This window comes from Methylocystis sp., from assembly GCF_021731785.1.
Lineage (GTDB): Bacteria > Pseudomonadota > Alphaproteobacteria > Rhizobiales > Beijerinckiaceae > Methylocystis.
Genome location: NZ_JAKFWS010000045.1, coordinates 1 through 57671, shown reverse-complemented (window position 1 = coordinate 57671; position 57671 = coordinate 1). Strand labels below are relative to the sequence as shown.

Annotated in this window: 49 protein-coding genes, 1 tRNA gene and 1 pseudogene (1 of these 51 running past the window's edge); 21 read left to right on the top strand and 30 right to left on the bottom strand. The window is 61.2% G+C overall.

Annotation, left to right across the window (positions count from 1 at the left end; translation table 11 throughout):
• The 3 genes in view from QZ964_RS09535 to QZ964_RS09525 are tightly spaced (at most 23 nt apart) and all read left to right on the top strand, a layout consistent with a single transcriptional unit that may run on beyond the window.
• Window positions 1-2124, top strand: partial view of a glycoside hydrolase family 2 protein gene (locus QZ964_RS09535; protein WP_292531223.1) — the 3' portion only. 612 nt of this gene lie to the left of the window's left edge; only the last 2124 of its 2736 coding nucleotides appear in the window; its start codon lies off the left edge, out of view; the stop codon is at window positions 2122-2124.
• Between the two features lie 23 nt (window positions 2125-2147).
• Complete coding sequence (locus QZ964_RS09530) at window positions 2148-2324, top strand: hypothetical protein (protein WP_292531221.1); 177 nt, start codon at window positions 2148-2150, stop codon at window positions 2322-2324.
• A gap of 15 nt (window positions 2325-2339) precedes the next feature.
• Window positions 2340-3971 (top strand): ABC transporter ATP-binding protein, encoded by a 1632-nt coding sequence (locus QZ964_RS09525; protein WP_367119257.1) that lies wholly within the window; start codon window positions 2340-2342, stop codon window positions 3969-3971.
• A 23-nt stretch (window positions 3972-3994) separates the two neighbouring features.
• Here QZ964_RS09525 and QZ964_RS09520 read toward each other — a convergent pair whose 3' ends face one another.
• The 5 genes from QZ964_RS09520 to QZ964_RS09500 form a co-directional block, all read right to left on the bottom strand.
• A complete protein-coding gene (locus tag QZ964_RS09520) occupies window positions 3995-5215 on the bottom strand; it encodes a glycoside hydrolase (RefSeq protein WP_292531220.1) in 1221 nt (406 codons plus the stop codon).
• A 35-nt stretch (window positions 5216-5250) separates the two neighbouring features.
• On the bottom strand, window positions 5251-6540 hold the full coding sequence (locus tag QZ964_RS09515) for a family 1 glycosylhydrolase (protein WP_292531218.1): 1290 nt from the start codon (window positions 6538-6540) through the stop codon (window positions 5251-5253).
• A 402-nt stretch (window positions 6541-6942) separates the two neighbouring features.
• Window positions 6943-7236, bottom strand: a complete 294-nt coding sequence (locus QZ964_RS09510) for an HdeA/HdeB family chaperone (protein WP_292531217.1) — start codon at window positions 7234-7236, stop codon at window positions 6943-6945.
• 17 nt (window positions 7237-7253) lie between these two features.
• Entirely contained in the window at window positions 7254-7550 is a 297-nt protein-coding gene (locus tag QZ964_RS09505) for an HdeA/HdeB family chaperone (protein WP_292531216.1), read from the bottom strand.
• 231 nt (window positions 7551-7781) lie between these two features.
• Window positions 7782-8921 carry a HupE/UreJ family protein gene (locus tag QZ964_RS09500; protein WP_292531215.1) on the bottom strand — a complete coding sequence of 380 codons (1140 nt, stop codon included), beginning with the start codon at window positions 8919-8921 and terminating at the stop codon, window positions 7782-7784.
• Between the two features lie 300 nt (window positions 8922-9221).
• Here QZ964_RS09500 and QZ964_RS09495 point away from each other — a divergent pair, with 300 nt between their 5' ends.
• Together QZ964_RS09495 and QZ964_RS09490 are read left to right on the top strand one after the other, a co-directional pair.
• Window positions 9222-9647 (top strand): copper resistance CopC family protein, encoded by a 426-nt coding sequence (locus tag QZ964_RS09495; RefSeq protein WP_292531214.1) that lies wholly within the window; start codon window positions 9222-9224, stop codon window positions 9645-9647.
• Between the two features lie 118 nt (window positions 9648-9765).
• Window positions 9766-10341, top strand: coding sequence for a hypothetical protein (locus QZ964_RS09490; RefSeq protein WP_292531213.1), 576 nt, complete (start codon window positions 9766-9768; stop codon window positions 10339-10341).
• A gap of 32 nt (window positions 10342-10373) precedes the next feature.
• Here QZ964_RS09490 and QZ964_RS09485 read toward each other — a convergent pair whose 3' ends face one another.
• Window positions 10374-11588, bottom strand: coding sequence for a PepSY domain-containing protein (locus QZ964_RS09485; protein ID WP_292531212.1), 1215 nt, complete (start codon window positions 11586-11588; stop codon window positions 10374-10376).
• 677 nt (window positions 11589-12265) lie between these two features.
• Between QZ964_RS09485 and QZ964_RS09480 the strand changes: the two genes are divergently transcribed.
• From QZ964_RS09480 to QZ964_RS09470, 3 genes are all read left to right on the top strand, one after another.
• A complete protein-coding gene (locus tag QZ964_RS09480) occupies window positions 12266-12526 on the top strand; it encodes a hypothetical protein (protein WP_292531211.1) in 261 nt (86 codons plus the stop codon).
• A 129-nt stretch (window positions 12527-12655) separates the two neighbouring features.
• On the top strand, window positions 12656-13315 hold the full coding sequence (locus QZ964_RS09475) for a hypothetical protein (RefSeq protein ID WP_292531210.1): 660 nt from the start codon (window positions 12656-12658) through the stop codon (window positions 13313-13315).
• A gap of 117 nt (window positions 13316-13432) precedes the next feature.
• Window positions 13433-14110 carry a hypothetical protein gene (locus QZ964_RS09470; RefSeq protein WP_292531209.1) on the top strand — a complete coding sequence of 226 codons (678 nt, stop codon included), beginning with the start codon at window positions 13433-13435 and terminating at the stop codon, window positions 14108-14110.
• Between the two features lie 67 nt (window positions 14111-14177).
• Here the strand turns inward: QZ964_RS09470 and QZ964_RS09465 are convergent, their stop codons facing one another.
• The 9 genes from QZ964_RS09465 to QZ964_RS09425 all read right to left on the bottom strand — a co-directional run bounded on the left by QZ964_RS09465 (window position 14178) and on the right by QZ964_RS09425 (window position 27829).
• Window positions 14178-15884: a bifunctional protein-serine/threonine kinase/phosphatase gene (locus tag QZ964_RS09465; RefSeq protein WP_292531208.1), complete on the bottom strand. Its 1707-nt coding sequence runs from the start codon at window positions 15882-15884 to the stop codon at window positions 14178-14180.
• Between the two features lie 14 nt (window positions 15885-15898).
• Entirely contained in the window at window positions 15899-17161 is a 1263-nt protein-coding gene (locus tag QZ964_RS09460) for an MFS transporter (RefSeq protein WP_292531207.1), read from the bottom strand.
• An 18-nt stretch (window positions 17162-17179) separates the two neighbouring features.
• Complete coding sequence (locus QZ964_RS09455; protein ID WP_292531206.1) at window positions 17180-19924, bottom strand: nitrate reductase; 2745 nt, start codon at window positions 19922-19924, stop codon at window positions 17180-17182.
• Between the two features lie 8 nt (window positions 19925-19932).
• On the bottom strand, window positions 19933-21534 hold the full coding sequence (locus tag QZ964_RS09450; protein WP_292531245.1) for a sulfite reductase subunit alpha: 1602 nt from the start codon (window positions 21532-21534) through the stop codon (window positions 19933-19935).
• A gap of 5 nt (window positions 21535-21539) precedes the next feature.
• The gene (locus QZ964_RS09445) at window positions 21540-23294 is read right to left on the bottom strand and encodes a NirA family protein (protein WP_292531204.1); all 1755 of its coding nucleotides are present in this window, start codon (window positions 23292-23294) and stop codon (window positions 21540-21542) included.
• Window position 23295: 1 nt separating this feature from the next.
• Entirely contained in the window at window positions 23296-24528 is a 1233-nt protein-coding gene (locus tag QZ964_RS09440) for an FAD-dependent oxidoreductase (RefSeq protein WP_292531203.1), read from the bottom strand.
• A gap of 327 nt (window positions 24529-24855) precedes the next feature.
• Window positions 24856-26004: a CmpA/NrtA family ABC transporter substrate-binding protein gene (locus QZ964_RS09435; RefSeq protein ID WP_292531202.1), complete on the bottom strand. Its 1149-nt coding sequence runs from the start codon at window positions 26002-26004 to the stop codon at window positions 24856-24858.
• Window positions 26001-26573, bottom strand: a complete 573-nt coding sequence (locus QZ964_RS09430; RefSeq protein ID WP_292531201.1) for an ANTAR domain-containing response regulator — start codon at window positions 26571-26573, stop codon at window positions 26001-26003. Before QZ964_RS09430 ends, QZ964_RS09435 begins: the two co-directional genes overlap by 4 nt.
• A gap of 98 nt (window positions 26574-26671) precedes the next feature.
• Complete coding sequence (locus QZ964_RS09425; protein ID WP_292531200.1) at window positions 26672-27829, bottom strand: alpha-amylase; 1158 nt, start codon at window positions 27827-27829, stop codon at window positions 26672-26674.
• A 693-nt stretch (window positions 27830-28522) separates the two neighbouring features.
• On the opposite strand from QZ964_RS09425, the gene QZ964_RS09420 reads away from it, so the two are divergent.
• Window positions 28523-29818 carry an SDR family oxidoreductase gene (locus QZ964_RS09420; protein WP_292531198.1) on the top strand — a complete coding sequence of 432 codons (1296 nt, stop codon included), beginning with the start codon at window positions 28523-28525 and terminating at the stop codon, window positions 29816-29818.
• Complete coding sequence (locus QZ964_RS09415) at window positions 29815-30285, top strand: DUF2269 domain-containing protein (protein WP_292531197.1); 471 nt, start codon at window positions 29815-29817, stop codon at window positions 30283-30285. Before QZ964_RS09420 ends, QZ964_RS09415 begins: the two co-directional genes overlap by 4 nt.
• 342 nt (window positions 30286-30627) lie before the next feature.
• Here QZ964_RS09415 and QZ964_RS09410 read toward each other — a convergent pair whose 3' ends face one another.
• Window positions 30628-30963, bottom strand: a complete 336-nt coding sequence (locus tag QZ964_RS09410) for a hypothetical protein (protein WP_292531196.1) — start codon at window positions 30961-30963, stop codon at window positions 30628-30630.
• A gap of 530 nt (window positions 30964-31493) precedes the next feature.
• Window positions 31494-31578: transfer RNA gene (locus QZ964_RS09405), tRNA-Leu, on the bottom strand.
• 187 nt (window positions 31579-31765) lie between these two features.
• Here QZ964_RS09405 and QZ964_RS09400 point away from each other — a divergent pair.
• Window positions 31766-32836 carry a complex I NDUFA9 subunit family protein gene (locus tag QZ964_RS09400; protein ID WP_292531194.1) on the top strand — a complete coding sequence of 357 codons (1071 nt, stop codon included), beginning with the start codon at window positions 31766-31768 and terminating at the stop codon, window positions 32834-32836.
• Window positions 32837-33123: 287 nt separating this feature from the next.
• On the opposite strand, the gene QZ964_RS09395 is transcribed toward QZ964_RS09400, so the two are convergent.
• A complete protein-coding gene (locus tag QZ964_RS09395; RefSeq protein ID WP_292531193.1) occupies window positions 33124-33345 on the bottom strand; it encodes a hypothetical protein in 222 nt (73 codons plus the stop codon).
• Between the two features lie 48 nt (window positions 33346-33393).
• On the opposite strand from QZ964_RS09395, the gene QZ964_RS21515 reads away from it, so the two are divergent.
• The 3 genes from QZ964_RS21515 to QZ964_RS09385 all read left to right on the top strand — a co-directional run bounded on the left by QZ964_RS21515 (window position 33394) and on the right by QZ964_RS09385 (window position 34736).
• Complete coding sequence (locus QZ964_RS21515) at window positions 33394-33915, top strand: class I SAM-dependent methyltransferase (RefSeq protein WP_367119256.1); 522 nt, start codon at window positions 33394-33396, stop codon at window positions 33913-33915.
• Between the two features lie 36 nt (window positions 33916-33951).
• A complete protein-coding gene (locus tag QZ964_RS09390; protein ID WP_292531192.1) occupies window positions 33952-34179 on the top strand; it encodes a hypothetical protein in 228 nt (75 codons plus the stop codon).
• A gap of 77 nt (window positions 34180-34256) precedes the next feature.
• The gene (locus tag QZ964_RS09385; RefSeq protein WP_292531191.1) at window positions 34257-34736 is read left to right on the top strand and encodes a hypothetical protein; all 480 of its coding nucleotides are present in this window, start codon (window positions 34257-34259) and stop codon (window positions 34734-34736) included.
• 30 nt (window positions 34737-34766) lie between these two features.
• Here QZ964_RS09385 and QZ964_RS09380 read toward each other — a convergent pair whose 3' ends face one another.
• The 5 genes from QZ964_RS09380 to QZ964_RS09360 all read right to left on the bottom strand — a co-directional run bounded on the left by QZ964_RS09380 (window position 34767) and on the right by QZ964_RS09360 (window position 43491).
• A complete protein-coding gene (locus QZ964_RS09380; protein ID WP_292531189.1) occupies window positions 34767-35540 on the bottom strand; it encodes a TylF/MycF/NovP-related O-methyltransferase in 774 nt (257 codons plus the stop codon).
• Between the two features lie 58 nt (window positions 35541-35598).
• Window positions 35599-38487, bottom strand: a complete 2889-nt coding sequence (locus QZ964_RS09375) for a glycosyltransferase (RefSeq protein WP_292531188.1) — start codon at window positions 38485-38487, stop codon at window positions 35599-35601.
• The gene (locus QZ964_RS09370) at window positions 38466-40619 is read right to left on the bottom strand and encodes a hypothetical protein (RefSeq protein WP_292531187.1); all 2154 of its coding nucleotides are present in this window, start codon (window positions 40617-40619) and stop codon (window positions 38466-38468) included. The genes QZ964_RS09375 and QZ964_RS09370 overlap by 22 nt, the downstream gene beginning before the upstream one ends.
• A 298-nt stretch (window positions 40620-40917) precedes the next feature.
• The gene (locus QZ964_RS09365) at window positions 40918-41367 is read right to left on the bottom strand and encodes a hypothetical protein (protein ID WP_292531186.1); all 450 of its coding nucleotides are present in this window, start codon (window positions 41365-41367) and stop codon (window positions 40918-40920) included.
• Between the two features lie 405 nt (window positions 41368-41772).
• Window positions 41773-43491, bottom strand: a complete 1719-nt coding sequence (locus QZ964_RS09360; protein WP_292531185.1) for an OmpW family outer membrane protein — start codon at window positions 43489-43491, stop codon at window positions 41773-41775.
• A 345-nt stretch (window positions 43492-43836) separates the two neighbouring features.
• On the opposite strand from QZ964_RS09360, the gene purL reads away from it, so the two are divergent.
• The 6 genes from purL to rsmA all read left to right on the top strand — a co-directional run bounded on the left by purL (window position 43837) and on the right by rsmA (window position 49323).
• On the top strand, window positions 43837-46074 hold the full coding sequence (gene purL, locus QZ964_RS09355) for a phosphoribosylformylglycinamidine synthase subunit PurL (protein WP_292531184.1): 2238 nt from the start codon (window positions 43837-43839) through the stop codon (window positions 46072-46074).
• A 1-nt stretch (window position 46075) separates the two neighbouring features.
• Window positions 46076-46306, top strand: coding sequence for a BolA/IbaG family iron-sulfur metabolism protein (locus QZ964_RS09350; RefSeq protein WP_292531183.1), 231 nt, complete (start codon window positions 46076-46078; stop codon window positions 46304-46306).
• Window positions 46307-46350: 44 nt separating this feature from the next.
• Window positions 46351-46695 carry a Grx4 family monothiol glutaredoxin gene (gene grxD, locus QZ964_RS09345; protein WP_292531181.1) on the top strand — a complete coding sequence of 115 codons (345 nt, stop codon included), beginning with the start codon at window positions 46351-46353 and terminating at the stop codon, window positions 46693-46695.
• 224 nt (window positions 46696-46919) lie between these two features.
• Window positions 46920-47162, top strand: a complete 243-nt coding sequence (locus QZ964_RS09340; protein ID WP_292531180.1) for a hypothetical protein — start codon at window positions 46920-46922, stop codon at window positions 47160-47162.
• Between the two features lie 319 nt (window positions 47163-47481).
• Window positions 47482-48477: a 4-hydroxythreonine-4-phosphate dehydrogenase PdxA gene (gene pdxA, locus QZ964_RS09335; RefSeq protein WP_292531179.1), complete on the top strand. Its 996-nt coding sequence runs from the start codon at window positions 47482-47484 to the stop codon at window positions 48475-48477.
• Window positions 48478-49323 (top strand): 16S rRNA (adenine(1518)-N(6)/adenine(1519)-N(6))-dimethyltransferase RsmA, encoded by an 846-nt coding sequence (gene rsmA / locus QZ964_RS09330; RefSeq protein ID WP_292531178.1) that lies wholly within the window; start codon window positions 48478-48480, stop codon window positions 49321-49323.
• Here rsmA and QZ964_RS09325 read toward each other — a convergent pair.
• The 7 genes from QZ964_RS09325 to fabG all read right to left on the bottom strand — a co-directional run bounded on the left by QZ964_RS09325 (window position 49317) and on the right by fabG (window position 57028).
• A complete protein-coding gene (locus tag QZ964_RS09325; RefSeq protein WP_292531176.1) occupies window positions 49317-49676 on the bottom strand; it encodes a DUF488 domain-containing protein in 360 nt (119 codons plus the stop codon). The two genes, rsmA and QZ964_RS09325, sit on opposite strands and share 7 nt — an antisense overlap.
• Window positions 49677-49707: 31 nt before the next feature.
• On the bottom strand, window positions 49708-50349 hold the full coding sequence (gmk, locus tag QZ964_RS09320; RefSeq protein ID WP_292531175.1) for a guanylate kinase: 642 nt from the start codon (window positions 50347-50349) through the stop codon (window positions 49708-49710).
• 83 nt (window positions 50350-50432) lie between these two features.
• Window positions 50433-51320 (bottom strand): YicC/YloC family endoribonuclease, encoded by an 888-nt coding sequence (locus QZ964_RS09315; RefSeq protein ID WP_292531174.1) that lies wholly within the window; start codon window positions 51318-51320, stop codon window positions 50433-50435.
• Between the two features lie 75 nt (window positions 51321-51395).
• Window positions 51396-54002: an endolytic transglycosylase MltG gene (mltG, locus tag QZ964_RS09310; RefSeq protein WP_292531173.1), complete on the bottom strand. Its 2607-nt coding sequence runs from the start codon at window positions 54000-54002 to the stop codon at window positions 51396-51398.
• A 153-nt stretch (window positions 54003-54155) separates the two neighbouring features.
• Window positions 54156-55418: a beta-ketoacyl-ACP synthase II gene (fabF, locus tag QZ964_RS09305; protein WP_292531172.1), complete on the bottom strand. Its 1263-nt coding sequence runs from the start codon at window positions 55416-55418 to the stop codon at window positions 54156-54158.
• A gap of 94 nt (window positions 55419-55512) precedes the next feature.
• Complete coding sequence (locus tag QZ964_RS09300) at window positions 55513-55752, bottom strand: acyl carrier protein (protein ID WP_014891668.1); 240 nt, start codon at window positions 55750-55752, stop codon at window positions 55513-55515.
• Between the two features lie 538 nt (window positions 55753-56290).
• On the bottom strand, window positions 56291-57028 hold the full coding sequence (gene fabG, locus QZ964_RS09295; RefSeq protein ID WP_292531171.1) for a 3-oxoacyl-[acyl-carrier-protein] reductase: 738 nt from the start codon (window positions 57026-57028) through the stop codon (window positions 56291-56293).
• A gap of 420 nt (window positions 57029-57448) precedes the next feature.
• On the opposite strand from fabG, the pseudogene QZ964_RS09290 reads away from it, so the two are divergent.
• Window positions 57449-57671 (top strand): annotated as a pseudogene (locus tag QZ964_RS09290) (porin family protein); the annotation flags it as partial.

Below are 57671 nucleotides of genomic sequence, written 5' to 3'. Positions count from 1 at the left end.
CAGTCCTGCGCCAAACTGGCGGCGGGCGTCGAGAACGCCGTTTTGCATTCGCTTGTGACCGCGCCGCGCTGCTGGTCGCCGGACAGTCCCTATCTCTATCGGCTGCAGGTCTCGATGGCGTGCAATGGCGCCGACGTCGATCGGATCGAAACGACTTTCGGCTTTCGCAGCATCGAAACCCGAGACGGGAAGCTGTATCTCAACGGGAAGCCGTTCTATCTGCGCGCAGCGCTCGATCAGGATTACTATCCTGACACGATCTGCACTTTACCCTCCGTCGAATTCCTCGAGGAGAGGTTCTGCAAGGCGAAGCAGCTCGGGATGAACGCCCTGCGCTGTCACATCAAGGCGCCAGACCCGCGCTATTTCGAGGTCGCTGATCGCCTCGGCCTGCTGATTTGGGCCGAGTTGCCGAACGCCGGAGATTCGACCGAACTCTCGCGAGAGCGCACGGAGCTCACGCTGAAGGGCATCATTGATCGGGATGGCAATCATCCCTCGATCTTTTGCTGGACGCTGATCAATGAGAACTGGGGCGTGGACCTCGTCCATGACGCCAACCATCGGGCCTGGCTTAAGAAGCTGTACCTGTGGCTGAAGTCTTACGATCCTTCGCGGCTCGTCGTCGACAATTCGCCGCTGGCGCCGAGCTTCCATGTGCAGACCGATCTTGCCGACTTCCACTTTTACGCCGCCATCCCCGACAGTCGGGAGGATTGGGATCAGTTCGTCGAGGAGCTCGCAGGACGGGCCGAATGGCTGTTTAGCCCCGAGGGCGACGCTGTCATGACCGGGCAGGAGCCGCTGCTATGCTCGGAGTTCGGCAATTGGGGGCTGCCCGATCCAGAGAAGCTGCGCGATTCGGCAGGCGCTGAAGCCTGGTGGTTCGAGACCGGCCACGACTGGAGCGAAGGCGTGATGTATGCCCATGGCGTTCGCAACCGATTTCATGACTGGAGTCTCGACCGCGTGTTCGGGACTTTCGAAAGCTTCGTCGAAGCGACGCAGTGGCAACAGTTTCGGGCGCTGAAATATCAGATCGAGGCCATGCGCCGGCGGCCGCAGATTGCGGGCTATGTGATTACCGAACTGACCGATTGTCATTGGGAGGCGAACGGCCTTCTCGACATGCGCTCGAATCCGCGCGCTTTCCATAATCTGTTTCACTCGATCAACGCCGACACGGTCATCCTGCCCCGCCTCGATCGCCCAGCCTATTGGTCGGGGGACTGCGCGCGCCTTTCGCTTTGCGTCGCGCATGGCGGCCCGGACCGGCTGGAGCCGGCGGCGCTAGACGTAGCGCTGACCGAGCCGATGACCGTGGACGTTCCCGCGATCGAGTCCTGCGCGGTCGCCGATCTTGGCGTGGTTTCGCTGAAACTCCCGGTCGTCGAAGACTCCTGTTCGCGCCGCCTCACCCTTCGGCTGCGTTCTCGCGACGGACGACTGCTTGCGAGCAACGAGGTCGAAATCGCCGTGCATGCGAAGCGGCGGACGCCTGAGCTTTCGCTCTGGTCCTCGGCAGGCGACATCCGGGACCGGTTGCACGCGCTCGGCTATGAACTGGCGGAACGGGCCGAGACAGCCGACGTGATCGTTGAGACGCAGGCCTCCGCCTCGCTTGCCGCCTATGTGCGCGCGGGAGGCCGCGCGGTACTCCTGACCGAGACTCCCGGATCGCTCACGCCGTTTTTTCCGCACTGGCAAAATGTCAAAGTCGTTGCGCGTGACGGAACGCTCTGGCGGGGCGACTGGGCGTCGTCCTTTGCTTGGCTGCGACGACAGGGGCCGTTCTCCACCCTGCCCGGCGGCCCTTTGCTCGACCATGCGTTTGATCGCGTGATTCCAGCGCACGTTATTTCCGGTTGCAATCTGCTTGACTTTCAGGCGCGCGTTCAGGCCGCTCTGGTTGTCGGATGGATTCATCGTCCGGCTGCGATTGCGGTTGCGCGCAATTATGGCGCCGGTCGCATCGCCATCGCGACCTTCAGACTGTTCCGCGATCCGCCCGGCGAAGATCCCACCGCCGCGACGCTGCTGGTTGGCCTGATTGAGACGGCGGCAAGGGCCGGGCCGGCGCCAGCGATCGCCAAGCTCGAACCCGTGGGCTGGGAAGACCTTTAGGCGCGTTGGCGCGTTATAGCGCCATGCATTCGGCACAAGAGATGACGGATGTCGCGGTCTATCGCCGCGCCCTAACCTATTTCCTGCCGGATTGGCTGGGGATCGCCACGCTTGTCGTGCTGATCGCAGTCTCCGTCAGCGTCGGCCTGCTGGAAGCCTGGCCGCTTGCGGTGCTCGTCGACTCTGTTCTCACGAGCTAGCCGAAAGGCAATTGGATACACAGCTACTTTCTCGCCGTCCTGCCCACCGACAGACCGGGACAGATCGCGGGCCTCGTCGCAATCGGACTGGGACTGCAACTGGTTGGGTATTCGGCCTGGATGGGCCGCATGATGATAAATTATTACCTCAACTATCGCGGCACGACGCGTGTGCGCTTTGATCTTTTCACCAAGCTTCAGAATCTTGGACTCACTTATCATCGCAACCGACCGCAAGGCGATTCGATCTACCGCCTGATAACAGACGCCTTCGGCCCCTGGGGCATCGTCGACGTTGTGATTGGTACCTCGGTTGCGGCCGTCACCCTCACCGTAATGACCATTATTCTTTTCTCTAGAAATGTCGGCCTGACGCTCGCAGCGTTCACCGTGGCGCCCTTCATGATATGGAGCAACTGGCGCTTCGGCGTGAGAATTCACAAGCGCGCGCTCGAGTCGAAACAGATCGACGCCGATCTTGCATCGCATATTCAGCAGGCGATGACGCGCATACCTTTGGCGCAAGCGTTTCGCCGTGAGAATTCCGAATTTCGGGGCTTTTCCAACGCAGTCGGCAGGAGCGTGGGGGCGCTGCTGCGCTTGAATTGGCAGGAACAGCTCTACCCTCTGGCGCGCGACAGCATCCTGTCTGTAGGCGGAGCCATTATCCTTGGCTATGGAGGCTGGCTGGTTTATCGCGACCAGTTTCTTTCGCCGGTCGCCGATGGAATGTCGGTCGGAACGCTTCTCATCTTCATGGACTATTTGCGCAAACTTTGGGACCCGCTGAAATGGCTCAGCGAATTCTTTGCCAAAGTGCGCATCTTTGAAGCCGCATCGCGACGGGTTTTTCGTGTGCTTGACGAAGCGGAAACAGTCGCCGACGCGCCTGGGGCTCGTTGGATTCCCCGTAAGCTGCGTACCATGACTCTTGACGGCGTGGGCTTCGACTATGGCGGCGGCAAGCAAATCCTTGCCAACATATCGGCCGCGATACGCCCAAGGCAGATGGTGGCTTTCGTAGGCGCGAGCGGCGCCGGCAAGAGCACGCTCCTAAGCCTCATGCTTAGATTCTACGATCCGACGAGCGGCGCGCTACGGTTAGACGACTTGGACTTCCGAGAACTGCGCCTTGATTCGCTGAGAGGCCATTTCGCATTTGTGGCTCAAGACAGCCTAGTGCTGCCGGCGACGATCGCTGAGAACCTCGCATATGCCAAGCAAAGCGCGACCCGCGCCGAAATCGAACGAGCAGCCGAAGCTGCGGGCGCGGCGGAATTCATCGATGCTCTACCTCAGGGCTATGAGACAGTGCTGGCCGAAGGCGGCGCGAACCTCTCGGGCGGTCAGCGACAGCGGATCGCCATCGCGCGCGCGCTGCTCTCCGACGCTCCCTTCCTCGTTCTCGACGAACCAACGAGCGCGCTCGACCCCGAGCAGGAGCGGCGGCTGATTGAAACGCTGCACAGACTGAAAGGATCGCGCACGATTTTTCTGGTGACTCATCGGCTGGAGTCAGTTGTCGACTGCGATTGCATCTTCGTCATGAGCAAGGGGCAAATAATCGAGCGCGGCGCGCACGACGCGCTCATCTCTTCGGGCGGCGCTTTTTCAAGGGCGAGGCGCCGTGCGGAAGCGGCGGAGTGAGGATCTCGCGCAGGAACAAGTCGTTACCTTGCGGCGTAGCGCTTGGCTTTGCTTCTTGCGCGATCGATCCTCGCCTCGCCGCGATATTCGGTCTCCAGCATCGCGCGATGAAGGGCTTCAAGCGGCGCCGCGCCTTGAAGCGCCTCGGCCATCGGCTCGCACAGGAGTCGACCGGCGCCAGGATCACGGCAACATAGCGGATCCCACAGCCCCATCGGCGTCCATTGATCACGATCATGCCACTCTGGCATGCCCAGAATCGGATAGAGGCAAGCGCCGCGCAAAGGCACGTCCTGCTGCAGGAGCGCGTAGCAGGCGCCGATGACTTCGCAAAGCCACGGCCCGCGATTGTCGCCGACGTGACTGGTTTCGGTAATCATGACCTCGCGGCCGTAACGCTTCCAGACAGAACGAATGAGTTCTGCGAGCGGCGCACGACGGGGGTCGTCGTCGCGAAGCGGCGGAACGTTTCCATCGTCATTCGGCGTATCGTTCAGTTCCCACTGATTGGTCCAGTAATAGTTGATTCCGACGACGTCTAAATGGTCCGGACTGCCGCCGAGTTCGGGCAGAAGCCGTCCGCACAACATGTCCCAGCTCTGAAAGACGAGCCGTTCGTTGAAATCCTGCGCCTGAGGCGCAAGATCCGGTCTGTCCTCGGAGCAAACGACGCGGCACAATGGATCGACATTCACAACGCGCGCATCTCGACAGGCTGCGCGAATCGCGTTTATCCCCGCGATTGCGCCGCGCGCGAGCGCGACTTTCAGCTCCCAGCCTCGTCCGGATCCATAGGGCGCGAACAGCGCCTTCTCGCCGCCGGCATAAGACATGAACGAAGGCTCATTGATCGGCGTGAAGACGCGGCGCCCTTCGATGCGCGCGTCAATGAAGCGCGCAACCGCATAGCAATAGTCGGCGAACCGGCGCGGAAAAGCTTCGGACCAGAGGTCGACGTCCTGCGGGAAACCATAGTGGAAGAGGTCCCATATGACGCCCACGCCGTGGCGGTTTGCGGCCTCGATGTACGTTTCGAGCGAGGAAAAGTCATATCGGCCGCGGCAGTCGACGAGCGGCCAACGAACCGTCTCGCGCGCCGCGTGCAAGCCGAGACAGCTAATGTCGGCGTAGTCCTGGTCGACGTTCACGTCGTGACCGGTCGCAATCACCTGATCGAACCACTCGCCGTGCCTGTTGTAGCCTGTCGAGCCTTCGAACCCCGCGAGAAAGAAGCTGCTAAACATGCTTTTACTCCACCATTGCTCGTGGAGGCTGCGAACTATGGCAGCCGTATCGACGCGAGCGGACCCACCGCATCCGCGCCGCCGGACGTCAGGCGACGAAATGAGTCGACAAGGGGCGTCTCAATACGGTCGAGCCGCCCCGAGGGATCAGGATCGACCTCCCACAACCCCATTTGCAGCAGATGATCGTGAAGGGGCCCAAACCCTTGACGGTAGGCCCAGGTCACCATCGCAAACATCGGCCACCATGTGTAGCCTATAATCGGAACGCCCTTCGCGCGCATGCTCTTCACCGCCTCGACCGACTGAGCGAGCCACGCCTGTCGGCGTTCGACCGAACCCTTGGTCGCGGTCTCCGAGATCATGATCGGCGCGCGGTAACGCTCAAAATACATCTCGCCGATTTTCGACACGAGTTCGGCGGAAGCGTAAGGCATCCGAATGCGCAATCGTCCGAAGCGGTCGCGCGACATTCGTTTGAGCGTGAAGATGGGATACAGGTTCACCCCTATAATCGGCAGCTCAAGCGGGTGTTCGAGGAAAGCGTTGAGCGCCGGCTCCGTCGCGCCCTTCTGGCGCAACCAGGCCCATAGCGGATGAAGCGAATCGACGCGGCCGCTGATGAGATCGAGCGCCAGAAAGACCATCTGCTGGCGCCGCCCGACCTCCTCGGCCAAAGCCGGGTCGTCCGACTCAAAAATATCGGTGGCGTCGACGTGGAATGGAACGATTTCCGGGTCGATATCGTGCAACGCTTGGGTCGTTTCGACGATTCCGCGACAAATCGACAGCATCACCGCAACGAAACCGGACCAACTGCGTCCATATGGCGGCCACCATCCCAGACGGCCGCAATACCACGCCGTGATCCGAGGCTCGTTCAGCGGCGTGTACCACCTGATCCGCCCACGAAAACGTTCGGCGAGGCGCGCCGCGAATTCCGCGACGCGCTTTGGGTAATCTTCATTGAGGAACGCTCGTTCCAGCCAATTCGGCAGGCCGTAATGCACGAGGTCGACGATCGGGTCGATATTGAGTTCGATCATGCGCTCGAGCGCGGCGTCGACGAAGCCGAAGTCCCAGACCTCTGGCTTCGGCTGCACCCGATGCCATGGCGCGCCGTAGCGCGCGCAGCAAACGCCCAACTGCGCCATCAGCGCCAAATCTTCCGCCCAGCGCCGGTAGTGATCGGTCAGCTCATATTCGTCGAGCAAACGTCCGGTTTTAGGATGAGGCGCCGTAATGAATGTGTCTTCGATGCCGGTGGCCCACAGGAACGCGTCAGGCGCAGTGAGCCGGTCAAGTTGCATCGCAGAGGGAAGCATAAGCTTCAGCAGCCGTCTGGAGTCGCGGAGAACGGCGCCTGGGTTCGGGAGCGATATCGCGGGTTCAGGGACGCGCTGTGAGCAAAGTATCGACTCAAATCTGACGGTTCCGGAGCGTCTTTCGTCATGGGCGTCCTCCGTCGCGGGGGAATATGCGCCTAATCGATCGGCGATTGCTACGCTCGAGCCTGTTATCTCGGGTGGCCGGGCTCATTCGGGTAACCCGGAAAATCAGCTTCGGTTCCGGCGCCACGTGACGTTTAAGGAACGACAGCCGTGCAACCCTTGTAGCGTTGAAGCTTGAATAATCGAGCGAGCAAAAAATTCCGCACGTAAGCAAACGAAAAACTTGCCTGAAAAGCAAAAGGCGCACGGCCGCTTGCGGCCGCGCGCTTCATTCGATCAGTGGACGCTTTTTTGAATCGCTTCCATCAGGAATGACTTCGGCTTTTTCCTGCAATAGCGCACGACTTTGTCGGTGTTGCGCTTCACGTCACGCGAGTCGATCACGGTCATGTTGTTCTTGGCGCTGAAATAACCCCGCATCCAATTGGCGACGAAGTCCTGAGTGTCGGCATCGTATTTGGCGAACTGCTTGCAGGTGATTTCCGACATTTCAATCATGACCTGGGCATTGGCTGGGACGGCGACCGCGACGGCGGCAAGCACGCCAGCGAAGATAAGTTTGCGTTTCATCTGTTTCCTCGTCCTCATTACTTTTGTTCGAAAGCGCGCTGGAGGCCCGCCATAACCGATTCATTCGGGTTGGACGCGCACCAATCTTTGACGCTGGCGGAATTCTTGAGAAATTTGTTCAGATCGATGAAGGTGCGGCCGCTTCTCTGCGCGAACCATCCGCTCATGAAGGCGGCAAAATCGGCCCGGTCGCTGGCCGGCATCGCCAGCATTTCGCCGCAGGTGATCCGCGTCATGTCGATTTTGACTTGGGCGTTGGACAGCGTCGGCGCGAACGCTCCCGCCGCAACGAGCGCGAATATCAGCTTTCTCATCAGATTTCCTCCGAAAAACCAATTCTCATGGGTTGCGTCGCCATTCCGCACGGCTCTCGCGCGCGGCAGTCCGCGCGCAATCGCCAGCTGGAAGTCTGCGTCAATGGAAACCCACCCCGCTGTTGAACTAGACATTAGAGATGGGAAAGTCCATCGGCGAGATGTTGAATGTTCGCCGTCTTGCTCGCCGGAGGCCTTGAAGATACGCGAGAATACAACCGAATCATTCCGCTAACCCAGCTCGGAAACGCGCACGATGAGCCAGTAGGCGCCAAAGCAGGTGATTATCGCCGAGCAAAGCCAGACGACAAGCGGGCTACGCTGCCCATGGGTGAACGTCTTGTCGGCGAGGAGCAGTAAGGGAAGAACGATCATCACGACGCCGATCTGACCGACCTCGACACCGATGTTGAAGCTCGCCAGCGCCGGCACGATGGCGCGCTGGGGCACGCCGAGTTCGATCAAGCCGCTCGCGAATCCGAAGCCATGGATAAAGCCAAACGCGAAAGTGTCGCGCCAGCGCCCGTCGACCTTTCTCGTAAAGAAGTTTTCGACCGCGACATAGATGATCGACAGGGCGATCGCGATCTCCACCCAACGGCTCGGAAGATTGACGAGTTCGAGCGCCGCGAGCGACAGCGTCACCGAATGCGAGACCGTGAACGCCGTCACGATCTTGACGACGGGCCAGATGCGCGTCGCCCACAGCATCACAGCGATCAGGAAGCACAAATGATCGTAGCCGGTCATGATATGCTCAACGCCGGCCGAGAAGAATTTCGGCGCGAGCTCCCAAGGCGTCAGCAGCGGCTTGGAGAGATCGATCATCGGGTCGCCAGGATAGATCATGACCTGTCCGGGCGCCGGCTCCCGGCCCATGCGCTGCGATTCAGTGAGATTGGACTCATCGCGCTTCTCGCCGATGCTGACGAGATGTTTCGCCCGCGGTCCTTGCGCTTCGAGAAGTCTGAACGGGTTATAAAAAATCTGACCCTGAACGGAGCTGCAATCCATCCGCAGCACCACTTTTGAATCGGAAGGGTTGCTCGGATCTTCTCCGACCGAAACGACCGTGCTCGCGCAGTTCTGACCTTCCGCATTCTGCAGATCGACGCGGCTTTGGATAAACTTGCCGATCATCCCCTCGATGACGCCCGGTTCGGTCAGATCGACGTCGTCGGCCTTCGGCTTGTTCTCGGCGAACATGCGCTCGATGTCGGCTCCCAGAAAGCCGACCTCGACGCGATAAAGACCGCGCCCTTCCGGCGCGATACGGCTGCTGGAAATATCCGCCGTATGGGCGTGGGCGACCGATGCAGTTGCGAGAAACGCTAAGGCCGCAGCGCGCGCACTGTTTCGGGACCACATCATTGGGACACTCCCTTGACGCGCCGCGAGCCTGCGACGTATGCACTTTGCTATAAAGTTGCATATCCGGGGGGAAGGACAAGCTCAAGACCGCTCGTTCTAAGCGCGGAACGGCGGCGTTGCCGAAGCAGGCTGTCGGACAACCCACGAGGGGCGGGCTTCATCGCCCTCATCGAGGCTCACGGCCACGCCGGGGCCCATGTGGCGCGATCGGTCAGGTCTGTGACAATATCAAATCCGCTGCACAGCCGCACTTTATTACCGGAACGGGCGCACAACCATGATCCAATCGGACTTCGCCACATGACGAAGGGCGAACAGGCAAGATTTTCCTGTCGACAACATGCGTCTTGGAAGTCCTTCAACTTGCTGACGCGTCGGCTGTCCTTCGCCGCATTCCTGTTCGCCGGCGCGCCACAGCTTGCATTGGCGCACGCGATCGTTGTCCGCACGTCCCCGGCGCAAGGCGGCGTCGGCGCCGAAGATATTGGCAAGGTGGAGGTATGGTACGACGCAGGAATCCGCGACGCCTTCGCCGCCTTGGCGGTTGTGAGCGCTGCGGGCGAAAGAGTCGACAGGCGCGACGCAGCGATCGATAGCGCCGATCCGAGCCATGTATCGGTAAGCGTCAATCGCTTGACTCCCGGTAAATACACCGTTCGTTATCGCGCGCTTTCGGCTGACGGCCATCTCGTCAGCGGAGCCTGGGAGTTCGAGGTGCGCCCTTGACGTGCATCGTTGAGCGCGCCCGCAAAACCGGCGCGTTTCGAAGGGGCGAAGGCGAGCAACTGGCGGCTATGATCAGAAGATCCATGCCAAAATTGCTCTTCGGCGTAAGCGAAGGAAAATGAAAGCGATGAGTCCGGGCCGTCTGAACATATTGGTTTTCGCAGGCATCGTGCTGCTGATTGGCGTCAACGGCGCGGCGTTTTCCTATCGCCTATGGGGTCCGGCCCTCAATCAATATGTGGACGACTTCTGGAAGGCGCATACGCTAAAACCAGCCATGAAGGCTGGCGATCGCACGATTTCGGAATGTCTTGGGGTCAGCGACTTCTACTCCGTGCACCTCACGACATATTTCCTGCCAGATTCCGATGAGAGCGCCGGCGGCGCGACGGATGATTTGAGCAAATATGCCGAATATTGCGATCGCGTGCCGGGAACGGGAAAGGTGATTTTTTCCGTCACGCTCATGGAAAAAGAAGCGAGAAACGAATCCGTCGCGCTCTCTTTCTATCAAGTCGCTTCCGACGGCGGTCTCAACCAGATCAATGCCCTGCCGTCTCAGCCCCGCAAGAGCGGCTTTGTGACTTTGGACGCGAACGTCGCGCACAAGGGGAAATACCTCCTCAAGCTTGCCTTTGGCGAGGCGAAGAACGCCGAGGACACGATCGAGATGCCGATCTTCGTCGGGCGCTGATCAGAGCTTGGAAAGCGAACGGGCGCGATTTCTCACGATCTCGCGCGCCTTTTTGCGCGGCGCTTTTGTCGCCACCGCAAAAACCCGGTGACGTAAAGCGTAAGCGGCGTCAACCCGATAAATAGAACGATCGAACGTCCGATCGCGCCGAAAGCTTCGCCCGAATGCAGGGGGAATAGCCATTCCAAAAATTTCTCGCCAGCGGTGAAGCCATCGCGATCTTGCACTTGGAGGACCCTGCCGCTGTATTGGTCGACGCCGACATTTCTGCTTGTTTTGGTTCGGTTGGGTTCGTCGGCTGATTGCTTGCCGACGACATAGACTCCGGTTGGCGCGCTTGGAAGAAGAATCCAGTGGAGCCTTCCATCTGGAAAGATTTTATCGGCAGCCGCAATCGCCGCGCCGACGCCGATCGGCGATTGGCCTGGAAGCGGCTTTGATTTTCCAAAATCAATTTTAGGACGCACCGGAGAAAACAAGGTCGTCACCGATCGCGTCGCCGGCTTGAAGATCATGGCTATTCCGGTGAGCAGCATGACCAACAAAATGGTCGCGCAATAAATTCCGACGTTCCGATGTATGTCGAAGGTAAGTCTTTCGGCGCTGGCGCCCCATTTGATTTTCAGTCCCAGTCGCCAATCGCTATTGAGCGGGAACCACAAATAAAGCCCGACAAGGATGGAGATGAAAACAAGTATGGCGAGCGAACCGAGGACATAGGCGTTGTTGAATCCAAGCAGCAACGTCCAATGGAAGGTCATGAGAAACGGAATGAGAGGCTGCGAAAACGGACTGCCGCGATGCTGATAAAGGCGCTGCCCTTTGACCTTCGCCGTGTAGGGATCGACGAACAACTGATATACGTCGGTCTCAAGATCGTCCGTCTCAACCATATAGGTTATCGCCGCGGCGGAGCCCGGATGGCGCGGCATCGTCAGTCTTTCCGCCTTACCGTCGGCCGGCATCGCCGCGAGAGCAGCGCCGAGAATTTGGTCGGGCGAGCGGTAAGAAGCCTGCGCGGGCGCATCGACGCGCATGATTGAAGCGTTCAGCAGTTCGTCGATATCTTCGCGAAACGCCAGAACCGCGCCGCTGAGCCCAACCAAAACGAACACGGCCCCGACGAAGAGGCCGATGGTTCGATGCACCTGCAGAAAGACCTTGCGTGCGACGTCTCGCCGACGCCCGATACGCGACGGCGACGCCGCCCCTCTGGTGGGGCCGGCTTCGATCGTTCTCTCAACCATTGTAGTAACTTCGGTCCGCCAGCGCTTTCGCGCCTCAATCGCATCCGATCCCACCCGTTTCGAGCGACCTTGTCAACTGAAGCTGCGGCGCTCAGGCGATGCAATGTCTGACGTAACGTTCCTTCAAATGCGCCAAGCCAATGATGCGGTCGGCGTCTGAAGGCGCCGGAGCTTCGGCCTTCTCGCGCTGAATGCGGTCAGCGCCGACGCATCCTTCGCGATGACATCACTTCTTCTCGCGCCGCCGCTCGACGAGCAAATAAACCATGCCGCCAATCACGACGATTGCCCATGTCGCAACGGCCAGGAGCCAAGTTTGTCCGCTCCACATTTCGCCTTCCCGCGAATGCAGCCTCAACTCTCGCACGCGTCCGGCTGAGGTTTGCAACGCTTTGCAGCGCACCGCCTGCGAGCAAATTTGAGGCGACCTGCTGGTCACGCCGCTTAGTATGAATAATCTTATAGAGCATCATACTCAAAATGTCAAGCAATTCCGCTGAGAACACGGGGTTTTGTTGAGTGGTCGCCGCAAAGTTGGAGGAGCCGATGGCGCGTGGCTCCGACTCCCGCGAAGTTCTCCTTTGGTTGCCATTGTCTTCGGGTCATACTTGCTTTCTGCGAGAGGGCGACGCATGCCGATGCCTCTCGGAAGAGTTAAGAAACGAAGAGGGGGAAAAATGAAGAATGATGTGTGCAAGGGTGCGACGCTGGCCGTCGCCGCTGTTTCACTCGTTCTCGCTGGCGCTGCGCCGCCCGCGAAGGCGGCCTCGACCACGAGCAAGGTGCATTGCCTGGGCGCTAACAGCTGTAAGGGCAAAGCCGATTGTCATACGCCAAAGAACGCCTGCAAGGGCATGAATGCCTGCAAGGGCCAGGGCTGGATCTTCATGGAGTCAGACGCCGCCTGCGAATCGGCGGGCGGGAAAGTCCTCGACTAACCCGTTCGAGCCTTGAAAAAATGCGGTCACGCCCAAGCCGTTTCACAGCGTGTTATGGCGGCGATCTTGCCGGGCCAAAATCGCCGCTAGTTTAGTTTCCTGTCCTTAATCGAAGGCGGGAGACAGTTCATGTCGACAATTGTCCGGCGATCGATTGACCGTGAGCCTGCCGCTTTTGGCTTGATCGACGACATAGGCGGCGTCGCAACCGTTCTTCTCGCCGTTTTCGGTTTGGCGGGTCTTTATGCGCCGATCCTGGCGGCGATCGCGACAATCCTCTTAGGCGTCGCACTCTTGGCGCAGGGCAAAGCGCTTCTGGCGCAATATACGCAAGCTTCCGTTGAGCTCGCCGCGAAGACTAAGGTCAGCGCCTCGGCCGCAGGGGTCCGTTTCGCGCTCATTGTGCTGGCGGCCGGCGGCGGCGCGCTTGGCGTGCTGGCGTTGCTCGACATCAACTCCGCCGTTCTGACGCCCATCGCATCAATCATGTTCGGAGCGGGACTCGTCTTGAGCAGCGTGTCCTTGTGGCACCTCAACGCCATCAGACGCGCGTCCGCAGAAGGCGAAGCGAGTTTGAGAGACATGCTCGCAAATCAAATGATATTTGATTCGCTTAGCATTCAGACCTTTGCGGGACTGGCCGCGATCATCCTCGGCGTTCTTGCCGCGTCGGGCGCGACCTATGACCTAACATTCAACCTCGTGGCGCTGCTCATTCTCGGCTCGGCGCTAGCGCTCAGAGGAGGCAGCCTGAACACGATCCTTCTTGGTTTAATGCGCCCGGTTTGACAGCACAGGAGCGCAGTGCGTACGCCGGGATCGGGGCTTGACCAGGCGAATCCGACGCTAATTGGAATTGCGCGTTGTCCTGCCGGGCGGCCGCATCGCAAGCATGGAGATTGCGCCATGTCCATCACCTCTCGTGAATCGGCGTTTCGCGAAACTGCAGTCTATGGCGGCATAGCCGACGCAATCGGCGGTCTCGCCACGATCGTCATCGCCATCGTGGGCCTTTCGGGCGTGAACGCAGCGAATATGGCCGCGATCGCCACGATCGTTTTTGGCGCCGCTTTGCTGATTCTTGGCGGCGCCATGGCGTCTGAATATGCGCGCATCCTCTTTCCGGCCGGTTCGACGCCTTCCCAGGTTGAGGGGCTTGGCGGCAGCAGCCTGACCGTCGTTTTTTTGGTCGGCGTCGCCGGCATCGTTCTGGGCCTGCTAGCACTATTGGGCATTCAACCGGCCGTATTGACCCCAATCGCGGCCATCGCTTTCGGGTCGGCCTTGGTCCTGAGCAGCAATGCGGTCTGGCAGCTGCATGCGCTCGAACAGGAGGCGCTTAAAAGCAAAGGCGGGTCCGATTTTGCAACTGGTGAAATTCTCGCGCGCGATATGGCCTTTGGCTCGGCCGGCGTTCAGGCGCTCTCCGGTGTGGCCGTCATCGTGCTCGCCGTTCTGGCGTTGGTCGGGGTCGCGAGCAGTCTGACCCTCAACCTTGTCGCGCTGCTTGCGCTTGGCGCGACGATCGTTTTCACCGGAGGCAGCCTGAGCGCGACTTTGCTGAGTTTTATGCGCTCGGCGTGAGTCGCCGGCGCGGCGCGCCGCAGCCGGGCGGCGGCGCGACAGCAGAACGGCCGAAATGGCGGGCGGGTTATCGACGGAAAACGGAAATCGCCAGTAAGAGCGCGAGCAACAGACAGAGCGTCTGCCAGAAAATGATGGGGTTGCGTTCGTAAAGAGACTTCTTGCGCGGAGTCAGCGGCTGCGCGCGCGCCGAACCGTTCTCGAGTTCGAAGGCGAATTCAAGCACGTCGCCAAAGCGATCGCCGCGCTCGACGCCGATCGCTTTAAGAATCGTCGCGTCGAGCCAGGCGGGAAGGTCGGGCCTCTTGAGCGCGAGCGGCAGCGGCTTCGTGAGCCGCGGTCTGCTGAAGGGCTCGATTTCGCCGTAAGGATAGCAACGGCTGAACATGCGATAAACCGTCACCCCGAACGCAAAAAGATCCGATGCTTCGTCGCCGGCGACGCCGTCGAAAAGCTCTGGGGCCATATAGCTCGGCGTGCCGGGCGTGTGCGCTTCCGGCAAATTCTCAAGATTGGCCGCGCGACAGACGCCGAGATCGACGAGCCGCAGCCCGCCGTCCTTGAGCAGGATAACATTATCCGGCTTGATATCGCGATGGATGACGCCGCAGCGATGCAACGTCGCGATGGCGCGCGACAGGCGCGCAGCGATTGAGACGCCTTCCGCAAGATCGATTCGCGGTTCGCGACGCAGCCGCCGCTCCAGCGTCTCGCCGTCATAATACGGCATTGCGGAATAGAGCCGGCTTTGTCGGCCCGGGAGCAGTTCAATGACTTCGCCGACGAAGGGACTTCTCACCCGCGCCGCAACCCAGGCCTCGTTGACGAAGGCCATGCGGTAGGACGCGTCATCGGCGACGCGCGGATGCGGAAACTTCAGCACGACCGCCTTTCCATTTTGCCGATCCGTCGCCCGCATCAGTCGGCTGTAACGTCCTTCGGAGAGTAGCGCGTCGATTTGAAAATCGTCGACAACATCTCCGATCGACGGCAACTCGCGAATCGGCAAGCCTGCAACGGCCTGCGACAAGGCGCGCTCGTCGGCGGGCGGCACATCGATGACGTCGACGACAAGCGCGGTGACATTGTCATTGCTGCCCGTCGCGAGCGCCGCCTCAATAATTTTTTCGGAGGTTTCCTGCGGCGCGCGTCGTTCGGCGAGGAGAGCGCTCAGCCGGTCGTCCGGCAATACGCCATATACGCCATCCGAACACAGCAGAAATCGATCATGGAGATTGAGACTATGCTGCCCGTGATCGAACAAGAGCGAATCCTCGAAACCGACGGCGCGACGGAGCACATGCGCAAAGTCGCCTCGGCCAAAGGTGTGATCCTTGGTCAATCTTTCGAGGCCGTCGCCGGCGAGTCGATAGACGCGCGTGTCGCCGACATGAAGGAAGAAGGCGTTGCGGCGCGACAGGATCAGCGCGCTGAACGTCGTCGCCATTCCTTCCAATGCAGGGTCGACTCTCGACTGGGCGGCGACCCAGCTGTTCGCCGCTTCGAGCGAGCGGGCGGCGGCTCGAGCGACGCCCAAAGTCTCTGGCTGCGCATAATATCCGTCGATGAACGCGCGGACTGTGGTTTCAGCAGCCGCGCGTCCTCCTTTATGACCGCCGACGCCATCGGCAATGGCGGCGACGACGCCCTGCAGGGCGCCGGCGCCGCTCGGACCGACGCACAGGGCGACATAGTCCTGATTGTCGGGCCGACGGCCCTTTTGCGTCGCAAAGCCCGCTTCCACTCGTAGATCATGAACGACGCGGACCGACACCAACGTTTCTCAGCTCAGATTCGGGCGCCGGAAACCGCGCCCCAGGTCGTGCGCCAGCGCGTTTTCACGAAGATCAAACCTACGAGACCGAGCAGCGCGAGGAAACCGAAGAAGCCGAATCCCATCATGAACCCGCCGGTCATGCCCTTGGAAAGAGCAAGCGTCTTGGCGAGGAAATAGCCGCCAAATCCGCCTGCGGCGCCGACAAGCCCGGTCATCGCGCCGATCTCGCGGCGGAAGCGCTGCGGCAGCAGCTGAAACACCGCGCCATTGCCCATGCCGAGAGATAACACGCCGATCGAGAACAGCGCCACCGCCGCAAAGGCGACGGGCGGCAGCTCCATCAAGCTCCATCCCGCGACGCCCTTCGCCGGAGCTGGTCCCGCCGGAAGGAAGGCGACGGCGAAATAGCAGGCGGACACGACGAGGAAGAGGAACGATAATGTCTTCACCCCGCCGATGCGGTCCGCGATATAGCCGCCAACCGGCCTGAACCCAGAGCCAAAAGCGACGATCAGCGCGACCATAAATCCGGCGGCGACCCCCGTCGCGTGATATTGCGTCGTAAAATACAGCGGAAGCGCCGAGGCGAGACCGACGAAACCGCCGAAGGTGATGAAATAGAAGAACATGAACCAGCGGCTGTCTGAGTCCGCAAGCATTTTGCCGTAGCCGGAAAGATCAATCGTGGCTTTGGCGCCCGGCGCGTCCTTGGCGACCAGCGAATAGATCAGGAGCACGAGGACCATCAACGCCAGCAGAACGCCATAGACGGTCCGCCAGCCGAAAGCCTCGGCGATCGACGGCGCAAACAGCGTGTCGAGCACGACGCCCATATTGCCGGCGCCGGCAATGCCCATCACCAGACCCTGATATTGCGGCGGATACCAACGGCCAGCTTGCGGCAGCGCGACAGCGAAGGAGGCGCCGGCGATTCCGAGCGAAAGACCGAAAAGCGCGATCGCGATCGAACTCGTCAGTCCAAAAACGCATACGAGAGATACGGCGAACATCACGACCGCCTGCGCAAGGATGCCCGTCATCTTCGGGCCGATCGCGTCCGCCAGCAGCCCCAGCGGCACGCGGAAAAACGCTCCTCCCAGAACAGGAATGGCGACCAGCGAGATTTTATCCTCGACCGAAATCGGCATGTCTTTGGCGATGTAGATCATCAGCGGCCCGAGTGAGACCCAGGCCATGAAGCTGATGTCAAAGTAAAGGAAGGCCGCAAGCAGCGTCGGCCAATGACCGGCCTTCTTGAAATCCGCGAGTTTCATACTGTGCTCCTTTTTTGTTTATGCGTGTTGCCCAGTCGTCGTCGAAATCGTCGACGACCTGGCGGCGGGAGAGACCTTGATGAGACGTTCGATTTCCGGCCGGCATGAGCCGCAGTTGGAGCCTGCGCGGATGGCCTTGCCGATGTCGGAAGCCGAGCGGCAACCCTGAGCAATCGCCGCTTCGATTTTTTTCCGCCCGACGCTGAAGCAGGAACAGACGAGCGGACCGTCATTCGCCGATGGCCGGCCCGACCGACCGGAGATGAGCGACAGCCGCTCCGCGCCATCGAGACGTTCAAGAGAGAAGAGTTCGAGCGCCAAGTCCCAAGGCGGCAAAAGCGGCGCAAGACCCCAGATGAACGTTGCACGGTCATCGACGAAGGCGGCGCCGCAGAGAAGGCTCTTGGTTTCGTCGATCAATTGTATGAGGTCTTCGCTCGTCGTAGCGGCGCGGATAATCTGCGCCCAATCGTCGTCTTGCAGATTGCCGGCGACGCGATAGCCAAAGCCATTGGCGACGGCGATCCGCGCCCACCACACGCCCTGAGGTAAAGCCATCGGCTTACGGGAAAGGAAGAAGCCCTGACGCGCGAAGCGCAGAGGCGTGACAATCGCCGGCGTCGCCTTTGATTCCGGCTGCCCCGAGAATGGATCGACGAAAGGCGCAACGAGCGCGCCGACGCGCGCATGCGCGGCGGTTTCATCGGTCCAATGGATCGGCGCGAAAATATGCCCCGGCGGCTGACGATCGGTGACTACCGCACGCAGGACGCAGTCGCCATATGGCGTGGCGACGCGGACGAATCCGCCGTCCTCTATGCCAAAGCGATCGGCGTCCGCCGCGCTGATTTCGAGATAGGGCTCGGCAAGATGCCGCGCGAGGCGAGGACTGACGCCGGTTCGCGTCATGGTGTGCCACTGATCGCGGATGCGGCCGGTGTTGAGCCGAAGCGGGAAGTCCTGCGTTACCTGTGTAGCCAAGCTCGGCGTCGCCGGCGCGACGAATTTCGCTCGTCCGCTTTGCGAGAAAAACCCGCCGTCGGCGAACAGGCGCGCGCGGCCGCTGCGCTCGCACGCCGGGATCGGCCATTGCGTCGGCTCGAGCGCGTCATATTCGGCGTCGCTCAGCCGCGCGAAACCGCCAATGTTGAACGCGCGCGCGCCGTTATTTTCGAAGGCCGACAGTGCGGCGTGTTGGCGAAAAACGTCGGCGGCCGAGCGGTAATCGAACCCTGCAAATCCCATCCGTCGCGCAACATCGGAGAAAATCGACCAGTCGGCGCGGGTTTCGCCCGGCGCGGGCAGGAAAGCCCGCTGACGAGAAATGCGGCGCTCGGAATTCGTGACTGTGCCGCTTTTTTCGCCCCAGGCATGCGCCGGCAGAAGCAGATGCGCGCCGCCGTTGATCGTGTCGTTTGACGTAACATTATCGGAGACGATGAAGAGTTCGAGCTTTGCAAGAGCGGCGCGCGCCGCATTGGCGTTTGGCAGAGACGCCGCCGGATTGGTCCCCACGACCCACAGCGCCTTGATATCGCCGCGCGCGATGGCGTCGAACATCTGCACCGCTTTGAAACCTTCGCGCTTCGCCATGCGCGGCGCATTCCAGAAGCGTCTGACGCGATCGATGCTTTCCGCGTCGAAACCCATATGCGCGGCGAGGCTGTTCGCGAGGCCGCCGACTTCTCTGCCGCCCATCGCGTTGGGTTGGCCGGTCAGCGAGAAGGGCGAGGCGCCGGGCTTGCCGATGCGGCCCGTCGCGAGATGGCAATTGATGATCGCGTTGACCTTGTCCGTTCCCTGCGCCGATTGATTGACGCCCTGTGAGAAGGCGGTCACCGTGCGCGGCGTCTCCGCGAACATTTCATAGAACGACGCAATGTCGACCTCGCGCAGCCCTGTCGACCTCGCGGTCGCTTCAATCGACGGCGCGATGGTCTGGGCAGCCTTCAAGGCGTCTTTCAATCCTTCGGTGTGGCGGCGGATGTAATCGTCGTCGAAGGCGGCGGCCTTTGCGAGATGGACAAGCAAGCCGCAAAACAGCGCCTGATCCGCGCCCGGCGCGATCTGCAAAAATAGATCCGCGCTTTCCGCCGTCGGCGTGCGGCGCGTGTCGATGACGACGAGCCTGGCGCCGCGCTCCTGCCTATTGCGCTCGATGCGCTGAAACAGAACCGGATGGCACCAGGCGGCGTTTGAGCCGACGAGCACGATGAGATCGGCTTCGTCGAGGTCCTCGTAACAGCCGGGCACCACGTCGGCGCCAAAAGCGCGCTTGTGGCCGGCGACCGTCGACGCCATGCACAGACGAGAATTCGTGTCGACATTGGCGGAGCCGATGAAGCCTTTCATCAGCTTGTTGGCGACATAATAGTCTTCGGTCAGCAGCTGGCCCGAGAGATAGACCGCGACGGCGTCGGAACCGTGCTGATCAATGATGCGGCGCAGGCCCGTTACGACGTCGTCGAGCGCCGCATCCCAGCTCACTCGCGCCAATGCGCCGTCAGCCTGACGGCGCATCGGATAGAGAAGGCGCCCATCGAGCCCGAGCGTTTCGTCAAGCGCCGAGCCCTTGGAGCAGAGTCGGCTGAAATTGGCCGGATGAGCGGGATCGCCGATAACGCCCTTGGCGCCGGGCGAAGCGAGCACGCCGCAACCCACGCCGCAATAGGGACAGGTCGAGCGCGTCGCGGTCGCCTGAGCCGGCGACGCGTCAGCCTGCAGATTTTCGTTCGGCGCTGGCGCCAGGACTCCGTCGAGCATGAGCGGCCTCAATAGACATCCTGTTGATAGCGTCCGCTTTTTTTGAGTTGCGCGACGAAGGCGACCGCTTCATCGGCGCTGCGGGCGCCGAATTCGGCGACAACGTCGACAAGCGCGCGCTCGACATCCTTGGCCATGCGCTGAGCGTCGCCGCAGACATAGAAATGCGCGCCCTCGGCAAGCCATGCCCAGAGTTCACGGCCGGCCTGACCCATGCGGTCCTGCACGTAGAATTTCTCCCCGCCATCGCGCGACCAGGCGAGCGACAGGCGCGTCAGCAAGCCCGTCGCCTTCATCGTCTCGAATTCTTCGGCGTAGAAAAAATCACAGGCGGAGCGTTGATGACCGAAGAACAGCCAGTTCTTGCCGCTCGCCTGCGTCGCCGCGCGCTCCTGTAGAAAGGCGCGAAACGGCGCGACGCCGGTGCCGGGCCCGATCATGATGATCGGCGTCGCGGGATCGTCGGGCAGCGAGAATCCATGCGCGGGCTGCACATAGACGGGAAGGCTGTCGCCCGGCGCAATGCGCTCGGTGAGAAAGGTCGACGCGACTCCGAAGCGCTTGCGCTTTCCGACCACATAGCGGACGGCGTCGACGGTCAGCGACAGGCGTCCCGGCGACGCCTTTGGCGATGACGAAATGGAATAGAGGCGCGGTTGCAGCTGCTCCAGCGCTTCGACAAACGCCTCCGGGTGGAGGCGCGCGCTCGGAAATTTCTGCAGCACGGCGAGCACGTCGAGCATTGCGGCGTCGCCATCAGGATCGCCGCCCTGCGCGAGCAAACGCGCCTTCTCGCGCTGCGCGCCGCCGGTGATGAAGGAGATCAGCTCGAACAGCGCATCCGGCGCCGGACATAGCGATACGTCGGTCAGCAAGGCATCGCGCAGCGTCTTGCCATTCACCGGCGTCACATGCGAGGCGCCGAGCATGGCGATGATCTGGTCGACGAGGCCAAGATCGTTTTTTGGAAACACGCCAAAACTGTCGCCGACGGTGTAAGTTAGTTGGCTGGCGCCGATGTCGAATTCGATGTGCCAGGTGTCTTTTTCCGAGCCTTCCTTGTTGAGCCGACGGCGCGAAAGAAACGTCGCTTGGACCGGATTGTCGCGTGACCGGCCGGGCGCCGGCGCGATCGCGGGCGCTGCGGCGATGGCAGGCGCCGTTGGCCCGGCGGCCAAAGCCGGCGGGGCTTGTTCCAACTCCGCCGCAAGCGTTTTCAGCATCCGCGCCGTGTCCTTGCCGCCGGGCGCGCAAAGATTGAGGCGTGTTTCTTTCTTAGCGACGAGCACGTCCGCATAGGTCTCGCAATTGTAGCCGCACTGGCCGCAATCCTGCTGCGCCATGGCCGCCATCATGCGCCGACGCAGCGGCCGTCCTTGCGCGAGCGCCATGCGCGCATCGAGCGCCAGCGTCTGGTCATGCCAGGGCGCTTCGCCGTCGTCGCCATCGCCAGACGCGCCGGCCATAACCGCGGCGTTGGCTTCCGGCGAAAGCGGCGTGACGGAGCCGTCGTCAGGCGCAGCAAAGCCAGCAAAGAAACCGCTCAGCCAAGCGCGCTGCTCGGGTGTGAAAGGCGCGTTCGGCGGAATGAGAAAGGGCGGGGAAGACATGTGGGTCACGCCACGCTCTCCTCATTCACGACGCGGCGCAGCGTCTCGATGTCGTGGCGCCGCGCGAAGTCGACGAAGGTTTCATCCGCGCTCGCCCGGTTCATTCGGTAGGCGCGGAGAATTTTCGCCACCGCTTCCGGGGCGTCCTCGGCTTTGACATTCTGTTGGAGTTCGCTGGCGATGCGGGCATCTTCGGCGAATCCGCCGCCGACGAGAATGTGATAGCCCTCCACCGTGTCGCCCTCGTCATTGATCGGCACGCGCGCGCCAATCAGTCCGATGTCGCCGATGTAATGCTGGGCGCATGAGTGATGGCAGCCGGTGAGATGAATGTTGATCGGGGTGTCAATCGGCGCCGCGCTTTCGCAATGCGTCGCGATTTCCTCGGCATGCCGTTTGGTGTCGGCGGCAGCAAACCGACAGCCGGCATTCCCCGTGCAGGCGACAAGTCCGGCGCGAATCGGCGAAGCCTGCGTCGAAAGGCCGAGCGCCTCGATCGCCGCGACGGCTTCGGCGACGTGTTTGTCGGCGACGCCGGTAATCAGCAGATTTTGCCAGACCGTGAGACGTAGCCCGCCGTCGCCGAATTGACGCGCGATCTCAGCGAGACCGCGCGTCTGCTCGGGGGTAAGACGACCGACCGGCAGCGCGACGCCGATCCAATTGAAGCCCGCCTGCTTCTGCCGGTGCACGCCGATGTGCGCCGCGCGATCCTGACGCGGGCGCGCCTCGATCGCTTCGGCGTCGACGCGCAGCAGCTTACGGCCGAGCTTTTCTTCGACCGCGGCGAGGAATTTGTCGAAGCCCCATGCGTCAAGCACATATTTAAGGCGCGCCTTGGTGCGGTTGGCGCGGTCGCCATTGTCGATGAAGACCCGCAAAACCTTGTCGGCGACCGCCACCGCTTCGTCCGGCGGCACAATGACGCCCGTGTCGCGGGCGAAGTCCCTGTGGCCGGTGATCCCGCCAAGCGCGAGTCGGAAATAGACGCCCGGCGCGACGCCGCGCCCGTCCTTGACGAGAACGGCCTGAAAGCCGATGTCGTTGGTATCTTCCAGCGCGCCAACGACTCCCGCGCCGTCAAAGGCGATGTTGAACTTGCGCGGCAGACCGTAAAGCGAGCGATCGTTCAGGATGTGATGATGCATGGCGCGCGCATAGGGGCGCGTGTCGATGAGTTCCTGCGGATCGACCCCGGCGGTCGGCGTTCCGGTGATGTTGCGGATGTTGTCGGCGCCTGAGCCCTTGCACCAGAGGCCGAGGTCCTGAATGGCCTCGACAATGTTCACGGCGTTCTTCGGTTCGATTTCGCGGATCTGAATGTTGGCGCGCGTCGTTACATGCAGATAGCCGCCGCCATAATTTTCGGCGAGATCCGCCAAGCCGGCGAACTGCCAGTGATTGAGCGCGCCATTGGGGATGCGCAGCCGGCACATATAGGCGTCCTGGGCCGGCGCGACATAAAAGAGGCCGTAGAAGCGCCAGAGAAAATTGTCGGCGGGTTTGGGCGGGGCGTTCTCCTTTGCTTGCGCGACAAGACGCGGCCAAGCGTCGAACGGGTGCTCCTCGCGCTTCCATTTTTCCTGATCGGTCAGCTTGCCGCCCGCGCCCGTGACGCGGTCCTGTGCGGAGATATGCGCGGCGTCGGGTCCCATCGGCGGCGCTTGTGCGGGCGGCGCCGCTTGTCCGCCGCGGGCCGAGAAGCCGGCGGTAAATCCTTCGAGATAGCGCTTTTGGTCGAGCGTGAAATCGACGGACATTTCAGGCGGCCTTCTGCATGGGCGCGCCAAACATCAATTCGTCGCGCATCGACGAAATATCCGCGCCGGACCGGATGAGATCGAGAAAGTCAGCCGCGCCGCTCGTATCTCCAACCAGGATAGCGCCCACCAGCCTGTCGCCGCGGATGACAAGCTTGCGATAAATTCCCATGCGCGGGTCCTTGCAGACGATGCGGCGCGCATCGTCTTCGCCGAGATAATCGCCGGCGGAGAAAACGCGCACGCCGGACACTTTCAGGTTGGTGGAGACAACGCTGCCGCCATAGGACGCGTCCTGTCCCGCAAGCCGCATGGCGAGAACGCGTCCCTGCTCATAGGCAGGCTCGACGAGGCCGTAACAGACGCCGCGATGTTCAGCGCATTCGCCGATGGCGAAAACGCCCGCCTTGCTCGTCTTGAGGTCATCATCGACCTTCACGCCTCGCCCGACGTCGAGACCTGCTTGTCGCGCGAGGTCGGCGTTTGGCTGAATGCCGACCGCGAAAATCACGGCGTCGGCTGGAACCGTTCGACCGGCGGCGAACTCTATGCCTTCGACGCGGTCAGAGCCGTTGATGCGCGTGGCGTTGGCGTTGAGAAGCACGCGCACGCCCTTCTCCTCGACAAGACGGCGCAGGATATCGGCGGCCGCCGCATCGAGTTGGCGCTCCATCAGCCGATCCATGACATGGGCGAGCGTCACGTCGACGCCGCGCCGCGCCAGCCCATAGGCCGCCTCGAGTCCAAGAAGACCGCCGCCGATGACGACTGCGCGGGCGCCCTTGCCTTCGAGCCGGGAAAGCGCCTCTACGTCCTGGACGTCGCGAAAAGTATGAACGCCAGGCAGATCGGCGCCTTCGATCGGCAGCCTTACCGCGCGCGAACCGGTCGCAAGCACGACTTTCGAATAGTCGACGCTGTTGCCATTATCGAGATAGACGCGCCGGGCGGCGGCGTCTATCTCAACGACCTTGCAGCCGCTGAGCGCGCCGACGCCCGCCGCGCGCCACCATTGCCGCGGTTTGAGTTCGATATCGTCGACCGACAAATCTCCGGCGAGCACGGAAGACAGCAGCACACGGTTATAGGCAAGCCGCGGCTCCTCCCCGATCACCATAATGTCGTAGGCGTTCGGCGCGCGGCTTGTCAGCTCCTCGACGAAACGCGTCGCGGCCATGCCGGCGCCGACGACGACGAGCTTTTCGCGGCTTTCACAAAGGTGCAATCCTGTCATGCGTCGACTCTGCTGAACGGCCGAACGGTCCGGTCACAGGTCGCTTCGCCTAGCTGCGGTGCAAATGGGCAAGACGACCGAAGCGCGCCGCATATTGCGAAACGGCTTCTGTGACGGAGCCCAACTTTGGGCTCGTTCCGGCGGACCGGCGGTCGTCGTTGACCGATTAAGTAAGTGCACGATTCGGGCCAGACGCGCCCGATCGGGTCTCTTGTTAAAAATGCAGGCGTTCCACGGCCTCCGACGGCGGCGCGCGGCGCTGTCCGGCGCCGAATGCTTAGGCGCGAGGCGCCTAACCCATGGCGCTTTTGAACAGCGGTTCGGCGCTCACAGACGCTGTCCGATTGCGAAGCCGGCGAGATAAGCTCCATAGTCCCGACCGTCGAACGACGGTCCGGCGAAGGCGGCAATCTCGCGTTGATCAAGCGCGCCGCCGATAGCGGCGTCGAACAGGTCCGGGCGCAGGACGCCCTTCGCCTTGTCGGCCATGGCCGGGGAATAGCGCGTCTGCCGCCAGCGGATCATTTGCGCGTAAATCCATTCGGCCTGGCGCGGATCGGGCCGCATCGCGCTTGCTTCGCCGATGATGAGATAGTCCATTCGCTCTCGCGTCTCTCTACCATTGACGCGTAAACGGCCAGTCAGCACACGCTGAATGATCTCAGCATCGACGCCGACATATTCCGGGCGCGAGAGAATATGCGAGACCTCCTCCAGGTTTTGCGGCTCATCGACATAGGCGGCGCCTTTGTAAACGGCGCGGACCAGCGCGGCGACCAGATCAGGATCATCGTCGGCCACATTCTCGCGCAGCGCGAGAACCTTCTCGGGCGCGCGCTCAAAAATCTCGCAGCCGAAATGCAGGATGACGCCGACGCCGGCGTCGACCGCGACAGAACTCCATGGCGCGCCGACGCAAAAGCCGTCGAGCTGGCCGCGCGCGAGATTTTCCACCATGTAGGGCGGCGGCAAAGCGATTAAGCGTAGGTCTTCATCTGGATCGACGCCGCCTTCCGCCATCCAGTAGCGCAGCTGATAATTATGCATCGAGAACGGGAAGGTCATGCCAAACGTCAGGGGCTCTCGACGCTCGGCCTGGCGGCGCGCGACGACTTTCGCCAGGGCGCGCGCGCTTTGCGCCGGGTCTCCAACCTCGCCAACCGCAGCCAGTTCCGCATAAAGCGCGGTGGACACGGCAATTGCATTGCCGTTCATCGCGAGATTTATCGGCGCCGCGAGCGGGACGCGCACGTGACCCAGGCCGAGCGTGGACGCGACCGCCATCGGCGCCAGAAGATGCGCCGCGTCGAAGCGGCCGATCGCGAGCTTGTCTCTGATATTCGCCCAGGAGACTTCGCGGATCAGTTCGACATCGAGTCCTTGAGCCGCGGCGAAGCCTTTGTGCCTCGCAACGAAAAGCGCCGCGGCGTCGACGAGCGGAATGAAGCCGATTTTGACCTGCGCTTCGCCGGTCATTTAAACATCTCCGCCGCGGTGATGACCGAGCGCGCAATTTCGATAATCTTCTTGTTTTCGCGCATGGCCGCGCCGCGCATCAGCTTATAGGCCTCTTCTTCGGAGAGCTTTTTCGCCTTCATCAATATGCCTTTGGCGCGTTCGATTGTCTTGCGCTCAGCAAGGTCTGATTTGGCGCGCTCAAGATCGTCCTGAAGCTTGGAGAAGGCCTCGAAACGCGAGATGCACAAGTCAAGGATCGACTTGATGCGCTCCTTTTTCAGCCCGTCGACGATATAGGCGGAGACGCCGGCGTCGACTGAGGCTTGAATCGACGCCGTGTCGCTCTGGTCGACAAACATTGCGATCGGCCGTCGTACGGCGCGGCTGACCTGAAACATCTGCTCGAGAGTGTCGCGCGAAGGGTTTTCAAGATCAATCAGAATGACGTCGGGATCGATGGCGTAAATTTGCTTGAGCAGATTCTGCATTTCGCCGATGCGCTCGACCTGCGTGAAGCCGGCTTCACGCAGTCCCTCTTGGAGGATCAACGAGCGAATGGGACTTTCGTCGACGATGACGATTTTCAATTGGCGGCGTCCGCTGCGCGCATAAGTGGGTCGTGCTTGCGGGTCGCCGCGTCGCCAGCTGTCAAACTCACGATGCGCGCCCGGTGCGATCCACGCGTTTATATCTTGAACCGCAGCGACATGCCCGCCTGCCAGTTTTTCATAATCTGCGGACCGTTGAGATTCTGATAGACGGGCAGACCGGCCTCGACCGCGACCGTCGCATTGTCATAGCCGATAAATTTGCCGCTGATCGTCCCGCCGCCGAAGAGCTCGACCCGCTGCCCGCCGTAAAAGGCCGGATTTGCCGGCACGGCCGGGCCACGGATTTCCGGATCGAAGCCGCGAATCGGGCCCTGCGTCGTACCGCTCACGCGGAAGGTGGTGGTGAGTCCGGGCGTCCAGGTGTAGCCGCCCCAGGCGTTGAACTCATGCAGATCGCCCCAGCGGTAGCCCCCCGTAGGAGTGGGGCCGAGCGGGAAGCGCAGGCGATATTCGAGCAGGTAGTCCCCGGAATAGCCCAGTGAATTTGCGGCCAAAGGGAAGCGTCCGCGATAGCCAAGACCCCACGACCACGGTCCCAGATAGCCGGCATAGACGACGCCCGGGAAAATATCGAACGTGCCCGTGCCGGGCTGCATGCCATAGAATCCGCGGATGTTGCGGCGGGTCCCGTCGGGCAGGAGAAAGTTGGAGAAGGTGGCCGTGTAGCTGCCGGCGGGGAAGGAGAAGCCAAGAGAGACCTGGATGCGGTGGATGTCGTCCTGATAGACGCGATAGACGCCCGACAAGGTGACGTCGGCAAGGCTTGTCGTTCCCGGCAAACTCCTGCCCAGCGGCAGAATTCCCGACGCGCCCTTGAAGGTTAGCGCGTTGAGATTCTTCTCGATCATGCCGGCGGTGAGAACCACTGCGAAATCCTTCGTGACGCCGTAGCTCAGGCCGACAATTTGCGTCGCGACCGCGATATTTTGCGGAATGATGCGGACGGTCTGCCTGGGATTGAGAAAGAACGGTACCGTCGTGACGATATATTCGTTTGAGACCGTGCGCGTTCCCATTTTGATGCCCGACAGATTGGCGAAGACGGGCGTAATGGAGAGAACGAGTTTGCCGGCGGCCGGCATATCGGCGCCGAATACCCCCATGGGCGCCGGCGGAGGCGGAGGCGACGTGGCCAGCGTCGCGGCTGTCGGCGCCGCGACTTGCGGTTGAACCGAAGTCGCCTTGGCGGAAGCCTTCTCCCCGCCGGCCGAGGCGTTTGCGCCAGTCCCCATGATCACGGCGGCCGCCATGCTCGTCGCAAACGCGCCGCGGCCTAGACGCCGCCGATCCGTCCGTCCTCGAAACTGTGCTTTCTTCATCACGAACCTCGGATGCGTCTCGCCTGCACGGCGCCGGAAACAAAAAAGCCGCTGCCTGAATGTCTGCGCAGCAGACGTTCAGGACAGCGGCGATGCTGGGGGCCCCTCTGTGGACCTTGACGTCGCGAACGACGCCTTCGAATGAATGGATGCAATCCGGGCGCCACCTACAGCGAAGCCGCGGATGGCGATCCTTCAGAGGCAACAAACTCGAGAGTTTACGAGCATCCGCCTTGGCCCGCGCGCGTCTGCGCAATGTTCGCGAGGAGCCCTTCGCGTGGCGCGCTTAGCTTAAGAAGCGGCGCCGTACGCCGAAAAAAATCGCATACTGCCGGCGTCGAAGACAATGCGCTTGGTTTTTTCGGACGGAACGCATGTCCGCTTCGGCGGCTTGTAGAGTTGGCTTGGTCGCGGTTGGTGACGCGCCGGGCCGTTCGACAAAGCGTAAAGTAAAAGCTTCCGTAACGCGTCAGGAACACTGAGCGGGGGGCATTCGTTTTCAACTAGGAGGGCTGCCGTTGGCCCCTCAACTAGGAGGCTGCCGCTAGCCGCTATTGCGTACGCGCGATATTCACTGATCATGACCTTGAATAAAGAGGAAAGCCGATGAAGGTTCTTCTTATTGGAGCGACCGGCCTCATCGGTTCGAGCATACTCGCAAAGCTCCTCTCAACCGGCCACTCGGTGGTCGCGGTTTCGCGCGGGCGCGCGAATGTGCGCCGGCAATTTCCTCAGGCGCAATGGGTTTCGCTTGATCTAAGAATCGTTGACTCAGCGGCGCAGTGGGCGCCTCATCTTGAGGGCGTCGACGCTGTCGTCAATTGCGCAGGGGTGCTTGGCGGAAGCGCTTCAGATTCAACCGACGCGGCGCATGCCAAAGGCCCCTCGACGCTGTTCGCCGCGTGCGAAAGGGTCGGCGTCGAGTGCGTCATCCACTTCTCCGCCGTCGGCGTCGACCGACAAAGGCCAAGCGAATTTTCCAGGAGCAAGGCGGAGGGCGACGCCGCCTTGAAGGCGATCGATCTCGATTGGGTGATCCTGCGCCCTTCCGTCGTCGTCGGGCGCCGCGCATACGGCGGAAGCGCGCTGTTTCGGGGATTGGCGACTTTGCCGATCCTTCCGCGCTTCAGAAACGCCGGCGAACTGCAGATCGTACAGCTCGACGACGTTGTGGCGACCGTTCTCTTCTTTCTCGCGCCTTCTGCGCCCTCGCGCGTGGAGTTGGAGATCGTTGGACCCGAGCGTCTGACATTCAATGAAGTCGTCGCAACCTACCGCAAATGGCTCGGCTGGCGGCCGGCGCAGCGCGTCGATCTTCCCGACTGGCTGTTCGATGCGATGTACCGGGTAGGAGATTTCCTCGCCTGGCTCGGCTGGCGCACGCCGATCCGCGACATCGCGAAAAGGGAGATGGTTCGCGGTGCCATTGGCGACCCCACGCAGTGGACAAACCTTACCGGCATTAAGCCGCAGTCGCTGGAATCGGCGCTTACGGCCGAGCCTGCTGATGTGCGCGAGAAATGGTTTGCACGCATCTACGCGCTGAAGCCGCTTATTTTCGCGGTCACGTCGCTGTTCTGGATTTCGACCGCGCTGGTTTCGTTCGGCCCGGGATGGGATATCGGCCTCAATCTTTTGTATGAAGGCGGAATGGCGGGCCCAATCGTTCCGCTGACCGTCATTGCCGGCGCATCATCCGATCTTATCATCGGCGTCGCCATCGCCTTTCGCCGCACTTCGAAAGTCGCGCTCGTCGCTGCGCTCATCCTCTCGTTCGTATATCTTATCCTTGGCACCATTCTTGTGCCGCGACTCTGGAGGGAACCGCTGGGGCCGATGCTGAAAATCTGGTCGGTGATGGTCTTGAACGTTGTCTCTCTGGCGATTGTCGACGACCGGTGATCTATCTCACCCTAAAATATATTCATATCATCGGCGCCGCGGTCTTGCTCGGCACCGGCGCCGGAATCGCTTTCTTTATGCTGATGGCGCATTTCAGCCGATCGCCGCCAGTCATCGCGGGCGTCGCGCGAATCGTCGTGATTGCCGATTTCATCTTTACCGCCTCCGCCGTGGTGATACAGCCGATCACCGGCGTCGCGCTTACCTGGCTCGCGGGCTTATCGCTTACCGAAGGCTGGGTAGCGCTCTCTATCGCGCTTTACTTCTTCACCGGCGCCTTTTGGCTGCCCGTCGTCTGGATGCAGATGCGCATACGCGACATCGCGCAAGCCGCTGTTGCAGCGAACGAGCAGCTGCCAGAGAGCTACTACAAGTTCTTTTGGTGGTGGTTTGCTTTCGGCTTTCCAGCTTTCGGCGCCGTCATGGCCATCATATGGCTGATGATCGCCAAGCCGCTGATCGTTTAGAAACGTGACCGTGCCTGACGCGCGAGGCCTATCTGGCTATCCTTCAAAACAAGCAGCGCTCACACTTACAAAATGCCCGGCCGTCCTATTGCCCCCCGCTGCGATCAAACCAGTTTAGCGATAGATCTCATCGGAGCACGCGCATGAAGGCTCTAATTTGGCATGGCAAGAGCGATAGAAAATGAGCGGGCTCGAAGCAGCGATGGCGGGGGTAGGCGCAGCGGGTACGCTGCTCGGCGGCTATGGCGAATATCGCTCTGGCATGGATCAGGCGGCAGCGGTTCGACGGCAGCGGTCGTCAGGGACTCCGCCGCCGAAATGGCGAAACTCACCGCAATAAGATTACCATCCGTAGCCGTCGGGATACCCATAGGCCGGGTAGCCATAGGCGGGATAACCGTAATAATACGGTTGTGCGTACGCGGCGCCAGCTGCGGCAGCGCCGAGCACGCCCATCGCCGCCGCTGCAGCCGCAGCCGCGCCCGGATCATATCCACGGCGATAGTAGCCACCCCGATTATAACGCCGATAGTAGATTTGATCAGTTAGCGACGGTGTTTCGATGCCTCGGGGGCTCGCCATGTTGATGGGGCCTGCCCAGGCGTTGCCTGCCAAAGCCGTCGCGGCCAAACCGGCGCATAGGGCGCCTCTAACGATCGATTTGAATGTATTACGCATGTCTACCTCCACTCGGCTTTAAGACAGCCTGAACTTTTTTCGACGCCACTCGCGAGAAGCTGGATCGTCGCCTTATATTTGGCGCTCACAACGCCATTGTCGAGGCCAAGGATAGATTGGGTGCGTTCCGGCAAGGCGACCAGAGCTGTTGCTCGGTCGCCGCACCCTATTTTGATTTCGCCTTTTTCTTCCTCGGCCTCATCCCTGGCCCGCCGTCGTTCTCTTCGACAAAGAGGACGCCCATCTCCGCCCGGTCGCGAGTGCGGCGACGTGCCTAATTGATATTCAGTCCGCTTGCGTCCAGAGATTTTCGTATGATCCGCGCTCCCATCGCTGCTCCTATCGCTAATGCCGTGATAGCGTCAGTGGTCGTCGCTGTGATCCTGGGCGGCGTGATGCTATTGCTTCAGCGCTGATCGGCGGCGGCGTCCCCGCGAGCGCCAATTCATGCGAAGTGTGGGACTGGTTGTGGGACTGCCAAATAGCGAGATGAGCAACTATTTGAAATATCACCGTGAAAGCCAGCTAACTGGTGCCCAGGAGAGGACTCGAACCTCCACGGCTTTCACCACTGGTACCTGAAACCAGCGCGTCTACCAATTCCGCCACCTGGGCATCGAGCCCGTCTCATAGGGGCGGCGGGCGCCCCCTGTCAATGCGCGCTTTGGGCAAAAGGCCGCGACGGCGAACGCCTCGCGCGAAGGCTTGCCTCGCGCATTTCCTTCCGCGCCAAATTTCGCTAGAGCGTTGGCGACTTATTCGCGCCGGCGGCGGCCGGCGCGACGCAAGCGGAGCGGATGCAATGATCGGCGACAATAACCTGACCATTGGCGCGGGACGCGTAGTGACGGTATTCGGCGGCTCGGGCTTCGTCGGACGCCATGTCGTGCGTGCTCTGGCGCGTGACGGCTGGCGCGTGCGCGTCGCCTGCCGGCGGCCTGACCTTGCCTTCTATCTCCAGCCTCTCGGCCGCGTCGGCCAGGTGATGGCGGTACAAGCCAATGTGCGTCATCCAGAATCGATCGCAGCGGCCCTGCGCGGCGCTTCGGCGGCGGTCAATCTGGTCGGCATCCTTGCCGAAACCGGCGCGCAAAAATTTTCGACTGTGCAGGCCGGCGGGGCGCGCGTCATTGCCGAAGCCGCGAAAGCGGCCGGCATCGACAATATGGTGCACATTTCCGCGATCGGCGCCGATCCGCAGTCGCGGTCGGCCTATGGCCGCAGCAAGGCGGAGGGCGAGGCCGCCATGCATGTGGAAATCCCTTCAGCCGTCATTTTGCGGCCATCGGTGATCTTCGGGCCGGAAGACGATTTCTTCAATCGCTTCGCAACGATGGCGCGTTACTTTCCCGTCGTGCCGATCGTCGGCGCCGATACGAAATTCCAGCCGGTCTATGTCGGCGACGTCGCTCAGGCCGTCGCGAACGCACTCGCCGGCCGCGCCAAGCCGGGCGCCGTTTATGAGCTTGGCGGCCCGGAGATCAAAAGCTTCGCGGAGATCATCGACTACGCCCTCAAAGTCGTCCAGCGCGAGCGCGCAGTCCTGAAACTCTCTTTCGGCGCCGGCCAACTTATGGCCGTGATGACGCAAACGCTGACCAAGCTTTCCTTTGGACTCTTCCCGAAACTCTTGCGCATGACGCGAGATCAGGTCGAACTGCTCAAGCACGACAATGTCGTCAGCGACGCGGCGAGAGCCGACGCCCGCACGCTCGAAGGGCTCGGAATCGCCGATCCGCAATCGATCGAGTCCATCGTTCCGACTTATCTCTACCGCTACCGGAAGGTCGGTCAGTATCAAACGCAGCGTATGGACCAATCAGATGCACCTGTCCGCGCGCAGCCTCAGCCGAACGAGAAAAGAGTCGCATAGGCTGCGTGACATGGCGCCGGTTCATATGCGCCTTGGTCGGCCCGATCCAAATCATCGCTGAAACGCAGCGAGGTCATCGCGGATCATCGCAATCGATTTCGGGCGACCTCGCCTTCCGTCAGCTTTTTTTGGAATGAAGATCGTCAGTCTGACGCGTTCGTTCTTCGCCCGTCTCTGAGGGCGCCGGTCCATAAGCAAACAAACCGGCGCCTTTTTAAACGGGAGCAGTTCGTCTTGAGCGATTTGCCAGACGTATCAAATTAGCCTTATATGATAAGGTGTTACTGTCAGCGCGGCGGTGACAGTGCTTTTTCCCTCGCGCCTTCGATCGAAAGAATTGCCGCAAACTGGAAATAGTGTGAGCCGCTATCGGGAATTCCAACCGGATGCCGCGAATGTCCAGCATCGACCTTGACAAGATAATCGATATCTACGGACGGCAACTCGGAGAGATCATTTGGCACTCTGTGCATTTTGGCGACTCTCTGTGCGAGATCAGCGAACAGCACGCCCGTAGTATCGCGGTATTATTGGCGTTTGCGCCATAATACCGTAGTATCGTCCGAGACGTAGAAACGTACAACCTGACGCCCAGAGGGCGACCGCTGCGCATTCTCGAGGTTGGCGCATACGCCCATTTCGATGTCGCGTTAGCTTGTTCGCTTGTCGGGGGCGAGGCGCTCGGCTGGGCACATGATATTTCCCCAAAATCGCTCCGGCTTGGCTCCGAAGAGGCTCAAAAGCGGGATCTGCGTCCACCGACAGTCATAGCAGGAGATTTTCACCGACTGCCATTTTGTGACGGGTTCTTTGACATCGTCTTTTGTGCGTCATGCGTGCATCACACCTTCAGGCCGTGGCTGATGATGTCTGAGATGTTGCGAGTTGTGCGACCTGGAGGAATTGTACGAATCGAGAATGAACCTGTAGGCCGAAAGTTCTGCTTCTATCAATTTCGCAGCAACCGTCCGGAGTCGCGCACGCGGTTTGAGCAACGACTCGAGGAGGTCGGGCTAACTTGGACCATATCCTCCAGTGCTGCACTTGGGCGGGATCAGATCGCCACAGGATGCGGTTAAGGCGGCGATCGTGGCGGAGCACAGAGGCGAACGTAAATGAACATTACTCAATTACCGGCCATCATGGGCACTCTGTTGATCTTAACTGGTTCAGGATTGGTAGTTTTTGAAGCGATTCATGCCAACAACTCAGGCCGATTTAGACCGCCAAATGTAGGGGATTTCGGCCTTTCGCGATGGCGATTTCAAACTGCATATCCCGGAATCACGATGATCTGCGTGGGGGCGTTGCTCCTTGGGGTAGGAGCATTCGCCGCGCATTGAAATCAAATTAGGACACTACCCCGACGCAGCCGGAGTCGACAGGTCCGTTCTTCCGGCAAATGCCCGTTGATGAAGGAGTGTTTATCGATCTGCCTGAATTGCCTGATGTCCGACTGGACTTCCAAAACGCGCAACTTCCTGAAATTGAAGACGGCGACGCCGACGTCGTCAAGCAGACTTACGCTTCGCCCGACTGGATCTATTATGAGGAAGCAAACGGAATTCGCTCGGTCTTGAATTCGGGCGCCGTGGGAAGAATTCCGCTGCCTGAGGCTTCGACTACGGCACTGATGCTCATACGGTTTTATGCCGTCGCGCGCTCCGATGGAACTCCCTATCTCGTGCGCTTTCTCGACCAGGACGGTGGCGAATTGTCCCATCACCTCATTTGCCAATCCGAAAGTCGTCTTGCACGCTTCCTGGTGGCGTCAGGCGCTGCCGAAATCAGCGTGAGATTAGAAAATTTGGATGGCGCATTAGCCAATGATTTGCACGTGCACATTCGTATTGGCGTCGCGCGCTTAATTCCAATCAACAATGGTCTGGAGCTGCACTGAAAAGTGTTTGGCGGGCGATCTCCAAGGCCTTTAGCCGACCGGCGGATGACGGAAAACGAAATGCGGATAGATTTGCTCGGAAAGGAGCCCGTCGCGCGCGATGACGAAAGATTCTACCGCTTCGGTTGCGCCGATACAGCTCGACACGGTTGCGTCATCAAACACGTAATAGCCCATCGGGACCATATAAGGCTTTGATGCGTCGTATGAATATTTTACGGCGCTGTAGATATCACAATCGATGTGGGCAAGAACGATTGAGCCCACCCCGGGCAGAAGGGCGGGCGCAGTGTCCTGAAACAAGCCCTTAACAAGGTGTAGATTCCTAAGGCCAGCCTTGTCGACCGCAGCCTGGATTTCGGCGATGTTGGTGTCGGCGAAATCTCCGGCCGAATGCGCGTCAATGGCTGCGTCAGTTTCCGGCATGCCAGCGAAAGTGTCCAGCGCATAGACGTTCGCTCCCGGCAGAAACCGCTCCGCCAGCGCGGCCATGAACATCGCGGAGCCGCCGCGAAAAGAGCCGTATTCGACGATGTGGCCGAACGGCAGGCGCGGCAGAAAGAACTTCACGAGGAGAAAAAGATTTATCGAGCGCTCGAGCAGCAGCACCGAGCGGCTCCCCGCCACCGACATCGCATCCTGATAGTCTGGGTCTGCGAGAACGCGTGATTTCAGATCGCCGAACTCGAGTCCCCAGCTTCGCTGATAGCCTTCATAGACACTTCGGCCGCCGCGCAATTCATCACGAACTCCGGCAAGCGCGGGAAGATAGTTATCGACTTCTATGCCACTTGCAGCAGTCATGGCGCCACCTTTCTACAATCAAAAACTCCCTCACATAAGGACGCTGTTCCCGACCGCATCATCGCCGCTCTCCGTTCCTTGCCGACAAAGCATTCTCGCGCCGGCCACGTTCCGACGCCAGATGCCCTGTGTCGATCGGCGAAGAGGCAAGATCATCGCCGGATCGGTTCGCGGCTTCAAGCTGTGGCACGAACGGGACGAACGCGCGCTTCAGCGCGTCGATGGAATAGTGATTCTCGATGAACCGCAGGCCCCGCTCGACGTTCTTTCTGGTCGCCTGACGATCGGTTTGGGCGAGCAAAACTGCATCGGCAAAGGCCTGCGCCTCGACAGCGACATAGCCAATCGGCTCTGGCGGGAACAGCCCCTGCATGCCTACGGCCGTCGCAACGAACGGCGTGGCGTGGAAGAGCGCCTCGATCGTCTTGCCCTTGACCCCGCCGCCAAATCGCAACGGAATCACGGCAACTCCGACAGTCGCATAGAGCTTCGCCAAACCTTGATCGCTCAATCGACCCTTCAGGATAATCGATTCCGACTCGAGCCGCGTCATTTCCGAACTGGTCGTCGAGCCGACGACATTGAGTCGCGTATTGGGCCGCTTGGCGCGAATGAGCGGCATAACCTCTGTCGCAAACCAGACGAGCGCGTCGACATTGGGCGGATGAGACCCGCCGACGAAGAGCAATTCATCGAAGTTGCGCGAATCGAAGCCCGCGAAATTCTCGCGGGCCGTCGAAAGCTCCTCGTGCAAATATCCGAGCATCGGCACGTCGGCTGAAACGCAGCCCGGCAATGCCCGTTTAACCTCTTCGCGCTCGTCCGCGCTCGGATAGAGCACCACGTCAGATTTGCGCCAGTTTTCGATTTCCTGCCTGCGGACGTTCTCGATCTCGAGGCGCAGATTCTCATTGTGATTCAGTTCAAGTTCGAGTTCCATCCGTTTGTAATGGATGTCGTGGCCATAATACAATATTCGACAATTCGAATTCTCGCGGAGTTCCTGATAATATTTGATTGCGACGTGCGGGCGGCTGAGCAACGCATACTGAAAATATTGCCCGTTCGCCGACATAAAGGCGTCGAAGCGATCGACATAGGCGGCCGAGTAGATGACTTCGACCCCTTCATTTTGCAACGTCCGGCAATATTCGCGGTCCTCGTTCAGATTGTCCGGCCAAAACGTCACCTGGAAACCCGATGCGAGAAACATGCGGATGAAGTGGTACATCGTCCGCGAGCCGGCGTCGCGATCCCACTGCGGGATGTAATGGTCGACGATCAAAATATGTGGGCGTCCGCGAGAGCGGTCGCGCGCCAGAAAGACATCCTGCGCATTCGGGAAATGATGGGCGGCTAAGGTTGAGCGCCAGCGCGAAAGCAGCTTTTCCTGGTTCGCGACCTGATAGGCTTTGATGCCGCTGCTCGTGTCCTTGCCGTGACTTTTGCCCTCATGATGAATGACTCCGGAATGTGGCGCGTAAATCGTTTTCATGCCGGCCGCTCGCACGCGGAACGCCAGATCCGAGTCTTCACAATACGCAGGCATGTAAATCGAGTCGAACTCACCGAGCTCCTTCCAGGTTTTTCTCGGCAATGCGATCGATGCGCCTGAGATGTAGTCAATTTCCTTTAGATAATTGAACTCCGGAAGGCGGGGGTCGCTGTTGCGGCCAAAATTCCAAGCCGATCCGTCCTCCCAGAAAATTCCGCCGGCCTCTTGCAGCGTGCCATCGGCGTTCAAGAGCTTGGAGCCGGAAAGACCGCAATTGGGATCGCGCTTGAAAACGTCGATCAACTCGTCGAGCCAATGCGGAAGCGTCAGGGTGTCGTTGTTTAGGAACACGACATAATCGCCCTTGGCCGCCTTGGCGGCGGCGTTACAGTTTCCGAGAAATCCGAGATTCTTCTTGTGGCGCACATGCGTGACGCCGCCGCCGGCCTTTGAAAACACTTCAGCCGTCGCATCGGTCGAGCAATCGTCGCCAACAATAATTTCATAACTGTAATGAGACGCGTTCTCGAAAATGCTCACGACGGATGTCAGCGTGAAGACGAGATTGTTGTAGACAGGAATGATGATCGAAACGTCGATCTTCGACCGCTGCGCCCGCCGCGACGAGCGGTATTTCTGCGCCCGATTCTTGAGAAGTTCGAAGTCGGCCGATGCGGCAAAGTCGTCCGGCCTATCACCATAGCGCTCAACCACAGACATCAAATAAAGATAAAGGTCGATCTTCTCTTCGCCGTAGACGTCGATGATATAGTCGCGCAGCCGCTGCGGCAGCCAGTATGCAACGCCAGGCTTCGGGGGCCAGGCGGACGTCGATGCCGGCGGCGATGCTTCCAGCTTTCCGAGCGACCGATGAGGCGGCAGCGCAAGATGCGTTTCGCCGAAGTCCATGAAAGCGGACAAAGGGTCGAAACGCGCCCAGTAAATGTCCGGCACGATGCTCCGCATATCCGCCAGGCTGATCCTTTGACTGGTTTCGCGCTGATCCTGCGCGCCGACGAGAACATAATGACTCAGCGCGTCATATGGGGCGGTCCGCGCATCTCGATTGACGCGCAGATAATAGTCGACGTCGAACAGCGGATGCGGCGAACGCTTTTCGAAGCTGCCGGAACGCACGAAATGCAGCAGCGGGTTGAGGAGCGCGCTGGCGACATCGGGATTGTTCGCCAGATACCAGTCGCCCGCAAAGGCGCGATGCGGTCGCCGTCCCTCGCGCCAGCCGATCGCACAATAGTGCAGCAGCGGGCAAACGCCCTGCCGGCGGACATCGTTATTTTCGTTCAGATACAGGTCCGCGTCGAAAAGCGGATGGGGGCTTGCAAGAAAAAGCTCGCGCTGAGTGATATAGGCCCGCACCGGACGATCTTTTTCCTCAAATCCGGTCTGGCGCCTCAGGCGATCAACCCAGATCAACGGATGAGGGTCGCGCATCTCGCGCTCTCCAAAATTGATGTAATGTTCAAGCGGATCGAGGTTTTTTGCCGCAACGTCCTTATTGTGCTGAGTGTAGAAACTTTCGTCAAAAAGGGGGTGCGGCGAACGCCGGCGGCTCTTGCCGTTGCGCAAATAATGCACGAGAGGAGCCGTTGCGCCGATGTCCGCGACATACAACGCACTGTACCAAGCGCTGCAAAAATAAGGATGCGGATCGCGATGCTCCTTGAATCCGTTTCGCAGATAATGCGCAAATGGATCCATTCCGCTTTGCGCAACATCCGGATTGGTTTCGAGATACCAGTCGGGATCGAACAAACCTGATTTTTCGATTTCGTGACGTTCCGACCGGCTAAGCGCCGGCGCATCGGCGGCGGCGCAATCGCCAGCCGCAAGCGCCGCTGATACGGAACGAGCCCCAGCGGCGATGACGCAAGACGCAGGCGGGCTTCATGCGCGGTCTGCGTGATCTGCTGCTCCGCCGCTCGCTTTATGCCGATGACCCGCATCTGCTGCTCGAAGCGCTGCATGTCCGCGGCCTGCGCCGTCGCTGCGGCGGCGTATTGAGCGAGTTCCTTCGCAGATCGCTCGATCTCAGCGTCGGCGACGCTGGCTTCAACGCGCGCCTGCGCCAATTCGGCGGTGCGCGCGACTAGGTCCGACCGAACCGTCGCCGCTTCTGAAAGCGCCAGTTCGGCGCGCTGCAATTTTTTGGCAAAGCGCGAGCATTCCTTAGCGCTCGCGGCGAACTTGGCCTTGTAAGACGCCAATTTGTCGGCAAACTCATTTTTTTCGCGCGCAGTTTGGGCGACTTGCCTTTCCGACTTTTCAGCGCGCGCGAGCAGGTCGGACTGAGCAGCCGTCGCCTCCGAGAGCGCCCGTTCCAGGCGCTGCAATTCTTCGGCAAGACGTGAGCGCTCCTTGGCGCTCGCGGCGAGATGAGCAGCTTGCGCGGTCGCTCTCGCCAGAAGGGCGGAATTCTCATTTACGCTTTGCGATAGCTTCCCATTTACGTCATTCAGCTGCTCGCTCTGGTTCGCCAAATCGGCTGTCCGCTGCTGGAGTTCGGCGCGTTGGCGCTCCAATTCTGCAGCTAAGCTCTGTCTTTCGTCAGCGGCCCTCGCAACCTGACTCGAAAATTGCAACGCTTCGGTCTGCGCTTTCGCCAAGTCGCTAGAAAGGTGCTCGCATCGGGCGCGCAAATGCTCAGATTCGTCTCGACGGCAATTTATCTCGCCGCGCATCTCGTCCAGGCGAACTTCGTAATCGATAAGAGCTGAGCCGAACATTAGGCTGGCCTGCTCAAACTGGCCCCGAATCACGTCTAGTTTGGCGCGAGCGCTATTCGACATTGGGCTAAGGCTCAATTCGAGCAATGCGTCGTATGCCGCAACCGTCCATTCATGTATGGCCGGATGTGTCGTGAGTTCTTTTTGTCCCACCCTGATGTGAACGAGTGCGGCATCCAAAAATTCATCGATGTCCAAAGACGAGCGATCGGATCGACGTGGCCATGTAATACCGACTTCGCTGGAGATTCGGTCAACAGCCGCTCTCCAATCCATAAGGAAATGATCCCAGCCGAAGATGGCTCTTGGCATGTCTCGAGTCATGAACTCGGCGTCTAGAACGTGCCGCAGCCATAAGAGCAGCCCTTTCGCAACAGACATGCCATCGCGCTTCTTAAGCGAATACGCTACTTCCAAAGGAGAACGAACTGGAATCACCACATGAGGAACTACGCCCATTTCGCCCAAAACGCTCGTCCAGAACGGCACGAATCGGCATGCTCGCGGATCCTTCACAACCGCTAAAGACGCATCTGGATATTCCGATATGAAAATATTCTTGGCGCGCCGTTTGAACGCTTCACATACGGGCGTGGAATACCAGTCCGGATTGAATCTGCGCCAGTCATGCCAATTAGAGCCGGCGGAATCCAACAATTCATCGTGAAACTGCATCAATGCGGCGGATTCGAAATACCCACGTTCATTACCAGAGTTGGCGGACAATACGTGCTTAGGAAGCTGGCAGCCGAGTTTCGACAACACGCCTGCGACAGCGCTTGTCCCGCTTCGATGCATGCCCAAAACCATTACGAGAGCAGGCCCGCTGATCCCATCCATCCGAACGCCATCCGCGTCGTTGGGATTTGGGAGATTTTTTTAAGGACCCGTTTGTTTTTCGCGAACCAGACGAATGAATGCGGACGCCCATACATTTCTCCATGGCGCACTTTGAGCCGGTTCCTTGAAAACCCGCCAAATAATTGTTGAACGACAATAGATCGAAGCTACGACATAGCGCATAACGGTGGAGATGCGCATAAGCGATCTGGCCGCTTAGATCTGGCGTGAATCGCTCAAGGTCCTTCGGCATCCGCGCAACGCCTCGTCAAAAAATGGATTCGTCATACCGTCAACGTTACTTTGCTTGGGAAAGCGAAAGAGATCGAAACGCGACGCCGAGCGTTCGCTGGTCCTGGCTGACGCCTAAATCGCGCGGACAAATCGCCTTTGGCATTAGAAAGGTCATGAGCCAATCGCCGGGCTGGAGAAACGTCGTTTCGATTCGCGCCGACTGGACTCCTGCGTTCAGGATCGGCCAAAAGGCGACGAACGCGCCATTGATGAATACGTAGAGCTCCTGTTCGACGCCGCGCGCCACGTGCGGAATCATGTCGATATCGAGAAGCAGGTCATGCTTGATGAAATCTATCTTGAACCGGAGTTTCGCGACATGCCCGGCCCAGGTGTGCTGCTTGTCATCATTGTCGTGCAGCCATCCGTCGCCGGCCCAAAGCCTATAGTCGCCGACCGAACCGAACTGCACTGCACTGAAAAAGGAATGCCTGACATAGACATTTGCCCTCATCTGCGTGGGACCACCTATGGCGACGCCTGTTTCTGAAGTGATGGCTAACGTCGATCTTGGCGGCAGTCAGCTACCCTCTAGCTGCTGGAATAGTCGAACACAACACGCAACTTAGCCAACATTTGGCGAAGAATGAGGCAATGGAGCCAAATTTGGCGCGCTGGGCAAAAACTCTCGGATCAGACATTACGAAGCGGCGCGCATGTTTCAGCACGTCTTTGACGTGTAGCCGCGTCGCAAGCCCAAGGCGCCTGTGAATTCGGCGTCCTTGGCGATCGATGATTTTCTCCGCCCGCCGCTCTTCAGCAATGCCCAAAAACGAAAAATAAACCCCCGGCTCACGCCGGGGGTTGGAAGTCGGAAACCGGCCCTTAAGGGCCGGTTTCGCTTTGAGATGGCCTGCTATCAGAACAGCGGAGACAGGAGGCTGCCGCCGAAGCGATAGGTCAGACCCGCAGAGATGACGATCGGATTGATCGGCAGCGACACCTTGACCGGGATGAAGATCGCTCCAAGCGCGGGCGCTCCCGGCACGAACGAGATCACTGTGGAGTGAACCATCGGGTGCAGGCCGATATATTTGACGTCGACGTTCACGCCCCAATGATCGTTGAGCATGTAATCAACGCCAGCCTGTCCGACCACGCCCCAGGACGGGGCGACCGTGGCGTATTGGAAGGTGCTGAGCACTGCGGGAATGCCCAGACCGGCAAGCGGCGAGCCAGGCGCCATCGGGATGCCCCACGTGTCGTTGTTGACGCGGGTATTCCAGAAGGTCGTGAAGTTCACGCCGACGCCGAGGTAGGGTTGGAAAGCGCCGAAATTGGTAACGTGATATTGAAGCATGACGGACGGCGGGAACAGCCAGGCGCGCGCGAAGTCGCTGGCGATCGTGCCGGTGCCCTGGATGTGATGCGGCGCGACGCAGCAAATCGCTTCAATCGCCCAGTTCTTGTTGAGGTAATAGGCCGCGTCAAGCATCGGGATGATCGCCGACGAGGTGTTCGTGCTCGCGCCGGCGATCACGCCATTCGCGCCGGTCAAGCCCGAAAGCCGACCAATGGAGCCCAAGCCGGGATAGCCGGCGCCGGAGTCGAACACCGTGCCATGGCCGTCCAGCGGAATGACGCCCGCAACCTTCAAGCGAACTTGAAACGGCTGATAGCTATCCACGAAAGCCGGCGGGGGTCCCTTGACGGAGGGCAGCGCGCCGCCGGCGCTCGAGGGCGCTATAGCCGCGAAGGGATCGAAGTGCCAGTTCACGCCCGCACGCACCGTATGAAAGCGGGTCGGCGAGTTCTGCGTCGCTGCGAACTGCGGCATTGTAGGGCCGAGGGCCCCCTGGAGGATCGCCGGGGCGCCGCCATTGAGCGGTACCGAATTCGCGCGCGTGTTGCCGAGATCGACATAGAGATATTCGGCCTTGAGCGACCACGAGGGGAACATAGAAGGCGACCATTCGAGGCCGCCGCCAGCCGCCCAGCCGACTCTGGTGTCGTCGTAATAGCCGTGGCCGAGCGCGCCTCCGCCAAAGAGCGCTGCGCCCCCAAAGGTGTAATTGTCAGCGAACCCGACATTGTGGACGACCTGGCCATAGGCGAAGCCGCCCGTGCCGTAAACCATCAGATTGGGCATGGAAGGCAGCGTCAAGCCGACCCGGCCGCGCACTGTGCCGAACCAATCGACCTTCTTCGTCGAATTTACCGACTGCAGATGGGGGCCTATGGCGTCGGCGATTCCGATCGCGGCGTTGCCGTGGGACCCAATATCGGCGGCCTGGATGTCCGCCTCGGCGCCGAGGACGAGCCACGGGTTGAACTGATAGTTGTAGCCAAGCTGGCCGCCGCCCACGACGCCTTGCAGATTCTGTCCGGTGGTCCAGGCAGAACCTAACGGCGCCACTCCGAGGGCGCCCGCGCTGATGTAGGAGAGACCGCCAGTTTCCTGAGAGCTGGCTCCGAAGGCGTAACCAATGTTAACGCCGCCATAGAGACCGGTCCAGGTGAACGCTGGCGGCGGCGGCGCCGGCGGCGCCTTGTAGTGCGGTAGATCAGCGGCGCTGGCGGCAGCGCCGGCGCTCCCGACCATCAGCGCGGCGATCACGCCGCGAACAAAATATTTCATCGGAACCCCCGGATTAAATTCTGCGGTTCGACGGTCGACGACGAAGGCGCCGAAGTCCCTGTCACGTTGCTATAAAATTTTGGTAATGCAACTGCGGTTGACGCAAAATTAGGCTGTGGCGCGCGCATTCTTGGCGGCTGTGGCTCTAGGGCAACAATCCCTGTAATTCTTGTGAGATAGCCCGCTCCCCGTTGCTGCAGCCGCTGCCAGAGGAGGTTGCGCCAGGCTTCTCTTTAGGCAGTCGCAGCTTGCCGCGTCAGACGCTGCGCAGTAATCCTTGCGCCGCCGCAACGCGGCAAACACGTATTGAGCGCGCAGCGATTTTTCACCCAGATGCGAGGATAAGTGAGCGCGACTGAACCCGCCGTCACGCCGGAGCTGGCCGCCGCCCACGGCCTCAAGCCCGATGAGTATGAGCGCATCCTGCAACTCATCGGCCGTCCGCCGAGCTTCACCGAGCTTGGCGTTTTCTCGGCCATGTGGAACGAGCACTGCTCCTACAAATCGTCGCGCATCCATTTGCGCAAGCTGCCGACCAAGGCGCCCTGGGTGATTCGCGGTCCGGGCGAGAACGCCGGCGTGATCGACATTGGCGACGGCGACGCCTGCGTCTTCAAGATGGAGAGCCACAATCACCCCTCGTTCATTGAACCCTATCAGGGCGCGGCGACGGGGGTCGGCGGCATCCTGCGCGACGTGTTCACGATGGGCGCGCGGCCGATCGCCTGCTTGAATCTTCTGCGCTTCGGCCGTCCGGCGCATCCCAGGACGCGCCGGCTGGTCGCCGGAGTCGTCGCCGGCGTCGGCGGCTATGGCAACAGTTTCGGCGTGCCGACAGTCGGCGGTTCGACCGAGTTCGATCCCTCCTATGACGGCAACATTCTCGTCAACGCCATGGCGGTCGGACTGGCCCGCACCGATTCGATCTTCTACTCAGCCGCCGCCGGCGTCGGGAATCCGATCGTCTATCTCGGCTCGAAGACCGGACGCGACGGCATTCACGGGGCGACGATGGCGTCGGCGTCCTTCGAGGAGGACGCCGAGGAAAAACGTCCAACCGTGCAGGTCGGCGATCCCTTCTCTGAGAAGCTGCTGCTGGAGGCATGTCTGGAGCTGATGGCGTCGGGCGCGGTCATCGCCATCCAGGACATGGGCGCCGCCGGCCTAACCTCCTCAGCGGTCGAGATGGGCGCCAAAGGCAATCTCGGCATCGAGCTCGACCTCGACGCCGTGCCCTGCCGCGAAGCGGGCATGAGCGCCTATGAGATGATGCTCTCCGAGAGCCAGGAGCGCATGCTCATGGTTCTGAAGCCCGAACTCGAAGCGCAGGCCGAGGCGATTTTCCACAAGTGGGGGCTCGATTTCGCGATCGTCGGCAAGACCACCGACTCGCTGCGCTTCGTGGTCAAGCACAAGGGTGAGGTGAAGGCCGACCTTCCGATCAAGGAATTGGGCGACGAAGCGCCGGTCTATGACCGGCCGTGGACGCCGACGCCCAAACGGCCGGCGCTCGACCCGGCGTCGATCAAAACGCCGCTGGCGAATCGCGAAGCGCTGCTCAGACTGCTCGCGACGCCAAATCTCTGCTCCAAGCGCTGGGTCTGGGAGCAGTACGACCACCTCATTCTCGGCAACAGCGTGCGCCCGCCGGGCGGCGACGCCGCCGTGGTCAGGATTAAGGAGGGGCCGAAAGGCCTGGCGCTCACGACCGACGTGACCGCGCGCTATTGCGCCGCCGATCCTTACGAAGGCGGCAAGCAGGCGGTCGCCGAGGCTTGGCGCAACATCACGGTCCGCGGCGCGACGCCGCTGGCGCTCACCGACAATCTCAATTTCGGCAACCCCGAGCGCCCGGAATATATGGGCCAGTTCGTCGGCTGCCTGCAGGGGATCGGCGAAGCGGCGCGCGCCCTCGATTTCCCGATCGTTTCCGGCAATGTGTCGCTCTACAACGAGACGCAGGGGGCCGGCATTCTGCCGACCCCGGCGATTGGCGGCGTCGGCGTCATCGCCGACGTCGCCAAGGCGGCGCAGACCGGTTTCGCGCGCGAGGGCGACGCGATACTGCTGATCGGCGAGACCTCGGGCTGGCTTGGCCAATCGGCCTATGCGCATGATTTGTGCGGCCGGGCTGACGGCGCGCCGCCGCCGGTCGATCTCGCCGCCGAGCGCAGGAACGGCGACTTCATTCGCCAACTCATTCATTCCGGCCAGGCCAGCGCGGCGCACGATCTTTCCGACGGCGGCCTCGCCGTCGCGCTCGCCGAAATGGCGCTTGCCGGCGGAAGGGGGGCCGAAATCACGGAACTCCCCGAGGGCCCCCGACACGCAGCGCTGTTCGGCGAAGATCAGGCGCGCTACCTGGTGACGACGAATGATCCATTGCCGGCCATCGCCTTGGCCATGGACGCGCGCGTGCCCATGCGGGTTCTCGGACGCGTCGGCGGCGACGCCTTGATCCTTCCCGGGGAAACGCCGATATTGCTGAACGAACTGCAAGAGGCGCACGAAACCCCGCTGCCGGCCTTCATGGCCGGCGACGACACTGCGCTTTCGACCGCTTTCTCAACACAGGCGCCATAAAATGCCCATGCCCGCCGCCGAAATCGAGCGTCTCATCAAGATCGCCATCCCCGACGCGCAGGTGGAGCTGACCGCGCTGGTCAATGATGACGATCATTGGGCGGCGACGGTCGTTTCGGAGCGCTTTCGTGGCCTTACCCGCGTCAAGCAGCATCAGATGGTTAACGCCGCTTTCGGCGACCGCCTGGGCGGCGAGTTGCATGCGTTGCAGCTGACGACGCGGACGCCGTAAATCCTCCACCGGCGCCTTGAACGCCGCAACAAAGGCAATCGAAAATGTTAGACGACGCCAACGCCCGCATCAAAAGCGAAATCGAATCAAATGACGTCGTGCTCTTCATGAAGGGCACGCCGCAGGCGCCGCAGTGCGGCTTCTCCATGCAGGTGGTCCAGATCCTTAACCATCTCGGCGTGCCTTACAAGGCCATCAACGTGCTCGCAGACGGCGCGATCCGCGAAGGCATCAAAACCTATTCGAACTGGCCGACGATTCCGCAGCTTTACGTGAAGAACGAATTCATCGGCGGCTGCGATATCGCCAAGGAAATGTTTCAGAGCGGCGAGCTTGTCGCGTTGTTCGACAAGGAAGGCGTGCCTCACGCCGCGTCGGGCAAAGCCTAGACTTAACGCCGGCCTTCCACGTTTTGATGCGCTTCGCTCCTGGAGCGGCGCGCATTTGTTTTTTGGATGAATCTACTTTTTTTCGAGATTATTGCGCTGCACACATCTCGCGGAGGGGAGAAATATCTTACACTTTTTTATGACAGAGAAATGACGGACTCTTTTCTTCATAGGGACGCCACGAGCATCCCGCCCGTGAGCGCATATTTGGGATGGAGAAAACGATGTCCTTCAAACTCGTCTTTGCCGCTGCGGCAGTTGGGGTCGCGCTTTCGGCTGGATCAGCCTTCGCATATGAGCGGCACTATAATTTTCACGAGGTTTGGGACCGCTCGGTGCGCGAACACGGGCGCGATGAAGCGTTGAGCGCGACGCCGCGCGACGTCATGCGTCACTACCCGCGTCAGTTCACCAACGAGGGCCCGCACGATCCGAGCGGCAGGATCATTCTCGAAGGCGCACAGTAGCCGCCACTGTCAAGAAAAAGCTCCGGACGGGCCGGCAACGGACCACCGGAGCTTCTCTTTTTGTCGCGCGTGGCGCCAGGAGCGACGTCGCACGGCGGGTTACGAAAAATAAATTTTCTCTGCAGCGCAGTATAGCGGAGCGGTCGCAGGATCCTCTCGACCGCGTCGAGCGTTAACGCATCCGGCGAACCCATAGATAAAAACTATACAATGCGGTTTGATTTCATGCCGCGCCTGCGGCACTGTCGCTCATGGCCAACCTGCGCCTGCAACATTCCTTGTCCGGAGCCCGCGCCTTCCACGAGGCCAGCCCAGAGTCGTGAGTCTCGCTCCCATCGCCGTCACGCAGGGCGACCCCTCAGGCATCGGGCCGGAGCTTGCGCTCAGGGCCTACGTCGAGCGTCATTCGCGCAATTTGCCGCCCTTCTTCGTGCTTAGCGAGCCTGCGTTCATCGCTCGCGTCGCGGCCACTCTGGCGCTTGAAATAGAGATCGAAAGCACGACGGCGGCCCATGCCTGCGCCCTGTTCTCGCGGGCGCTGCCCGTCGTCGATATTGGGACCCATGTCGCCGGCGTCCCCGGCAGTCCCGATCCCGCCGACGCCCAATCAACGCTGAATTCCATCGAGCGGGCGGTGGCATGCGTCGCCAGAGGCGAAGCGCGCGCCGTCGTCACCAATCCGATCGCGAAATCGATTCTCTACAAGGCCGGCTTCAAACATCCCGGGCACACAGAATTTCTGGCCGAACTCGCGCATCGCCATTATGGCGGCGACGATCGCGCGGTGATGATGCTGTGGTCGGAGGAACTCGCAGTCGTTCCGATAACGATTCATATCCCGCTCAGTGACGCGCCCAAACGCCTGACGCGCGAACTAATCGTCGCGACTGGCGAGATTGTCGCGCGTGACTTTGAGACGCGCTTTCGCATTGCAAATCCCCGCCTCGCCTTCGCGGGACTCAACCCGCACGCCGGCGAAGACGGCGCTCTCGGCGCCGAGGAGATCGAGATCATCGCGCCTGCGATCGCCGAACTGCGCGCGCGCGGAATCGACGCCACCGGGCCGCATCCCGCCGACACGATGTTTCACGCCGCGGCGCGCGCGAAATATGACGTGGCGTTATGTCCGACCCATGATCAGGCGCTGATTCCGATCAAGACGCTTGCGTTCGAGCGTGGAGTCAATGTCACGCTGGGGCTTCCCTTCGTGCGCACGTCGCCCGATCATGGAACGGCCTTCGACATCGCCGGCAAAGGAATCGCCGATCCGACGAGCCTAATCGAAGCGATCAAACTTGCAGGACGCATCAGTTAAGTGGTCGACGCTCTGCCGCCTCTGCGCGACGTCGTCGCGCGCTATGGACTCGACGCGAAAAAATCGCTCGGCCAGAATTTTCTGTTCGACCTCAATCTCACTGCGCGCATTGCCCGCACCGCAGGACCCTTCGACGACACGATCGTCGTCGAAATTGGACCCGGCCCCGGTGGCTTGACGCGCGCGCTGCTCGCGCAAGGAGCGCGCGTCATCGCGATCGAACGCGATTCGCGCTGTCTGGCGGCGCTCGAGGAAGTCGCCGCGCATTATCCCGGCCGGTTGACGATCGTCGAAGGCGACGCGGTGGAGATGGATGTCGCCGCTCTTATTCAAAAACATGCGCGTGGCTCCGCCCGCATCTGCGCCAATCTTCCTTACAATGTCGCGACAGCGCTGCTCGCGAAATGGATCGAGGCGGAGCCCTGGCCTTCGGTCTTCGATCGCTATGTGCTGATGTTTCAAAAGGAGGTCGCGCTGCGCATCGTCGCAACGCCGACAGAGCGCGCCGATTATGGACGGCTCGCTGTGCTCTGCGGCTGGCGCACGAAAGCGCGCATTCTCTTCGATGTCTCGCCTGCCGCTTTCACTCCGCCGCCGAAAGTGACCTCTTCCGTCGTTGAGCTTACGCCAAATCCCAAGCCGCTCCCCTGCGACGCTCGCGCTTTATCGCGCGTCGCGCAAGCGGCCTTCGGACAGCGGCGCAAAATGTTGCGGCAAAGTTTGAAGTCGCTTGGCGTCAATGCGGCGGGGCTGCTTGCGGCGGCCGGCATAGAAGAAACCAAACGCGCGGAAGAAGTCGACGTGGCCGGCTTCGTCGCTCTGGCCAACACGCTTTCGGCTCAGTGACGCTTGCGCAGATAGTCTCGAAGCACGACGGCGTTGTTCATCGACTCGTCGCGCGCCGCATAGAGCAACGTAACGTGGCCCTTACGCGTCATTGCGCGAAGCGCCTCGACCTGCGGCTGCGCCTCGGGTGCGCTGAGCTCGGCGCGATAACGCTTCTGGAATTCTTCCCAGCGCTCAGGTCTATGGTCGAACCAGCGCCGCAGCGCGTCGCTTGGCGCAACGTCCTTCGCCCAGACATCAAGGTCCGCCTTGTCCTTGCGCAAGCCGCGTGGCCAGAGCCGATCGATGAGCACGCGCGTTCCGTCTTCCGCTTCGGCTTGCTCGCAAACGCGCTTGAGAGCAATAGGCGCCATGGTGACGAGATAGCGCGCGGCGCGCGATGAGCTATTCGCTCAAAAGCTTGGCGACGAATTGCTCGATTTCCTTGTCGCGCCTTGGCCGCCTCTGCCGCTCGGCGCGCAGAATCGCGATCAGATCGTCGAAGGCGCGCTGCAGATCGTCGTTGACGATCACATAGTCGTAATCCTTCCAGCGCGCGATCTCTTTTCGCGCATTCTCCAGCCGTCGCGCCATCGCCTCGCGCGAATCCTCCGCGCGCCGTTCAAGTCGGGCGCGCAGTTCATCCATGGACGGCGGCAGGATGAAAACGGTGACGGCGTCAGCGCCCATCTTCTCGCGCACCTGACGCGTGCCCTGATAATCGATGTCGAAGAGGCAGTCGCGGCCTTGCGCAAGGATGTCTTCGACCGGCGCGCGCGGCGTGCCGTAAAAATTGCCGTGAACCTCGGCCCACTCCAGGAGTTCGCCGGCGTCTCGCATGGCGGCGAATCGGCGCTCGGGGATGAAGCTGTAGTGGATGCCGTCGACTTCGCTTGAGCGCCGGACTCGCGTCGTCACTGAAATCGACAGCGTCAGATCGAGGTCACGATCCTGCAGCAGCATCCGCGTCAACGTCGTCTTGCCTGCGCCCGAAGGCGAGGAAAGAATCAGGACAATGCCGCGGCGGCTGGATTGGATCGGAGGCATGATTTTGAGAGCGCGTCGTGAGTGGTGAGTAGTGAGTAGTGAGTAGCGGTCCCGCTGTCTACTCACGATCTCACCATTCGCTCTCACTCGATATTTTGAACCTGCTCGCGCAGTTGCTCGACCTCGATCTTGAGTTCGAGGCCAATCGCTGTCAGTCCGGCGTCGTTCGATTTGGCGCAGAGCGTGTTGGTCTCTCTGCCAAGCTCCTGCGCCAGAAAATCCAGACGACGGCCGACCGGCCCGCCTGAGACAAGAAGCTTGGAAGCGCTCTCGACATGCGCTTTCAAGCGGTCAAGCTCTTCGCGAATATCGGCGCGCACCGCTAGCAGCGTCGCCTCCTGATGCAGCCGCGCCGGATCAAAGGCTTCGGCATTTTCCAGGAGTCGCGCGACCTGCTGTTTCAGCCGCGCGCGAATCGCTTCAGGCTGGCGCGCCGGCGCGGCGTCGGCCTGCGCCGCAAGCGCCGATATGCGATCGAGCCGGCGGCGAAGGATCCCCGCCAGAGCTTCGCCCTCCGCCCTGCGCGAGGCGATCAGCGCGTCAAGGGCTTGGTCGAGCGAACCGAGAATGCGCGCCTCAAGCTCGGCGCGTTCGGCGTCCGAGAGTTCCGGCTCCACGATCTCGACGACGCCGCGCAGCCCGAGCAGACCATCGAGCGTCGCGGGTCCGACATTGGCGGGCGGCGGGCGCTCCGAGAGCGCGGCGAGAAGCGCGTCGAGGGCGGGACGGTTGAGTCGGGCGATCTGACTTTCGTCTTCGCGCCGCGCGGCGAGATTGGCGATGACAGCGCCACGCGCGAGCCGCGCGGCGATTTTTTCTCGCGCCTTGATTTCCACCGAGTCGAAATCGGGCGGCGCGCGCAGACGCAGATCGAGCCCCTTCGCATTGACGCTCTTGAGTTCCCAGGCATAACGGAAGGAGGCGACGGCGCCCTGGACGCGGGCGAATCCCGTCATGCTGTGCAGGCTCATTTGCGACGACGGCTCCGGGAAGGCTGATTGGCGTGCGGCTTCCCCACGCCGCGCCTCACTAACGCCGCGACCTCCTTACCGCAATTCGGCGGTCGAAGGGACCGTCTTTGCTGAGGTGAGATCCCAGCTCTTGTCGCGCAGCGGGTCGAGCGAAGTGCCTTCTGACGCGTCGAAAGCGCGCGGACGAAAGGGCCGACCGCCAGTCGGCGCTAATGCCGTGGCTTCAGGCGGCGGCGCGTCCTGCGCGGCTCTTTGGGTATGCGCTTCGGGCAGTTCGTCGGAGCCCGCCGCAAGACCCAGCCGAGCGGCGTGCGTTTTCTGCTCGGCGCGCTGCGCGGGTGACAGAGGATAGGCGGCGGCTTCGGAACCGTCATCAGGTTGGGCGTCAGAACTTCGGCGCGCAACCGTCGTCATGTCCGGATTGAGCCGCTCCTCCCCGTCCTCGGCGGCGGGTGGCGGCGGGCGCCGCGCGAACAGCGACGCGTCGAACAAGGCCTTGGCGGGCGGCTGCGCGGAGTCTTCGGTAAAGAATGGCCGCGCCGGCCTGAGACGGGCGAATTCCGCCGCACAAACCTGGGTGCGGTCGCCATGGCCGCCGAGGAAGAAATCGGCTTCGGCGTATGCGAATTTACCGAGGCGATGGGTCGGGCCGTCGTCAGCGGCCATGGCCGCGCCCGGCGGGTAGTCTTCGTGACGCTCGGCAAGCGTGACGAGGCGGCCGATGGGCGCCTCGGTGCGTTTATCTGGCTTGGGCGCAGCCGGCGCGGGGATTCCGGGCGCGCCGTGATCGGGCGTGTCTTCGTTCTTTTCCTTCTCCAGGCGACGCCAGTTCTGGACGTTGCGCGAATGCTGGTCGAGGGATTCGGAGAAGACGTGGCCGCCCGTGCCGTCAGCGACAAAATAAAGATCGCGCGTCGACGCCGGATGCGCCGCCGCTTCAAGAGCGGCCCGGCCGGGGTTGGCGATCGGTCCCGGCGGCAAACCGTCGATGGCGTATGTATTGTAAGGCGTCCATTTTTCGATCTCGGCGCGCAGAATCGGCCGACCAAGCGTCGCCTTGCCGCCGACCAGCCCGTAGATGATCGTGGGATCAGACTGAAGGCGCATGCCTTTGCGCAGCCGATTGACGAAAACGGCGGCGACGCGGGGCCGCTCCTCCACCTTGCCGGTTTCTTTTTCAACGATCGACGCCAGCGTCACCAATTCATATGGCGTGCGCAACGGCAGGTCCGGCGCGCGTTTCGCCCAGATCGCTTCAAGCGTCTTGCGCTGATCTTCCTGCATCTTGGCGACAAGGCGCGCCCGCGGATAGCCGCGTGGGTATTTATAGGTTTCGGGAAGCAGAACGCCTTCCTTCGGAAGCTCGGCGACGTCGCCCGCCAGCAGGTCGGCCTCTTTCAGCTTCTGCACGATCTGTTCCGAGGTGAGGCCTTCGGGAATCGTGACGCTGTGCAGGATCTGGCGGCCGGAAGCGATCTGATCAATCACTTCGTTCAGGCTGGCGTTTTTCTTGAATCCATATTCGCCGGGCTTCAGCTTGCCGAGCTTGCCTTCGAGAAGCAGGCCAAGCTGCATGAGCGCCGGATTGGCGATGACGCCTTCGCGTTCGAGATGGGAAATGATCTCAAGCAGGTCGCTGCGTGGCGGAATGTAAACGACCTTGTCGGCGGCTAGAGGGCCCGGCTCTTTCAACTTGTGCATGGCGGCGATGAGGCCGAAGACGCCGGCGACCAATGTGACAAGCATGAAACTCAGGAAGCCGCTCGCCATCGAAAGCGTGCCCTCGCGACGCTTCTTGCGCTTTTTTGGCGGCGGAGCGGGCGCCGCCTGCGGCTGCAAGACCTGCCTGGCGCCTTGCAACGTAGCGCGTCGCCGATAGATCCCGGCGGCCGCCCCGGCTTCGTCGGGCTTTGCCGCGGAACGCGGCTCGGGAGCCCCGACCGAAGGCGCCTCGGTCCTTTCCGATGCAGGCTGTGGCGGCGGGATCACAGCCCGCGGCGCTGTTGATGAAGAGATCGGCGGCGCCGCCCGCGAGCGCTGCACGATTTTGTCGCCAACCGCGCCATCTTCGGGCGCGTCCGATCGCGCCGCCTTCGCCAGAGACGACGCGTTCTGCGAAGACGACGCAACAGACGGGTCTTTGACCGTCGCAATTGACGGCGGACTCTGAGGTCTTGGCGCAGTCGCGACGGCGACAGATTCGACGAACGGCGCCGCAACGGGCTTCGCTGGCTCATCGGCGGGCGCGACCGGAGCTTTCGGCGCGTCGACCGCGGCGGAACTGCGCGGCGCGATCGGCTGAGCAGTCGCGACCGCGACAGATTCGACGAACGGCGCCGGAACGGGCTTCGCCGGCTCATCGGCGGGCGCGACCGGAGCTTCCGGCGGCTCGGAGAGAGGCGCGACCGTGGCGGAAACTGGCGGAGCGGCCGGATGAGCACTTGCGACCGCGACTGACTCGATGAGCGGCGCCTGAGCGGGCTTCGCCGGCTCCTCGGCGGGCGCCGGAGCGCGCGAAGCGGCAGAGTCAGTCAGGAACGGGCTCGATGGGGAGTCTAGGGCGACCGACTCGGGAACCGGCGCGGCGGTTTCCGGCCCTGTGGCCGCAGCTGGCTCGGCCGGCTGCGACGCGCCAGCGTCGGTCTGCTTTTCGGGCGCGACTTTTTCATCCGCTTCGCTCATTGCAGTACGCCCATCGAAACGCTGAAGATCTCGCGCGGCCAGATCGCCGAGGCCTTACACTATGCCTCATTGTGGCGAATTCAGGAACGCGCGGCTCCAATCAGCGCCCCGCATGCGTCGCGCATTCTCGAATGAGAAGACGGTTTTGAGCGCTCAAGAGGCGCGGCGAAACAGCAGCGAAGCATTCGTGCCGCCAAAGCCGAAGGAATTCGACAGCGCGATATTGATTTCCTTTTCGCGCGCCTTGTGCGGCACAAGGTCGATCGCGGTTTCGACGGAAGGATTGTCGAGGTTGCGCGTCGGCGGCGCGACATTCTCCTGCATCGCCAGGATCGAATAGATCGCTTCGACGGCGCCGGCGGCGCCGAGCAGATGGCCGATCGCCGACTTCGTCGATGACATGACGAGCTTGGGTTCGACGTTGCCCAGCAATCGTTCGACGGCCTTGAGCTCAATCTCATCGCCGAGCGGCGTCGACGTGCCATGCGCATTCACGTAATCGATGTCGGTTACGGAGACGCCGGCGCGCTTCAGCGCCGCCTTCATACAACGATAGGCGCCGTCGCCGTCTGGCGTCGGCGCGGTGATGTGATAGGCGTCGCCCGACATGCCATAGCCGATAATCTCGGCGTAAATCTTCGCGCCACGCGCCTTGGCGTGCTCATATTCCTCAAGCACGACGCAGCCGGCGCCTTCGCCGAGCACGAAGCCGTCGCGATCCTTGTCATAGGGCCGCGAGGCGGCTTCGGGACGATCGTTGAACCCGGTCGAAAGCGCGCGACACGCGGCAAAGCCCGCGACGCCAATGCGATTGACGGGCGATTCGGCCCCGCCCGCGACCATTACGTCGGCGTCGCCCATTGCGATGATGCGGGACGCGTCGCCGATGGCGTGCGTGCCGGTGGCGCAGGCCGTCACTACCGCGTGATTGGGGCCCTTCAGGCTATGCATGATCGACACATAGCCGGCGGCGAGATTGATGATTCTGCCCGAGACGAAGAAGGGAGAGACGCGGCGCGGTCCCTTCTCCCTCAAGGTGACCGAGGTTTCGTAAATGCCGCCGAGGCCGCCGATGCCGGAGCCGATCAGCACGCCGGTGGATTCCTGCTTCTCTGGCGTGTCGGCCACCCAGCCGGCGTCGCTTAATGCTTGCGTCGCCGCGCTCGCGCCATAGATGATGAAATCATCGACCTTGCGCTGCTCTTTGGGGTCGAACCAATCATCGGGATTGAACGCGCCGTCCTTGACGTCGCCCCTGGGCACGACCGCCGCGATCTGACAGGCGAGGTCGGAGACCTCGAACGTGTCGATACGCTTGAAGCCGCATTCTCCGGCGGCGAGACGGCGCCAGTTCGTCTCCACGCCGCAACCCAAAGGAGATACGACGCCAAGACCGGTGACGACCACCCTGCGCATGGCTCTACTCTCGAACTTTTGCTGTTGTCGAAAACGCCAGCGGCGGCGAGGCCTCGGGAGAGGAGCCGCCGTGCGCTTGGATTTGTTCAGTTCGTCAGGCGGCTTTCGCCTTTTCCAGGAACTTCACCGCATCGCCCACAGTGAGAATCGTCTCGGCGGCGTCGTCTGGAATCTCAACGCCGAATTCTTCCTCGAAAGCCATGACGAGTTCGACGGTATCGAGCGAATCGGCTCCCAGATCGTCAATGAAATTGGCCTTGTCGACGACCTTGTCGGCTTCAACGCCGAGATGCTCGACAACAATCTTTTTCACGCGCTCGGCGACATCGCTCATCTTCTTTGATCCCTGTCTGCGTTTGGCGCTTAACTTGCGCCATATGGCGATTTTGAGCAGGCCGGCTGACGCGCTCTATGTTCGCCACTCATCCCTTTAACTTGCAATCGCGCGCCGACCGCCCCGATGTGCGCAAGACGCTTGGCGGCTTGCTTCCCGGGTTGAAATCGCGGCGACGCCGCCCCTCAGCGGCGAGGTCTGGTAGCATACTTCCCCGAACATGGCGAGAGGCGCGGCGCGGCCCAAATCGGCGCCTCTTGTCGCGGCGTTTAGCTGAACTGCAAGTCCAGCCACAGCGCCATGCATCCGCCCGAAGCCGTGCCCCGGCTCCAATCCCGAAACGCACTGAGAAGCCGCGGCTTATCGCCAAGCGCGCCTTGATCGTCTGCGATTTCGACGCCCTGAAAGACCAGGCGTCATTGACCGCAAAAAACGAGCGTTCCGCGGGTGGGTCTGGAAATCCCCGTTTCGGACATTCGCCGCCTAATCCATGCCGGCCGTCCTGCGCGTAAACAATCGGAACGCCGGAGCAAAAAAGTCAGATCATCGCCATGCCGCCGTTGACGTGCAGGGTCTGCCCGGTGACATAGGCCGCCTCGACGCTGGCGAGATAGACGCAGGCGGCGGCGACGTCGGCGCCGGTTCCAAGCCTGCCCGTCGGGACCATGCGCAGGATCGACTCCTTCTGCGCGTCGGTCAGCGCGTCGGTCATCGGGCTTTCGATGAAGCCCGGCGCGACGCAATTGACCGTCACGCCGCGCGAAGCGACTTCCGCCGCGAGCGACTTCGACATGCCGATCATCCCGGCCTTGGCGGCGGCGTAATTGCCCTGCCCGGGATTGCCGGTCACGCCGACGATCGAAGTGATCTGGATGATCCGGCCGAAACGCTTCTTCATCATCCCCCGCAGCGCCGCGCGCGATAGGCGGAAGGCCGAGGTGAGATTGACGTTGATGACGGCGTCCCAGTCCTCGTCCTTAAGGCGCATGAACAACATGTCGCGAGTGATGCCGGCGTTGTTGACGAGAATGTCCAGTCCGCCCATCGCCGCCTCCGCGCCCGGCACGAGCTTCTCGGTCTCGTCCTTTTGCGAAAGATTACAGGGGAGAATGTGCGTGCGGCCGTTCAATTCGCCGGCAAGCGCCTCGAGCGCGTCTTTCCTTGTGCCGGAAAGCGCCACGGTCGCGCCGGCAGAGTGAAGCGCGCGCGCGATCGCCGCGCCGATCCCGCCGCTCGCGCCCGTGACCAGCGCAGTCTTGCCGTTAAGATCGAACATTTTCTCTTCTCCTCCCGTTCAATGACGCGAGCCTTATAGCTCAGTTGGAGGGAGTGGCCTTTTTTCAGCCGCGGTTCAACGTCACATGGCGGAGCACGGGAACGGTGGAGCCCGGACAAACTGTCCAGAAAGTGCGACAAGCAGGCAAAAGCTCGGCTTCGTTTCGCAAGCGACGGATTCGAGACAGTATTGCCCAGTAGACGCATGGGAAGGCGCGCGAAATTCTGATGTGACCCAACTGCAACACTGTAAATCTTTTGGGTCTTTTGGGCCGGAATTTACCTTCTGTTTGTTGTTTCCCGCGAGATTTTTGACCACACTCCGCCGTGCTTGGGGGTCAGCGTCCTCGAACGTCCGAAAGAGTCACAGGACTGACGCGCACCTATTAATTTAAGTTGGCTCGAACTGAAGGATAGAGAGATGAAGACAGCGATCTCGGCACTGGCTCTGGCGACGGCGCTTTTTGCCGGCGCCGCGAGCGCCGCCGACCTACCCTCCCACAAGGCGCCTCCGCCCTATATTCCCCCGCCGCCGATCATGACCTGGACCGGGTTCTACGCCGGTCTTAACCTCGGCGGTGGCTTCTATGCCTCCAATTCGTCCAACCAGGGCTTGTGGGGCGGCAACGGCGGCAGCAACAGCG

Coding starts and splice junctions, on each gene's coding strand:
- QZ964_RS09375 (WP_292531188.1), bottom strand. CDS start 38,487: ATGCGCGACCCTCATCCGTTGATCTGGGTTGATCGCCTGAGGCGCCAG.
- QZ964_RS09350 (WP_292531183.1), top strand. CDS start 46,076: ATGCCCATGCCCGCCGCCGAAATCGAGCGTCTCATCAAGATCGCCATC.
- QZ964_RS09300 (WP_014891668.1), bottom strand. CDS start 55,752: ATGAGCGATGTCGCCGAGCGCGTGAAAAAGATTGTTGTCGAGCATCTC.
- QZ964_RS09400 (WP_292531194.1), top strand. CDS start 31,766: ATGATCGGCGACAATAACCTGACCATTGGCGCGGGACGCGTAGTGACG.
- QZ964_RS09370 (WP_292531187.1), bottom strand. CDS start 40,619: ATGGATGGGATCAGCGGGCCTGCTCTCGTAATGGTTTTGGGCATGCAT.
- grxD (WP_292531181.1), top strand. CDS start 46,351: ATGTTAGACGACGCCAACGCCCGCATCAAAAGCGAAATCGAATCAAAT.
- QZ964_RS09365 (WP_292531186.1), bottom strand. CDS start 41,367: ATGAGGGCAAATGTCTATGTCAGGCATTCCTTTTTCAGTGCAGTGCAG.
- QZ964_RS09455 (WP_292531206.1), bottom strand. CDS start 19,924: ATGCTCGACGGAGTCCTGGCGCCAGCGCCGAACGAAAATCTGCAGGCT.
- QZ964_RS09460 (WP_292531207.1), bottom strand. CDS start 17,161: ATGAAACTCGCGGATTTCAAGAAGGCCGGTCATTGGCCGACGCTGCTT.
- QZ964_RS09390 (WP_292531192.1), top strand. CDS start 33,952: ATGAACATTACTCAATTACCGGCCATCATGGGCACTCTGTTGATCTTA.
- fabF (WP_292531172.1), bottom strand. CDS start 55,418: ATGCGCAGGGTGGTCGTCACCGGTCTTGGCGTCGTATCTCCTTTGGGT.
- QZ964_RS09420 (WP_292531198.1), top strand. CDS start 28,523: ATGAAGGTTCTTCTTATTGGAGCGACCGGCCTCATCGGTTCGAGCATA.
- QZ964_RS09380 (WP_292531189.1), bottom strand. CDS start 35,540: ATGACTGCTGCAAGTGGCATAGAAGTCGATAACTATCTTCCCGCGCTT.
- QZ964_RS09340 (WP_292531180.1), top strand. CDS start 46,920: ATGTCCTTCAAACTCGTCTTTGCCGCTGCGGCAGTTGGGGTCGCGCTT.
- QZ964_RS09500 (WP_292531215.1), bottom strand. CDS start 8,921: ATGATGTGGTCCCGAAACAGTGCGCGCGCTGCGGCCTTAGCGTTTCTC.
- QZ964_RS09450 (WP_292531245.1), bottom strand. CDS start 21,534: ATGTCTTCCCCGCCCTTTCTCATTCCGCCGAACGCGCCTTTCACACCC.
- QZ964_RS09410 (WP_292531196.1), bottom strand. CDS start 30,963: ATGCGTAATACATTCAAATCGATCGTTAGAGGCGCCCTATGCGCCGGT.
- QZ964_RS09485 (WP_292531212.1), bottom strand. CDS start 11,588: ATGGTTGAGAGAACGATCGAAGCCGGCCCCACCAGAGGGGCGGCGTCG.
- gmk (WP_292531175.1), bottom strand. CDS start 50,349: ATGCCTCCGATCCAATCCAGCCGCCGCGGCATTGTCCTGATTCTTTCC.
- QZ964_RS09435 (WP_292531202.1), bottom strand. CDS start 26,004: ATGACCGGCGAAGCGCAGGTCAAAATCGGCTTCATTCCGCTCGTCGAC.
- QZ964_RS09325 (WP_292531176.1), bottom strand. CDS start 49,676: ATGGCGCCTATTGCTCTCAAGCGCGTTTGCGAGCAAGCCGAAGCGGAA.
- QZ964_RS09475 (WP_292531210.1), top strand. CDS start 12,656: ATGTCGACAATTGTCCGGCGATCGATTGACCGTGAGCCTGCCGCTTTT.
- QZ964_RS09510 (WP_292531217.1), bottom strand. CDS start 7,236: ATGAAACGCAAACTTATCTTCGCTGGCGTGCTTGCCGCCGTCGCGGTC.
- QZ964_RS09315 (WP_292531174.1), bottom strand. CDS start 51,320: ATGAGCCTGCACAGCATGACGGGATTCGCCCGCGTCCAGGGCGCCGTC.
- QZ964_RS09445 (WP_292531204.1), bottom strand. CDS start 23,294: ATGTCCGTCGATTTCACGCTCGACCAAAAGCGCTATCTCGAAGGATTT.
- mltG (WP_292531173.1), bottom strand. CDS start 54,002: ATGAGCGAAGCGGATGAAAAAGTCGCGCCCGAAAAGCAGACCGACGCT.
- QZ964_RS09480 (WP_292531211.1), top strand. CDS start 12,266: ATGAAGAATGATGTGTGCAAGGGTGCGACGCTGGCCGTCGCCGCTGTT.
- QZ964_RS09495 (WP_292531214.1), top strand. CDS start 9,222: ATGACGAAGGGCGAACAGGCAAGATTTTCCTGTCGACAACATGCGTCT.
- QZ964_RS09360 (WP_292531185.1), bottom strand. CDS start 43,491: ATGAAATATTTTGTTCGCGGCGTGATCGCCGCGCTGATGGTCGGGAGC.
- QZ964_RS09440 (WP_292531203.1), bottom strand. CDS start 24,528: ATGACAGGATTGCACCTTTGTGAAAGCCGCGAAAAGCTCGTCGTCGTC.
- QZ964_RS09515 (WP_292531218.1), bottom strand. CDS start 6,540: ATGCTTCCCTCTGCGATGCAACTTGACCGGCTCACTGCGCCTGACGCG.
- QZ964_RS09425 (WP_292531200.1), bottom strand. CDS start 27,829: ATGGGGACTGGCGCAAACGCCTCGGCCGGCGGGGAGAAGGCTTCCGCC.
- QZ964_RS09505 (WP_292531216.1), bottom strand. CDS start 7,550: ATGAGAAAGCTGATATTCGCGCTCGTTGCGGCGGGAGCGTTCGCGCCG.
- QZ964_RS09470 (WP_292531209.1), top strand. CDS start 13,433: ATGTCCATCACCTCTCGTGAATCGGCGTTTCGCGAAACTGCAGTCTAT.
- QZ964_RS09490 (WP_292531213.1), top strand. CDS start 9,766: ATGAAAGCGATGAGTCCGGGCCGTCTGAACATATTGGTTTTCGCAGGC.
- fabG (WP_292531171.1), bottom strand. CDS start 57,028: ATGTTCGATCTTAACGGCAAGACTGCGCTGGTCACGGGCGCGAGCGGC.
- QZ964_RS09530 (WP_292531221.1), top strand. CDS start 2,148: ATGCATTCGGCACAAGAGATGACGGATGTCGCGGTCTATCGCCGCGCC.
- QZ964_RS09520 (WP_292531220.1), bottom strand. CDS start 5,215: ATGTTTAGCAGCTTCTTTCTCGCGGGGTTCGAAGGCTCGACAGGCTAC.